The 57,671-nt window shown below is 46.7% G+C and carries 61 protein-coding genes and 3 pseudogenes (2 of these 64 running past the window's edge); 14 read left to right on the top strand and 50 right to left on the bottom strand.

Annotated features, from left to right (window positions below):
- Positions 1-219: the 5' portion of a propanediol utilization microcompartment protein PduA gene (gene pduA, locus DYE26_RS29365; protein ID WP_036619978.1), read on the bottom strand. It extends 66 nt beyond the left edge of the window; the window shows 219 of its 285 coding nt (coding positions 1-219); the start codon lies at positions 217-219; its stop codon lies off the left edge, out of view.
- A 245-nt stretch (positions 220-464) separates the two neighbouring features.
- Here pduA and DYE26_RS29360 point away from each other — a divergent pair, with 245 nt between their 5' ends.
- Complete coding sequence (locus DYE26_RS29360) at positions 465-1,745, top strand: sensor histidine kinase (protein ID WP_240534099.1); 1,281 nt, start codon at positions 465-467, stop codon at positions 1,743-1,745.
- On the top strand, positions 1,742-2,512 hold the full coding sequence (locus DYE26_RS29355; protein ID WP_036619973.1) for a response regulator transcription factor: 771 nt from the start codon (positions 1,742-1,744) through the stop codon (positions 2,510-2,512). Before DYE26_RS29360 ends, DYE26_RS29355 begins: the two co-directional genes overlap by 4 nt.
- 46 nt (positions 2,513-2,558) lie before the next feature.
- Here the strand turns inward: DYE26_RS29355 and DYE26_RS29350 are convergent, their stop codons facing one another.
- The 13 genes from DYE26_RS29350 to DYE26_RS29280 all read right to left on the bottom strand — a co-directional run bounded on the left by DYE26_RS29350 (position 2,559) and on the right by DYE26_RS29280 (position 14,036).
- Positions 2,559-3,029, bottom strand: coding sequence for a hypothetical protein (locus DYE26_RS29350; protein ID WP_051985279.1), 471 nt, complete (start codon positions 3,027-3,029; stop codon positions 2,559-2,561).
- A gap of 143 nt (positions 3,030-3,172) precedes the next feature.
- The gene (locus DYE26_RS29345; protein WP_036619970.1) at positions 3,173-3,697 is read right to left on the bottom strand and encodes an SMI1/KNR4 family protein; all 525 of its coding nucleotides are present in this window, start codon (positions 3,695-3,697) and stop codon (positions 3,173-3,175) included.
- A gap of 272 nt (positions 3,698-3,969) precedes the next feature.
- Complete coding sequence (locus DYE26_RS29335) at positions 3,970-4,203, bottom strand: hypothetical protein (RefSeq protein WP_036619966.1); 234 nt, start codon at positions 4,201-4,203, stop codon at positions 3,970-3,972.
- 138 nt (positions 4,204-4,341) lie between these two features.
- The gene (locus tag DYE26_RS29330; RefSeq protein ID WP_036619965.1) at positions 4,342-5,013 is read right to left on the bottom strand and encodes a hypothetical protein; all 672 of its coding nucleotides are present in this window, start codon (positions 5,011-5,013) and stop codon (positions 4,342-4,344) included.
- 34 nt (positions 5,014-5,047) lie between these two features.
- Positions 5,048-5,542, bottom strand: coding sequence for a DUF6985 domain-containing protein (locus DYE26_RS29325; RefSeq protein ID WP_127463412.1), 495 nt, complete (start codon positions 5,540-5,542; stop codon positions 5,048-5,050).
- Between the two features lie 453 nt (positions 5,543-5,995).
- On the bottom strand, positions 5,996-6,937 hold the full coding sequence (locus DYE26_RS29315) for a DUF1848 domain-containing protein (RefSeq protein ID WP_036619959.1): 942 nt from the start codon (positions 6,935-6,937) through the stop codon (positions 5,996-5,998).
- 316 nt (positions 6,938-7,253) lie between these two features.
- Positions 7,254-7,988: an SIS domain-containing protein gene (locus tag DYE26_RS29310; RefSeq protein WP_036627593.1), complete on the bottom strand. Its 735-nt coding sequence runs from the start codon at positions 7,986-7,988 to the stop codon at positions 7,254-7,256.
- A 6-nt stretch (positions 7,989-7,994) separates the two neighbouring features.
- Complete coding sequence (locus DYE26_RS29305; protein WP_036619958.1) at positions 7,995-8,741, bottom strand: creatininase family protein; 747 nt, start codon at positions 8,739-8,741, stop codon at positions 7,995-7,997.
- Positions 8,742-8,755: 14 nt separating this feature from the next.
- Positions 8,756-9,748: a phosphotriesterase family protein gene (locus DYE26_RS29300; RefSeq protein WP_036619955.1), complete on the bottom strand. Its 993-nt coding sequence runs from the start codon at positions 9,746-9,748 to the stop codon at positions 8,756-8,758.
- A gap of 28 nt (positions 9,749-9,776) precedes the next feature.
- Positions 9,777-11,075, bottom strand: coding sequence for a PTS ascorbate transporter subunit IIC (locus DYE26_RS29295; protein ID WP_036619952.1), 1,299 nt, complete (start codon positions 11,073-11,075; stop codon positions 9,777-9,779).
- Positions 11,076-11,163: 88 nt separating this feature from the next.
- Positions 11,164-11,427: a PTS sugar transporter subunit IIB gene (locus DYE26_RS29290; protein WP_036619949.1), complete on the bottom strand. Its 264-nt coding sequence runs from the start codon at positions 11,425-11,427 to the stop codon at positions 11,164-11,166.
- A gap of 52 nt (positions 11,428-11,479) precedes the next feature.
- Positions 11,480-11,911, bottom strand: a complete 432-nt coding sequence (locus tag DYE26_RS29285) for a PTS sugar transporter subunit IIA (RefSeq protein ID WP_036619947.1) — start codon at positions 11,909-11,911, stop codon at positions 11,480-11,482.
- A gap of 28 nt (positions 11,912-11,939) precedes the next feature.
- Complete coding sequence (locus DYE26_RS29280; RefSeq protein WP_268568581.1) at positions 11,940-14,036, bottom strand: BglG family transcription antiterminator; 2,097 nt, start codon at positions 14,034-14,036, stop codon at positions 11,940-11,942.
- Between the two features lie 592 nt (positions 14,037-14,628).
- Here DYE26_RS29280 and DYE26_RS29275 point away from each other — a divergent pair.
- The 7 genes and pseudogenes from DYE26_RS29275 (at position 14,629) to DYE26_RS29250 (ending at position 20,284) form a co-directional block, all read left to right on the top strand.
- On the top strand, positions 14,629-15,303 hold the full coding sequence (locus DYE26_RS29275; RefSeq protein WP_036619941.1) for a response regulator transcription factor: 675 nt from the start codon (positions 14,629-14,631) through the stop codon (positions 15,301-15,303).
- Positions 15,249-16,010: pseudogene (locus DYE26_RS35015) on the top strand (HAMP domain-containing protein); the annotation flags it as partial. The gene DYE26_RS29275 and the pseudogene DYE26_RS35015, both read left to right, overlap by 55 nt.
- A 233-nt stretch (positions 16,011-16,243) precedes the next feature.
- Complete coding sequence (locus DYE26_RS35010; RefSeq protein ID WP_412070896.1) at positions 16,244-16,495, top strand: ATP-binding protein; 252 nt, start codon at positions 16,244-16,246, stop codon at positions 16,493-16,495.
- Positions 16,496-16,564: 69 nt separating this feature from the next.
- Complete coding sequence (locus DYE26_RS29265) at positions 16,565-17,473, top strand: ABC transporter ATP-binding protein (protein WP_036627592.1); 909 nt, start codon at positions 16,565-16,567, stop codon at positions 17,471-17,473.
- Positions 17,454-18,602: an ABC transporter permease gene (locus tag DYE26_RS29260; RefSeq protein WP_036619936.1), complete on the top strand. Its 1,149-nt coding sequence runs from the start codon at positions 17,454-17,456 to the stop codon at positions 18,600-18,602. The genes DYE26_RS29265 and DYE26_RS29260 overlap by 20 nt, the downstream gene beginning before the upstream one ends.
- A complete protein-coding gene (locus tag DYE26_RS29255; RefSeq protein WP_036619933.1) occupies positions 18,541-19,185 on the top strand; it encodes a hypothetical protein in 645 nt (214 codons plus the stop codon). The genes DYE26_RS29260 and DYE26_RS29255 overlap by 62 nt, the downstream gene beginning before the upstream one ends.
- Positions 19,186-19,285: 100 nt before the next feature.
- Positions 19,286-20,284, top strand: a complete 999-nt coding sequence (locus tag DYE26_RS29250) for a UDP-N-acetylmuramate dehydrogenase (protein ID WP_036627591.1) — start codon at positions 19,286-19,288, stop codon at positions 20,282-20,284.
- 21 nt (positions 20,285-20,305) lie between these two features.
- Here the strand turns inward: DYE26_RS29250 and DYE26_RS29245 are convergent, their stop codons facing one another.
- From DYE26_RS29245 to DYE26_RS29145, 19 genes and pseudogenes are all read right to left on the bottom strand, one after another.
- Positions 20,306-20,893, bottom strand: coding sequence for a hypothetical protein (locus DYE26_RS29245; protein WP_051985277.1), 588 nt, complete (start codon positions 20,891-20,893; stop codon positions 20,306-20,308).
- 12 nt (positions 20,894-20,905) lie between these two features.
- Positions 20,906-21,308: pseudogene (locus DYE26_RS35005) on the bottom strand (suppressor of fused domain protein).
- Between the two features lie 338 nt (positions 21,309-21,646).
- Positions 21,647-22,093: a DUF6630 family protein gene (locus DYE26_RS29230; RefSeq protein ID WP_036619932.1), complete on the bottom strand. Its 447-nt coding sequence runs from the start codon at positions 22,091-22,093 to the stop codon at positions 21,647-21,649.
- A gap of 42 nt (positions 22,094-22,135) precedes the next feature.
- The gene (locus tag DYE26_RS29225) at positions 22,136-23,110 is read right to left on the bottom strand and encodes a hypothetical protein (protein ID WP_036619929.1); all 975 of its coding nucleotides are present in this window, start codon (positions 23,108-23,110) and stop codon (positions 22,136-22,138) included.
- 47 nt (positions 23,111-23,157) lie between these two features.
- Positions 23,158-23,619 carry a WG repeat-containing protein gene (locus DYE26_RS29220; protein ID WP_051985276.1) on the bottom strand — a complete coding sequence of 154 codons (462 nt, stop codon included), beginning with the start codon at positions 23,617-23,619 and terminating at the stop codon, positions 23,158-23,160.
- A gap of 100 nt (positions 23,620-23,719) precedes the next feature.
- Complete coding sequence (locus DYE26_RS29210; RefSeq protein WP_164815213.1) at positions 23,720-23,977, bottom strand: WG repeat-containing protein; 258 nt, start codon at positions 23,975-23,977, stop codon at positions 23,720-23,722.
- A 4-nt stretch (positions 23,978-23,981) separates the two neighbouring features.
- Positions 23,982-24,092 (bottom strand): WG repeat-containing protein, encoded by a 111-nt coding sequence (locus DYE26_RS35000; protein ID WP_082207681.1) that lies wholly within the window; start codon positions 24,090-24,092, stop codon positions 23,982-23,984.
- Between the two features lie 61 nt (positions 24,093-24,153).
- Positions 24,154-24,597, bottom strand: coding sequence for an ATP-binding protein (locus DYE26_RS29200; protein ID WP_036619927.1), 444 nt, complete (start codon positions 24,595-24,597; stop codon positions 24,154-24,156).
- 2 nt (positions 24,598-24,599) lie between these two features.
- Positions 24,600-25,337, bottom strand: coding sequence for a tRNA(His) guanylyltransferase Thg1 family protein (locus DYE26_RS29195; protein WP_036627587.1), 738 nt, complete (start codon positions 25,335-25,337; stop codon positions 24,600-24,602).
- 189 nt (positions 25,338-25,526) lie between these two features.
- On the bottom strand, positions 25,527-26,429 hold the full coding sequence (locus tag DYE26_RS29190) for a PfkB family carbohydrate kinase (RefSeq protein WP_036619925.1): 903 nt from the start codon (positions 26,427-26,429) through the stop codon (positions 25,527-25,529).
- Positions 26,416-27,762, bottom strand: coding sequence for a purine-cytosine permease family protein (locus tag DYE26_RS29185; protein ID WP_036619923.1), 1,347 nt, complete (start codon positions 27,760-27,762; stop codon positions 26,416-26,418). Before DYE26_RS29185 ends, DYE26_RS29190 begins: the two co-directional genes overlap by 14 nt.
- Before the next feature lie 3 nt (positions 27,763-27,765).
- Entirely contained in the window at positions 27,766-28,761 is a 996-nt protein-coding gene (locus tag DYE26_RS29180; RefSeq protein ID WP_036619921.1) for an ADP-ribosylglycohydrolase family protein, read from the bottom strand.
- Positions 28,762-28,845: 84 nt separating this feature from the next.
- Positions 28,846-29,547, bottom strand: coding sequence for a GntR family transcriptional regulator (locus DYE26_RS29175; RefSeq protein ID WP_036619920.1), 702 nt, complete (start codon positions 29,545-29,547; stop codon positions 28,846-28,848).
- A 740-nt stretch (positions 29,548-30,287) separates the two neighbouring features.
- Positions 30,288-30,617, bottom strand: a complete 330-nt coding sequence (locus DYE26_RS29170; protein ID WP_036619918.1) for a hypothetical protein — start codon at positions 30,615-30,617, stop codon at positions 30,288-30,290.
- 29 nt (positions 30,618-30,646) lie between these two features.
- Positions 30,647-31,093, bottom strand: coding sequence for a DUF3829 domain-containing protein (locus DYE26_RS34610; protein WP_036619916.1), 447 nt, complete (start codon positions 31,091-31,093; stop codon positions 30,647-30,649).
- Positions 31,093-31,677, bottom strand: coding sequence for a DUF3829 domain-containing protein (locus tag DYE26_RS34605; RefSeq protein WP_036619913.1), 585 nt, complete (start codon positions 31,675-31,677; stop codon positions 31,093-31,095). The genes DYE26_RS34610 and DYE26_RS34605 overlap by 1 nt, the downstream gene beginning before the upstream one ends.
- 4 nt (positions 31,678-31,681) lie before the next feature.
- Complete coding sequence (locus tag DYE26_RS29155) at positions 31,682-32,692, bottom strand: YiiG family protein (protein WP_051985274.1); 1,011 nt, start codon at positions 32,690-32,692, stop codon at positions 31,682-31,684.
- Positions 32,693-32,900: 208 nt separating this feature from the next.
- Positions 32,901-33,926 (bottom strand): zinc-binding alcohol dehydrogenase family protein, encoded by a 1,026-nt coding sequence (locus DYE26_RS29150; protein ID WP_036619910.1) that lies wholly within the window; start codon positions 33,924-33,926, stop codon positions 32,901-32,903.
- A gap of 35 nt (positions 33,927-33,961) precedes the next feature.
- Positions 33,962-35,232: pseudogene (locus DYE26_RS29145) on the bottom strand (MFS transporter).
- Positions 35,233-35,634: 402 nt separating this feature from the next.
- On the opposite strand from DYE26_RS29145, the gene DYE26_RS29140 reads away from it, so the two are divergent.
- Together DYE26_RS29140 and DYE26_RS29135 are read left to right on the top strand one after the other, a co-directional pair.
- Complete coding sequence (locus DYE26_RS29140) at positions 35,635-36,336, top strand: hypothetical protein (protein ID WP_036619907.1); 702 nt, start codon at positions 35,635-35,637, stop codon at positions 36,334-36,336.
- Between the two features lie 246 nt (positions 36,337-36,582).
- A complete protein-coding gene (locus DYE26_RS29135; protein ID WP_036619906.1) occupies positions 36,583-39,504 on the top strand; it encodes an S-layer homology domain-containing protein in 2,922 nt (973 codons plus the stop codon).
- 79 nt (positions 39,505-39,583) lie between these two features.
- On the opposite strand, the gene DYE26_RS29130 is transcribed toward DYE26_RS29135, so the two are convergent.
- Positions 39,584-40,291 (bottom strand): GntR family transcriptional regulator, encoded by a 708-nt coding sequence (locus DYE26_RS29130; RefSeq protein WP_036619904.1) that lies wholly within the window; start codon positions 40,289-40,291, stop codon positions 39,584-39,586.
- 176 nt (positions 40,292-40,467) lie between these two features.
- On the opposite strand from DYE26_RS29130, the gene DYE26_RS29125 reads away from it, so the two are divergent.
- Positions 40,468-41,583, top strand: a complete 1,116-nt coding sequence (locus DYE26_RS29125) for an RNA-guided endonuclease InsQ/TnpB family protein (RefSeq protein WP_036627582.1) — start codon at positions 40,468-40,470, stop codon at positions 41,581-41,583.
- A gap of 385 nt (positions 41,584-41,968) precedes the next feature.
- On the opposite strand, the gene DYE26_RS29120 is transcribed toward DYE26_RS29125, so the two are convergent.
- On the bottom strand, positions 41,969-42,256 hold the full coding sequence (locus tag DYE26_RS29120; RefSeq protein WP_036619903.1) for a DUF6809 family protein: 288 nt from the start codon (positions 42,254-42,256) through the stop codon (positions 41,969-41,971).
- Positions 42,257-42,459: 203 nt separating this feature from the next.
- Here DYE26_RS29120 and DYE26_RS29115 point away from each other — a divergent pair, with 203 nt between their 5' ends.
- A complete protein-coding gene (locus DYE26_RS29115; protein WP_036619900.1) occupies positions 42,460-42,666 on the top strand; it encodes a helix-turn-helix domain-containing protein in 207 nt (68 codons plus the stop codon).
- Between the two features lie 203 nt (positions 42,667-42,869).
- Here DYE26_RS29115 and DYE26_RS29110 read toward each other — a convergent pair whose 3' ends face one another.
- From DYE26_RS29110 to DYE26_RS29070, 10 genes are all read right to left on the bottom strand, one after another.
- On the bottom strand, positions 42,870-43,091 hold the full coding sequence (locus tag DYE26_RS29110; protein ID WP_036619898.1) for a hypothetical protein: 222 nt from the start codon (positions 43,089-43,091) through the stop codon (positions 42,870-42,872).
- Between the two features lie 346 nt (positions 43,092-43,437).
- Positions 43,438-43,650 carry a hypothetical protein gene (locus DYE26_RS33215; protein ID WP_127463414.1) on the bottom strand — a complete coding sequence of 71 codons (213 nt, stop codon included), beginning with the start codon at positions 43,648-43,650 and terminating at the stop codon, positions 43,438-43,440.
- A 333-nt stretch (positions 43,651-43,983) separates the two neighbouring features.
- Positions 43,984-44,214: a hypothetical protein gene (locus DYE26_RS29105; RefSeq protein WP_036619895.1), complete on the bottom strand. Its 231-nt coding sequence runs from the start codon at positions 44,212-44,214 to the stop codon at positions 43,984-43,986.
- Positions 44,215-44,753: 539 nt separating this feature from the next.
- The gene (locus tag DYE26_RS29100) at positions 44,754-45,056 is read right to left on the bottom strand and encodes a hypothetical protein (RefSeq protein WP_036619894.1); all 303 of its coding nucleotides are present in this window, start codon (positions 45,054-45,056) and stop codon (positions 44,754-44,756) included.
- 269 nt (positions 45,057-45,325) lie between these two features.
- On the bottom strand, positions 45,326-45,766 hold the full coding sequence (locus DYE26_RS29095) for a hypothetical protein (protein WP_036619891.1): 441 nt from the start codon (positions 45,764-45,766) through the stop codon (positions 45,326-45,328).
- 18 nt (positions 45,767-45,784) lie between these two features.
- Positions 45,785-48,952 carry a polymorphic toxin type 30 domain-containing protein gene (locus DYE26_RS29090; protein WP_036619889.1) on the bottom strand — a complete coding sequence of 1,056 codons (3,168 nt, stop codon included), beginning with the start codon at positions 48,950-48,952 and terminating at the stop codon, positions 45,785-45,787.
- An 18-nt stretch (positions 48,953-48,970) separates the two neighbouring features.
- Positions 48,971-49,615: a DUF4280 domain-containing protein gene (locus DYE26_RS29085; protein WP_036619887.1), complete on the bottom strand. Its 645-nt coding sequence runs from the start codon at positions 49,613-49,615 to the stop codon at positions 48,971-48,973.
- Positions 49,615-50,130 (bottom strand): hypothetical protein, encoded by a 516-nt coding sequence (locus tag DYE26_RS29080; RefSeq protein ID WP_036619885.1) that lies wholly within the window; start codon positions 50,128-50,130, stop codon positions 49,615-49,617. Before DYE26_RS29080 ends, DYE26_RS29085 begins: the two co-directional genes overlap by 1 nt.
- A 26-nt stretch (positions 50,131-50,156) precedes the next feature.
- The gene (locus DYE26_RS29075; RefSeq protein WP_240534214.1) at positions 50,157-50,738 is read right to left on the bottom strand and encodes a pentapeptide repeat-containing protein; all 582 of its coding nucleotides are present in this window, start codon (positions 50,736-50,738) and stop codon (positions 50,157-50,159) included.
- A gap of 178 nt (positions 50,739-50,916) precedes the next feature.
- Positions 50,917-51,210 (bottom strand): DUF6809 family protein, encoded by a 294-nt coding sequence (locus tag DYE26_RS29070; RefSeq protein WP_036619882.1) that lies wholly within the window; start codon positions 51,208-51,210, stop codon positions 50,917-50,919.
- Positions 51,211-51,409: 199 nt separating this feature from the next.
- Here DYE26_RS29070 and DYE26_RS29065 point away from each other — a divergent pair, with 199 nt between their 5' ends.
- Positions 51,410-51,613, top strand: a complete 204-nt coding sequence (locus DYE26_RS29065; protein ID WP_036619881.1) for a helix-turn-helix domain-containing protein — start codon at positions 51,410-51,412, stop codon at positions 51,611-51,613.
- 713 nt (positions 51,614-52,326) lie between these two features.
- Here DYE26_RS29065 and DYE26_RS29060 read toward each other — a convergent pair.
- The 5 genes in view from DYE26_RS29060 to DYE26_RS29040 are tightly spaced (at most 18 nt apart) and all read right to left on the bottom strand, a layout consistent with a single transcriptional unit that may run on beyond the window.
- On the bottom strand, positions 52,327-52,830 hold the full coding sequence (locus DYE26_RS29060) for a hypothetical protein (protein ID WP_115311351.1): 504 nt from the start codon (positions 52,828-52,830) through the stop codon (positions 52,327-52,329).
- Position 52,831: 1 nt separating this feature from the next.
- Entirely contained in the window at positions 52,832-55,912 is a 3,081-nt protein-coding gene (locus DYE26_RS29055; RefSeq protein WP_036619880.1) for a CdiA C-terminal domain-containing protein, read from the bottom strand.
- Positions 55,913-55,930: 18 nt separating this feature from the next.
- Positions 55,931-56,593 (bottom strand): DUF4280 domain-containing protein, encoded by a 663-nt coding sequence (locus DYE26_RS29050; protein WP_036619879.1) that lies wholly within the window; start codon positions 56,591-56,593, stop codon positions 55,931-55,933.
- Entirely contained in the window at positions 56,590-57,099 is a 510-nt protein-coding gene (locus tag DYE26_RS29045; protein ID WP_036619877.1) for a hypothetical protein, read from the bottom strand. The genes DYE26_RS29050 and DYE26_RS29045 overlap by 4 nt, the downstream gene beginning before the upstream one ends.
- Before the next feature lie 3 nt (positions 57,100-57,102).
- A protein-coding gene (locus tag DYE26_RS29040) for a pentapeptide repeat-containing protein (RefSeq protein ID WP_036619875.1) crosses the window boundary here: on the bottom strand, positions 57,103-57,671 show its end. The gene runs 571 nt beyond the window's last position; the window shows 569 of its 1,140 coding nt (coding positions 572-1,140); the start codon falls outside the window, past its right edge; its stop codon occupies positions 57,103-57,105.

Raw genomic sequence — 57,671 nt, 5'->3', positions numbered from 1 at the left:
CGAAATGACCTCGCCTACCCGTTTCGCGGAAGCTACTCCCGCATCCGTTGCCGCCTTGACAGCGCCTACATCACCTCTAACCGTAACGGTTACCAGACCGGAGCCGATTTTTTCATAGCCGATCAAGGTCACATTCGCAGCCTTTACCATTGAATCCGCTGCTTCGATTGCGCTGACCAGCCCTTTTGTTTCAATAAGTCCGAGTGCTTCCTGCCGCATAATTTTGCGCACCTCCATAGATATTTAAACTTGCGTTTTCATCTCCATTGTACGAAGAACGGGGCCGCAAATATTTGACTTTAACCACGCGAAACAGGATTATTACGACTCGCTGCCTTGTACTTTAATGACATGGCAAAAAATTACATGTAGTTAATATGCAATAATTGATTGCGCTTACAAATAAGCTGTGGCATAATCCCACTATCTTGATAGCTGCCCCCTTGCCGGAGGAGCAGGATCCGGTGAAAGTGCGTGTTCAAACCTCTGAAAGGAATGGCGATACCATGTCCGAAGTGATTCAACTTGCCGACATTATCGAAGTGGAAGCATTCAAGAGCATACAGGAGAAGCTGGCCAAAATCGTGATGTTTCCCGTTATTACGATCGATGCAGAAGGTAATCCGATGGGCGCGTGGAGCAATTTCTCCCCGTTCTGCAAGCTGGTGCGTTCTTCCAGCGAAGGAGAGCGGAGATGCATCAGCTGCGACTATGAGGCAGGGAAGCTGGCGATGAAACACCGCAAACCGCAAATCTACCGCTGTCATCTCGGTTTGCAGGACTGTGTGGCGCCGATCATTGCCGAAGGTTATTTTCTGGGGGCGGTGCTGGGCGGGCAAGTGCTGACGGATGAAGCGGACCGTGCGAAAATTGACGCCGAGCGCATCTCCGTTGAATTCGGGCTGCCGCTGCAGAAGGTACGGGAGGCGATTGGGCAGATTCCGCTCGTCAGCCGCCAATACCTGGAGGATTCGGTCAATTTCGACACTTTTGTTGCAAACTATATAGCCGAGATCAGTATGAAAAAAATGGTGCAAGAGCAATTTCTCAAGGAAAGCCGCGAGAATCTGCTGCTGGAGCGGAAAGCCAAAACGATGGAGTTGAAGCAGCTTCAGGCACAGATTAATCCGCATTTTCTGTTCAACACACTAAACACGATCGCCCGTATGGCCCTGATCGAAAATGCCCCGGAAACCGAAGAACTGATCTACAACCTCTGCGACCTGCTGCACTACAATCTGAAGAATGTGGAGGAATTCCCCAAGATCCGCGCGGAAATCGAGTCGATTAAGAAATATCTCTACATCCAGACCCTGCGCTACAGCGACCGGATTCAATATGAGATTAAAGTCGATCCTGAGATTATGGATTACCGCATCCCGTCGATGGTGCTGCAGCCTTTGGTGGAGAATGCCTTCATACACGGACTGGAGCAGAAGCGCGACGGCGGCACCGTGCGAATCAGCGGCTGCCGAACCCCGGATAACCGGATTGTCATCACCGTTGCGGATAACGGCAGAGGCTTTAATCCGGATATTCTGCGTGCGTTCGCCAACTGGGATGAGGACAAAGGCACACATACGGGGATCGGACTGTTCAACACGCATGAACGGCTGCGCGGCTATTTCGGCAAATCGTACGGCTTAAGTATCCGCAGCGAGCCGGATGTCAGCACCTTGGTCCATATCACCCTGCCCTGCTTGAGGGAACATCTGCCGATCCGAATGGAGGATGAACATTTGTGATTAAACTGATGATTGTTGAGGATGAGCCACTGGAGCGAATGGCGCTGCGCAAAATCATTCAAAGGCTGCCGCTGGACCTGGAGGTGGTGGAGGATGCGCTCAACGGCGAGGAGGCGGTCCACAAGGTACAGCTGTTGGGGCCGCAAATTCTGCTGATGGATATCCGCATGCCCGAGAAAAACGGGCTGGAGGCCCAGCAGCAGATTATCCACAGATTCCCACAGACAAAGACGATTATTCTGACGGCCTACGGCGATTTCCAATATGCCCGCGAAGCACTGCAGTGTGGGGTTATTGACTATCTCCTGAAGCCAGTGCCGCCCCACCAGCTCAAATCTGCGCTCGATAAGGCGATCCTGTCCTTGAATCAGGGCGAAGCTATGGACGCAGAGACTATCCCTGCCGCTCCCAAGCCGGACGAAGATCTGATTAAGACGGCACTGCGATATATTGAACGGCACATTACCAGCGAACTGACTTTGTCTGAGGTTGCCGCCTTCATTCACCTGAATCCGCAATATTTCAGCCGCCTGTTCAAAAGCCGCACCGGGGTCACCTTTACCGAATACGTCTCCGTGCAGAAGATCAACCGGGCCAAGGATATGCTGCTAAACAGCAACCTGCCGGTCTACCGGGTGGCGATTGATCTGGGGTTCTCGGACGCGGCCTATTTCTCGCGTGTCTTCTTCAAATATGAACAGCAGACTCCGCTGCAGTTCAAGAAGCAGGCCGAGCGGACTCTGCGCGAGCGCACAAGAAGACAGTAAAGCAGCAATTCCCCCGTGATTGGAGAACCGCTGTTTCCAAGTTTATTTACTGGCGCGCCGTCATCATAATTCCTTTTTTCGTAATCACGTAATTATCGGGCAGGCAGGTGGTACCAAGATGATTGCGGCAGCGGCCGTAAAGCTCCTTAAGATCCAGCTGAAAATCGCCGCGCGGCCGTTTCGGCTCCTTGATCCCCCAGTTTTCCATGCACTCCAGAATCAGCCGCTGCGTCTGCGGGTACATGCTTGCGGCCTCAAGCAGGCAGCCGACGCTCCCTAAACGAGTATTTTCGTCATATTTCGGTTTCAGCTTGAACACAAGGTCCGTCACTAAATGCCACAGCCAGATCCGGCAGGTTTTGTCGCTATCCGGGATCGGGGAGTCAAAAAAGCCCTTTCGCAAGGCCGCCCATAAAGCCAGCAAACTGTTGCCGGCCAGTTCGGGGGTTTTATAATTATGAAAATTCGTCAGCAGCGCGTTGATTCGTCCGGAAATGTCGATCCCCCGCTCCGCCAACCTCCACCAGATGCGGCATTTCAGTTCTTCCGTTTGCGTATCGCTGTAAAATTGGGACAGTATCAGCTTCGGACATCATCGTTCTCCTTTCAGAATTGCGATTTATTAGAATAAGCGGCCCGGCCGCGTGCTGTACCGCTCGTCTACTCGTCCTCTTCTTCTAGACAGCTTTGGATAAAAGAAAACAGACTGTCCGCTTCCACGGAACGGTTCCCCCAATCATGCCAGAAGTAGAGCACCTGTCCAGGACGGCCCGCTTCCGCCGGGTCCATGTCCAGGCACAGATAGTCCCCGCCGCCGTTCGACGCGATCGGAATCCACTTGTCGTTCCATAGCAGCGGCTTGATTTCTTGCCCAATGTCCGGCTCCATTTCATCCGGATCGAACTCTTCCCGCAGGAAGTTCCAATTTTCCACAATTTCCTCAAGCGGGCTGAGCGTCAAATTCCTCACGAACGGTTCAGATTCCAGATCCCAGCCCTGCCCATTATGTACTAGATAGAAAGCTTTCATTTCCTCGGGAAGCTTCAAACCAAGCGCCTTCTCGGCATTCTCGAACTCCGCTTCGCCGGCACCGGGCCGCAGCTTTAGCGCTTCCTGAAAACCGGCATCCTTAGCCGTTCCCTTTTCAATAATCAAGCTCCATAACCGTTCTGCTTGCTTTAACAAGCCGAAGCCCTCCCTTTCAGATATGAATGCGGCTTAAAGCGCCCCTTCATAACGTTGCAACTCCTTCTCAATGTATACCCAGCTATGGCTGAACTCTTTGAAAACCCAGCTGTCTCTTCAATCGTCTTGTGGCTTTCCGTACCTAACAGCAGTGTTCTAATGCCTTCTTCACAGCCCTCCCCAACGATGAGCGCCATTGGAAACGGGGCGTCCAAATATATATCGGCGCCGATGTCAAAAACTTGCATGAGCCTGTCCCCCCCAAGCGTACGTCAAGCGCTGAAATCAAAAATCAACGCCGCAGGCTCCCACGCCGATAAACACGCCTTCCCGATCGCCCGCATAAACGCGGCATCCGTATTGCCGCTGGACCCGTACCCGTATTCCCCTATAAATTTCAAGATCATTATATCAAGATAATTAAACGTTTGAGATTGTCCCAAATGCACCTCATAGGCGATATCGCTTAATTCTTCGAGTCTGGCTCGTTTTAAATCTATTTCCATAAGCGCCTCCAGGAATAAAGATAAAAATCAATTTGGAATATTACAAAGTTCCTATACCCTATCTGCTACAATAAGTTTAATATACAGTGAGCAACGCGAGCGATCCGATTCATCCTTCACCGCCAGTTTTAAAAAAACTCACATCTCCAGCTCTTCAATTTTTTTATTCAACGTGTTCACTTGGTACATTTCTATTACCTTGCCCGATTCATCTTTTTTATTCACGATCTCGATTTCCGGGCCGGCTTCCAGTTCTTCGTTGTATTCCGCACTGCTGTTAAGCTCTAGAAGACTTGTATCCTTCAAATGTAAATAATCTTTAGTAAGCTCGAGAGGATCGTATCGTTTTAATCCCTGATAAGGATCCCTAACGAGTATTCTCTCCTTATCATATACTTCATTCAACTCATCAATCGCTTGCTTCAAGCTTAGCCGAATATGTATTTCATCTTCTAAAAAAGTAACGGTTCCCTTCCCCTTTCCCGCGTCATCATCAAATATAAAATCAGCCTTGTTACCCATCAACTGAAAATCAGCCGTTGAATCCGTCACTCTGCCTGGATTATATAAGAATATGCTAATCGTCCCTTCATTTTCGCGATTTTCATTCACGAATATCTCTACGCTATTTAGACAATCACTGCACGTGTATTGATTAAAATCTTTATCTGTCCATGATCCCTGATAATTTTGCAATTCGATTTTTGCCGGAGCTTTGGGCTCAACAACCATATTTTCTTTACTTCGGCCGGCATTACAGGCAACTAACAATATTAGCAAAAACAACCCGCATATTAATTTGTATTTCATCCGAATCACAACTTCTTTCTTAATATGCTAACTTTCACATCACCACATCCTGGAATCCCACTTCAATGACGTAACCTTCATTAAATCCAACATCATAACCAAGCTCTTGTCTTCTTTCTATGTAATAGTCCAAAATCGGCTGCAACACGCGGTGTTGTATGTTGTCCCAGTCACGCATAAGCGAGGTATAGACCTCATATTGTTCTTCCCCAAACTTACCATCCTCATCTCCATCAACTATAAGGGCTATTTCGGTTTGTTTCCCCAAAAAATCAATAGTCATGTCTTTTGACCAAATATAATTAAATTCGAGCTCGCCAAAAATCGGGTCGTCTATGATCACTTCAAAATCTCCTTTCTGTATTTTTATATTGTATATCACCAATACGGACTCCAGCAAAAATAACAGCCCTTCCGCCCCATACGGGAAGCGAAAAGGCTGTGGCAATTCCTCCATCGCATTATTGGACATGATGAGGTGGCTGTCTATAGCGTTCGTGTCTTTGTGTCCTTGCATGCTGCCTTGCACAATTATCCCTTTCGTTCAGAGGGCAGTGGGAAGGCTGTGTACGGGATAAAGAAAAAAGAGAATAAGGAAAAAATGAAGCGGTTATTTATGAAGAGTACATATATAGCCTTGGGACTGAAGCATCTTGCCCCATTCCTCCCGTCAGGTCTGCTTCACTTCTCCTACTCCTTCTCCTAAACCTTCTAAAGATCTCGAACATATCTTCTTCTCCCAAACATATCTACTTCTCACACATATATCTCATTCTCCTGAATTTATCTGCTTCTTTGCTTTCTGATCAAACGGGATAATCGTGCAAAGAGTCCGGGCAGCGGGTGTTAATCTGCCGACCAACCCGCCGGCCTTCCCTGTCCTCAAGCTTTCAACGCCCCTCAAGCTTCAACGCCCTTCCGACACTTCTTGCCGCGATTGGTTGCCGGCTTGACTGTCGAGCACTGATTATTAGCTTGAGTCTTAATTCGACGTCTTTTTGTTGTGAATTTTCAAATCCTCACTGTATTTATAAATTAGAGACGGGCTGTCGATGATATGATTTTGCAAAGTTTTGGCTACGGCATTTTCGCTTTGAACCGCGTAACAGTACTGGCAGTTAAACCTGCACGTATTGTACATGCCCACGTCCACCGCTGCGGTGCAAAGACAAGTATCCCGCTGATTTTTATCTTTGACAGAGGCTATATCCCGCCCGATGATGTTCGAGAGGAGCCGGGCATCAATACAGCTGCCGTGACGAATTCCGCAGTGATCCAAATCGGCGGCTTCCGAGCAAGTCTCCACGGAAATACCGTGAGCGGCGCCAATGCGGCTTATGTTTGCGGCAAATTCGTCCAGTTGTTCTCTATAATCGGGCAAAGTAATATCGGTGCATAACACCGCATGGTTTTGCTGCAGTTTCTTGAATCTCGCCACCGTTTTCCCGTAATAATCCATAAAACTTATCACCAATCGATAGGTGTACCCCTCCAGTTGGGCGGCTAAACGTTCCATACGTTCAAAATGGTACCCCACCGGGGTGACATTGCTGATGATGATCGGATCGTACCTCCAGATAACCCGGTTGGCCCCAAGCCGCTCGCTTAACTCGCGGAAATAGTCCACGCGGCTCGCAGCGGGGGGCAAATTAGGCTCAAAAATTTCCGGGTAATCATTTAGTGTGTATTGAAAATAGTACATGTAGCCTTTATCGTCCAATTGTGGCAAGTGCCTCATGAACGGTTTGGGATTTTTAGTCCAAAACACCATGCCGTCCACATCTTCGGGCAATAAGCTAAAGGCCGATACCTGCTTGTAATTAAACGGATTCACCCGGTGAAAATACCCTTCGGCAATTCTGCGCATAAACCAATCTCCGAAAAAGGCCGGGATATCCGTTCTTCTGCTGGCGCTAATAATCAACTTCGCTCACCTGCGGTTCATTATAAATTTTAAGAATACCGACAAACAGTAAAGTTGGAGCTATCTTACCTGTTGAAAAAACTTGGGGGAGTACTAACGGAAAAAAAATGTCGCTATTTCTGCGATATCCCCATTTCATAACGTTCCGCTATTTTTGAAGGCTGGGGATTTTTCAGCTTAACACTACAAGTAGCTGGTTGAACGCTTTCATTTTATCAAATAATGCAGCCATAACAAAGAAAAGGCTTGACTACTTAACTATCAAGTAGAAACAAGCCCTTTGGTAAAGGATATTTTGCGTCCTGTGTATCCCCGCTTAGGAAAGCAGCGGGATTCTGTTCCGGTAGCGCTCGATCAGCCGCCGGTTGTGATCGTCGGCGCCGTCGATATTGCCGCTTAAATAAACGGGCGGCTCGTAGCCCCGCTCGATCATATAGCGAATCGCCTCGGCGAAGATGCCGTTGAGGATCGCCGCCCCGATCACCGTAGAAGTCGGCGTGAACGGGGTCGCCAAGTCCGGGTGGGTCAGCACGGCGTCGCCCCTCACCGAATAATTGTCGATGACGAGATCGACGGAATTGAACAAATGCTTGCCGCTCACGTGCCGGGACGGCTGGCTTTGCGAATATTCCAGCGAAGTGATGCCGATCGTGAACGCGCCCTTTTGCTTGGCGATTTGCGCCGCGTCGACCGGAACCGGATTGCGGCCGGAGGTCGACAGCACGAACATCACCTCGCCCGGCCGGATATCCTGCCCGTGCATGAACTCCTCGGCCAGCCCGTTCTGGCGTTCCAGCTCGGAGGAACGGACCGCTCCCTCATGCAGCATCAGCTTTTCCACGAATATCGGGTGAATCGGCACCAGCCCGCCGGCCCGGTAGAACACTTCCTCGGTCAAAATATGCGAGTGCCCGCAGCCAAATAGATGGATGATGCCGCCGTCCATAATCGTTTCCGCGGTCCTGCGGGCTGCCTGGCCGATTTGCTCCGCCTCCCGCTCCTCGACTTGCTGCAAAATGCGGCGGATATGGTCAAAATAAGTATGCAGCATCGGCAATCACTGCTCCTTCCCGCTTTGTAATCGCTGCTTGGCCCCCTCGATCATGGCCGTCATCGTGTTCAAAGTCGCTTCAATGACCGCTTCGCCTTTTTCCTTGGTGGCGATCGCCGCATTGCCGAGCACGGCCGTCGCGGTGAATTCCTCCCATGGCGTCGGGGTGCAATCGGCCTCGATCCCGATGTTCGGAACGTCGTTCAGCGCCTTGTCCATGTTCACATACTCGCCGGCCAAATAAAGCATATACGAGGTTTCCAGCTCGCAGGCGTGAAAATAGGAAGCGTGCGAAGCCGGGGTTTCCCGCACCCGCTCGATCGCCTGCTTTGACCCGGGATAAAAGAAATAATACACTTTCAGCTCCGGGTAATCTTTGTAGAGCAGACGGGCCGCCTCCTTCAGCGCCACCGCGTTGCCGAGATGCCCGTTCAGCATCACGTAAATGCGCAGGCCCTGGCGGTACAGGCTTTCCCCGATGTCATACAGCATCCGGATCAGCGCTTCGTTGGAGACGTTGATGCTGCCGGGGAAATTTTGCAGGCTCCACACCTGGCCGTAAGGAAGCGTGGGGAGCACGAAGCTCTCCGTCCGCTCCGCCAGCCGGCGAGCGAGCCGCTCGGCCAGCAGATTGTCCGTGCCCAAAGGCAGATGGGGGCCATGCGCCTCTACCGCCCCGATCGGCAGGATGGCGCAGGGCATGCGCTTGATTTTCTCCGCGATGTCGAAGGCGTTTTCGTCTTGAAAAATCATCCTGTCGCGCCCCCCTACTTTTTAAAGGCAAAACATCTTGCCGGATTCGCCACGAAAAACTTATGGATCAGCTGCTGCCCGTCAAAGCCGGCCCGGTCGGCTTCATCAATAAACCGCGGCACCCACTTGGCGATAATATATTCCAGCCCCGGCCCATAGTCGTAATGCTTGTAGTAGGTTTTGCGGGCCGTGTCCCCGCTGACCAGAATCTGGTCCTCATAACCTTTTTTGACGAGTTCGAGAATCAGGCTGATCCGCGTGCTTTCGGGAGCGTATTTGATTTTGGCGATGCCGTCGAAGGACAGGAAGGCGCCGGTTTTGGCGATTTGCTCATGGTAGTACGGGTCCGGATTGCGGTCCATATGGCCCAGGCTAAGGTAGCTTAAGTTTATGTTTTCGCTGCGCAAAAGCTCGATTTGCTCCAGCCCCATCGTGCCAACCTCGGTATGCGAATGGATCGGTGCCTTGGTCTCATGATGGGCGCGGGCGACGGCGCGCAGCGTTTTTTCCTCCAGCGGCGTAATCCGGTTGTAACCCGTGCCGAATTTAACCTGGCCGGCTTTGAACGGCGTGCCCTCGAGCCCTTCCTCCACCTCGCGGACGACAAAATCGGTAAGCTCGTTGATGCTTTTGGCCTCGATCCATTCATAGTAGGTCTCATAGCTCCCGATGATCGGCTTCAGCTCGTCTTTGACCTTCGCGTCCCAGAGAAAGCTTTTGTTGAAGCCGGCGGTACCGATGATGCGCACCCCGGTTTCCTTCATAATATGGTGGACCGCCGGCACATCCCGGCCGTAATCGACCGCCGTCGCGTCGACGATCGTCTGGCCGCCGTGTTTTTTAAAATCGAGCACATCGAGTTTGGATTTTTCCGGATCGTCCAGCAATAAGTCGTCCTCGCCGCGCTCCGACCAATGGGCCGGGCGGCACACGATATGCTCGTGGGAATAGGTGAACCCCATCTGTTCCGGGGCGATATCCGCGTCAAGCGTTCGTACGAAAGTCATGGTGATGTTCCTCCTGTATTTGTAATCTTTAGAACAGCAGCCCGGCCAACAGCCGAATGATCGGTCCGAGAATGAACATATCGGAATCGGCCGCCCACATCGCCGTGTCCGGTACGGTCGAGGAGATCAGATAGCGGACCATGATGAATTGGCCCCAGGCGACGATGGTCGCCGTGATAAATCCGGCCATCAGCGCGCCGCGCACCCCGCCGGTCGAGTTGCCGAACACGCCCGCGGTGGCGCCGTGGAAGAACAGAACGATCATCGTCGGCACAAAAATATAAGCCACGGTGTTGCCAAGCACAACGAGCCAGATCAACGCGCCGGCAAACGCTCCGATAAAGCCGAGAATGACCGCGTTGGGCGCATAAGGATAGGTGACGGGAGAATCGAGCGCCGGTTTGGCGCCGGGGACGATTTTGGTCGCGATCCCGTTAAACGCCGGAACGAGTTCCCCGATAAACATCCGTACCCCCAGCAGCACGATCGCAATCCCGCCGGCAAACGTGAGCGACTGAATGATCGAGTACATGATGAAGTTTTGTTCTCCCGCCTTGGCGATCAATTCTTGGGCCCCGGGCGTCCTTTTTATGGAGATGATGATCGCGCCGATAAAGAACAGGACACCCATGCTGAGCGCCGTAATGACGTTGGAATCGCGCAGAAATTCAAGCCCTTTCGGCACTTTGATTTTTTCCGAATCGTTCTCTCTGTTGCCGAACCATTTGCCGAACAAGGCGCCCAGCAAAGCAACCGAAGCCGAGGTGTGGCCGAGGGCGATATTGTCGTTGCCGGTGATTTTGCGCATAAACGGCTGCGTCAGCGCCGGCTGGAACGTCCAGTAGAGCCCCAGGATAACCGCCAGGAAAAGCACAAGCTTCCATTGAGGGACCGCTCCTCCCGCCGTATGAACGACGATCCCGGCAAAAATGGTGGCGGTCCAGAACATCATGTGCCCGGTCAGGTAAATGTATTTGAACCTGGTGAACCGGGCCAGCAGCACGTTAATCAGAAAACCGAGCAGCATCGCCATGGTCACGGAGCTGCCGAATTTGGCGTTAAACGCCTCCTGGCCGAGAAATTGGCCCAAGCTCACCGATTGCAGACCGAAAACTTCCTTCCACATCGGTTCAAACACGTTTAGCGCGCCGACGATGACGCCGGAGCCGGCCGAAATGATCAGAAAGCCGATCACCGCTTTAAACGTGCCGCTGATTACCTGGCTGGTCGTTTTTTTCTGCAGCAGCAGACCGATTAGCACGATGAATCCAAGAAGAATCGCCGGCGTTCCGAAAATATTGTTGGCTATCCAAAAAATAACGTTCATGGAGCCATCCCCCTAAAAGTTTTGTGAGCGTTACTTCCTTACAAACTTCGAACAAAACTCGCTTCGCTTCGGAAGCATAGGCTCATTTTTACATGGCTTCTTTCAAGTTTTGTTCAATTTCCTTCAAATCAAAGTAATTGTTGACGATCACGATTTTGCCCGCGTGCCCTTGCAGGCTTTGCGCCAGCTCATTGCTGGTGATAATGTAATCGGCCGGCATGCCGGAAGCGGTGGATACGTCCGTATGCTCCACATCCGCCTGAACGCCCATCTCTTTTAAAACCGATTCCACGTTCATCCGCAAAATCAAACTCGTTCCTTGTCCTAACCCGCAAACACATAAAATTTTCATGCTGATTCCTCCCGTAATATAGTTTCTTCCGCTGCCGGACTTCCGGTCGTTATCATTGGATGATCGACTCGATCTCCTCGGCGGTTTTGGCTTCTTTAAGCGCTTCTACGTTAGCCGGATCATTGAGCAGGGTGGTCAGTCTGCGCAGCAAGGCAATGTGGTCCGAGCTGGAAGAAGAGCCGAGCGCGAACACAAGCTCCACCGGATCGTTCTCGGGATGCCCGAACGCAACCGGGCGCCGCAGCCGGACGAAGGAAACCGAAGCTTCCCGGACGCCGTTTTCCGCCTTGGCATGCGGTAAAGCGATATGCGGCGCAATGACGATATACGGGCCGTTATTGCGGTATGCCGACACCATCGCCTCAACGTAGCTGCCTTCCGCAGCGCCGCTGTCAACCAGCAGCTGCCCGGCCGCGCGGATCGCCTGCTCCGCGTCCTCTGCCTCGATATCAAGCGATATGAGGCCCTTTTCCATAAAATGCATGTTCAAAAACTCCTCCTTAGGTTATCCATCAAGTCGCGGAATATTGTAAAATCATCCGGGTGATTTCCGCTTTTTTATCAGTATTCCCCAATACCTGCCTGTTCTGTTCGTCAACGAGCATGTTTACCAGCTGCGAAAGTGCCTTCAGATGGGATTCCCCATCCATTCCGACAACGACGACCAGCAGTTTTACGAGATGCCTGGCCTGGCTGCTGAACGCCACCCCTTTGCGGATGGTCAGCAACGCCATGGAAGCTCTGGCGGCCCCGTCCTCCGGCCTGGCGTGGGCGATGGCCACACCGGGCGCGGCGACGATATAAGGGCCGTATTGATTCACCTTGTCGATCATGGCCTGCACATACCTGTCGGTGATCGAGCCGTCCTGCAGCAAAGGCTTGGCCGCCACCCGGATCGCCAGCCGCCAGTGGGAAACTTCTTCCCGGATCGTGATCCGCGCAGGAGTCAACAGCTCGCCCAGCGCTGGCTTGAATTCTTTCGGCGCCGGCGGTCCTTTGGCCGCCGTCAAATAACGTTGTATATCCTCAAGCAATGCTTCCTTATCGGTAATTTTTGCGTGTTTGCCAACCAGTTCGACGATCGCTTGCGCGGAAAGCCCTGGCTGCTGCCCGGCTCTGTGCTCAAGGTAAGGGGCAACTTGCCCCAGCAGATGCGCTTTCTCCGCATCGCTCATAATCGCGTTCAAGATAAACACCGGAACCGGGCTCCCGGGCAGCGGCACGGTGGAAAACAGAAAATCAACCTTGCCCTTGAACTTCTCGTATTCGCGGAGCGAAAGAACGGCGGTTAGGTCGATCGAGGGGAACAGCTGCTCCAGCTGATTTTTTAGCATCCGTGATGCCGAAATCCCGCTGACGCAAACGACCGCCGCCCTTTTCCGCGGAACGGGCTCGGCCTGCTCCCGCCGCAGCCACCCGCCGAAGTGCATCGACAAGTAAGCTATCTCGTGCCGGCTGATCGGTTTTTCGAATACCTTTTCCAACGGCGGAATCGATTTTTGGGTTAACTCGTACACTTCCCGGTACTCCTTCATCATCGTCTCCGTCAGCGGATTCTCGATGTTCAGTCCGTATTTGGTCCGATAAAAAACCGATTTGACATGCAGAAACAATTGCTTCTTGAGCGCTTCCCGGTCTTGGAAGTAAACGCAGCCGTTTGTTTCGAAAAGGCCGATCATCTCCTCTGTCGCCTGGCGCAGCCGCTTGGCCTCCAGCGTGTCGGACTCCACCTCCACCCGGTTCACCTTGGCGGCGAGCAGGTACACGGTAATGTAGCAGATTTCATCTTCGGGAATGCCGACACAGAAAAGCTCCCCAAGCTTTTCGGCAATTTGCGCGGCTGCTTTGTATTGAAGCGTTTCCTGTAAAGCCGCTTTTTCTTCTTTGTCCATCTTGACCGCGTTGCCTTGCGTGAGCCGGGTGGCGGAAAGCCAGAGCCGGATCGTCAGGTGGAGGATCGTCTCATCCGTCAGCTCCATGCCGATCAATTGTTCGCCGGAAACGATCGTGCCGTATACCGAAGCCATCTGCTCTTCCCGGAATGCCGGGAAATGTCTTTTGAACAGGTCCGCGTGGATCAATCCGTCAATGGTCGCGGAGAGGTTATTCCAGTCGCCATACGGCAGCAGCTCGAACAGAAAATGAGACATAGCGGCTCTGAGGTCTTTTTCATTGCCTTGGATCAAGTAGCCCTGCTTACGGTCAAATTCGAGGGTCAGCCCGTATCCGGCAAGTTCGGCTTTTAGCCGCTTCAGTTCGGCATGGGCGGTGCCCCGGCTAACCTTCAGCAATTCTTCCATATCGTGCAGAAACATCGGCCCGCTCCGGTAAATCAGCTGCAAACAAAGCAAGGCTTTGCGTTCGCTGCGGGACAAATAGTATTGCTGCGGCTGCACGGTTTGCGCTTTGGCCGGAAGCTGCGTCCGCGACGCGTCGGGAAGCAGAAACCCCGTTCCGCGAACGTATTCGACGGGGGCCAGCCCGCTTTCGCGCAGCCAGTCATTGATTTTATCCATATCGTAGTAAACGGTGCGCTTGGAGACATGGAATTTATCCATCAATTCTTGAATCGGCATATACGCTTTGGTCTTCTGAAGCAAGGCAAGGATCGAAGAACTGCGCTCGTCAAGTATGCCTCACCACCCGCTTTCCTAAGAGGTAGTTCCCTCGCACTTATGGAGGTTGTTTACTGGAACTATCAAAAGTCTCTCTCTTTGCAGATCATTATACGCAAGGCGTTTTGTATAAAACAGCGCAATTATTGTCCCCAGGCTATTTGCAAAATTATACGGTGAGAATTCGCTCAGGCGGTCCTCCGATGCGTAAACCAGTCCTCTGGGTTTAGACTGCCGGAAATAGAGGTAATTTTTGTCGTTATTTTGAGATTTCTCCCCTCCTGCGCAAAATAGCGGAATTTTTTTCCGTTATTCGGGGGCTAAGCTAGAAAAAAGCGCCTGTTTGCCCCCATCTTTCTAAAATAGAGGAAAAAAATTCCTCTATTTTTGCTGTACTCCCTTTTGGGGCGAAAATAAGGACCTTTTTTACCGCTATTCCCAGGACCTCCACAAAAACGCTGGCCGTCTGCTCCCCTCACACACGTCCGTCCTATCACATAATCAATAATTCAACTACTTTATAGATAAAAAGTTGATCGTTCGATGATATGCTTGATGGTATGCTTAAAGGTGCGAGGTGAACAAGATGAGCCAGACACTGCTAATCGTTGACGATGAAGCGGATATCGTCGCGCTGCTGAAGGATTATTTTGAATTGGGCGGTTATTCCGTACTGACCGCGGGCAACGGTTACGAGGCGCTACAGCAAATGGAAAAATCCCCAGACCTGGTGCTGCTGGACATCAACATGCCGGAGATGGACGGACTTGCGGTATGCGCGAAAATCCGCCGGTTCGCCGCTTGTCCGATTCTGTTTTTAACGGCGAAGGCGGAGGATGCCGATAAGATCATCGGATTTCGCACGGGTGGAGACGATTACATCGTTAAACCGTTCTCCATCGAGGAGCTTGGCGCCAGAGTCGCTGCGCATCTGCGGCGGGAGGAGCGGAGCCACTCCCGTTCCAAGGCGAAATTCGCAGGCGATCTCGTGATCGACTATGGCGAACGAGCCGTTTTTTACCGCAATGAACCGGTTCCGCTGGCGAAAAAAGAATTCGAGATCATCGCCTTTTTGTCCCAAAATGCCGGTCAGGTGTTCGATAAAGAGCGGATCTACGAGCGCCTGTGGGGCTTCGACAGCGAGGGAGACAACGCCGTGGTCGCCGAGCATATCCGCAGAATCCGCGCCAAGCTGGCTTCGGCCGAATGTCCCAACTGCATCGAAACCGTATGGGGGGTCGGATACAAATGGATCGGGTAAAACGTTTCTGGAATAACCTTTCGATCCGGACAGTGCTGGTCATCTATACGATTTTTTTTATGCTGCTGGCTACGTTCTTGACTGCTGTAACATTGGGACTCCTGTCTAAAACGGAGGGTGACATTACCCGCCGCTACGATAAAACCGAATACACCGTGTTCAGAGACGATGCCGGCAGAGAAGTACCGATGTCCATCGGCGTCCCCGATCTGGTCGAAGAATATACCCTGCAAGATCAGGCCAAACTAGTGGTCGTTCACATTGCCCAAATCGCAACCATCCCCGTATATTTCGGGGGCGGCATTCTTTTGGCCGCGTTTTTGTTTTACCGCAACAAACTGAAAAAGCCGATCGCGCTAATCAACCGGTCAGCGCACAAAATAGCGGAGTCCGATCTGGATTTCTCCCTGCGTTACGACTCAAAAGACGAAATGGGCAGGCTGTGCGCTTCGCTGGAAACGATGCGTCAGGCGCTGGAGGAGAACAATCGCAGCCTGTGGCGGATGATGGAGGAGCGCAAGCGCCTGAACGCCGCCTTTGCCCATGATTTGCGGACGCCCCTCACCGTGCTGCGGGGTTATGCGGATTTCCTTTGTCAGTACGTTCCCGAAGGAAAAGTCGGGCAGGAGAAGCTTCTTGCCACGTTATCCTCCATCTCAAGGCATACGCTAAGGCTGGAAAGCTACGTCCATACGATGAGCGAAACGAACAAATTGGAGGATGTGGAGATTAGAGCGGAGAAGATCCGCGTCTCCGATCTGACCGGGCAGATCGCTTCCGCGGCCGAGGCGCTGAAGGCCCAGTCGGCCGTGGAGATCAGCATCGTGAACCGGATAAGCGCGGAGTCTGTCTGCGCAGATGCCCAGGTCGTTCTCCGGGTGGTGGAAAATTTGCTGTCCAATGCCCTCCGTTTTGCCCATGAAAGGGTGGAAATCGGGCTGTGCCTGGAAGATCCCCATCTCATCGCCGAAGTGGCCGACGACGGGCACGGCTTTACGCGGAGGCGCTGCGGGAAGCGGCCAGGCCGTATTTCAGGGAAGGGGCGGTGGAGCCCGGCCGCGCCCATTTCGGCCTTGGCCTCTATATTTGCAAAACGCTGTGCGAACGACACGGAGGCTGGCTTAGCTGGTGCAACAGAGGGCAAGGTGGCGCTAGGGTAACGGCCAAGTTCCTTTGCACAACCGAAAGTTGATAAAAAGTTGAATCGTATTCTATATACTCTCCTTGAAGCTAATGGAAGGAGAGTTTTTTTGTGGGAAACATGAACATCGAAATTCACAACTTGAACAAGGATTACGGCCAAAAACAGGCGCTGCAAAATATAAGCCTGACGATCGGACAAGGCATGTTCGGTCTGCTCGGCCGCAACGGCGCAGGCAAAACAACGCTGATGAAGACGCTGGCTACGCTGCTCCGCAAAAAGACCGGAGACGTGACGGTATGCGGCATCCCGCTTGAAAACGCCAAGGAAATCCGCCGCATTATCGGCTATTTGCCGCAGGATTTTTCCATGTACGGGAATATGAGCGTGTACGAGGCAATGGATTATCTCGGCGTTTTATCGGGGCTAACCCGCGAAACCCGCAAAAAGAGAATCCCGCTGCTGCTGGAGCGGGTGAATTTGATTAACATCCGCCATACGAAAGTAAAGGCGCTGTCCGGCGGCATGAAAAGACGGCTGGGCATCGCCCAGGCGATTTTGCACGAGCCGAAGGTGCTGATCGTCGACGAGCCGACGGCCGGGCTCGATCCGGAAGAGCGCATCCGCTTCCGCAATCTGCTGAGCGAACTGGCCGGGGAGCGGATCGTTTTGCTGTCGACGCATATCATCGGCGACATCGAAGCGGCCTGCGAGGAGATCGCCGTGCTGGAAGCCGGCCAGCTGCTGTACCGGGGAACGGTGAAGGCGCTCGCAGGCAGCGCGGCGGGCCAAGTGTACAATGCGGTAGTACCACGCCCGGAACTGGAGCGGCTTAGGGAAACGTTCGTCGTCACGGGCATGTCTATGTTCGATGGACAGGCCAGCGTCCGGCTGTTGGCCGACCGGAAGCCGACCGCGAACGCGGTGGCGTGCGAGCCGGACCTGGAGGACGGCTACATGCTGCTCATGCGCGACCACGGGGCCCAAACCGATCAGGGAGGGACGGCTTATGTTCAGGAAGGAATGTAAAAAGACGCTGAAAACTTGGACGTTCTGGATCTATGTCGCGGTACTGCTCTTGTTTGGATATACGCAGCTTGGCACGGAGCTGGCCAAAATCGAGCCGCCCCAGCCGGGGCGCGAAAGCTACGGCATGAAATACGTCGACGACCCGGGGCTGATCATGAACGGCGCGGCCGCTTGCTTGGCCGGGGAATTCGCGGCGAACGCGTATATTGCGTATCCTCCTCCTTTCCGTTTTTACAAGAACGTAAAACTCGGGGACGCCAAGCAAGCGGAAATGAAGGCGATTGTATCGCAATTGACGGACGGCCAGCCGACCTACGAGCGGTTTAAAGAGCTGATGAAACAGGCGGACAAGCTTATCGGCGGCGGCTCTAAATACGCCGCATCGGACTTAATCCAGTTCGGCCAAACGAGCAAAACATATGAAGATGCGCTGGCCGAGTTCAACGTCATCTTGGAAAAAGACCGGATAACCGGAGCGCTCGCGCGGCTGTTCTGCGATTATCTCGGCATCGTGCTGGCGTTTTTCCCCGTTTTCGTGGCGGTTGCGCTGGGCATGCAGGACCGCCGGGCCCGTATGCGGGAACTCGTCTATTCGAGACGGGCTTCGTCCCTGGCGGTCGTGTTCGTCCGTTATGCGGCTATGGTGGCGGTGATGTTCCTGCCTGTGCTCGCCCTTGCCGGATACGCCACGGTGCTGACGGCGGGCGATTACGCCGGATACGCCATCGATCGGCTCGCCTTCATCAAATACAGCCTCGGCTGGCTGCTGCCGACCTTGATGGCGGCGGCCGCCGTCGGCGTTTTGCTGACCGAACTGACGGACTCGCCCGTCGCGATCGCCGCACAAGCGCTGTGGTGGATAATCGCGCTCAACAGCGGTCTAACGCATATGGAAGGCGGATACGGGGCCGACCTGATGCTGCGCCATAATACGATCGGCAATACGGAGGTTTTCTTGGCGAATATCGGCGTCTTGCTGGTCAACCGGATCGGCTATACGCTGTTGGCGCTTGCGCTGGTTGCGGCAGCAAGCCGAATCTACGAGCTCAAAAGAAAGGGGAAGCTGCATGGAAAAAACTTCGGCCTGGCAAACCTATTCGTTCATCGCAAGGTCCAATCTGAAGCGTAACGTGCTGCCCCATCTGCTGCTCGCCCTGCTCGTTCCGGCGCTCGCGCCTGCCCTGTTCGGCATTTCGTATCTGGACGCGGCGGCGGCCGCGATCCGGCTGGAGCGATTCATCGCGTTGATCGGCATCGTACTGCTTGTCCCGATTTTTGCACCGGAACAAGACAAGGACATCCGGGATCTGACGGAGACGAAGCCTGTCTCGCAAACCGGCATTTTACTCGTCCGGCTGTCAACCGCCGTCCTGCTCATGCTGGGGATTATCGCCGGCTTCGCTTGCGCCATGGCTTTAAGCGGCAGCGAGTTTCCTTTGGTCCGCTATGTTGCCGGCACGTTCTGCGGCGCGCTGTTTCTCGGGGCGCTTGGTCTGTTCGCTTATGGAATCAGCTATGTTCCCGTGATTGGCTACATGATTCCGCTTATTTTTTACGCTTTGAACACGGCGGGCGACAAATATGCCGGTAAACTGTATCTGTTCTCCATGTCCCAAGGCAGCTTCGGCGAAAAATACGCGCTTTTCGGAGCGGCCGCTCTCCTCCTTGCAGCGACTTGTTTCATTAGAGCAGCCATAAGACGGCTTAGGTAGCGGAAAATTTCTCGTTAAAAGCTTCAATCCTGGGGCGGGTCGTAATATAATGGTATGCGATTCTTTATTGTTGACCCAAAGGAGAAATCTTCAAGTGCAAATGAAATCGGAACTGTTTGTTTCAAATATAAATTTGGCTTCCTTCTCGACTTATGATATCGGCGGTGACGCCCGCTGGTTGGCCGCTCCGAAGACGGCCGAAGAAGTGCTGACCGCTTTAGAGCAAGCTTCGGCCAGCGGTTTGTTGCCGTTTTTGTTCGGCATGGGCTCCAATCTGCTCTTTCCGGACCAGCCAAGCAAAGAAATGTTATTTATTTCCCTGCGGGAGCAGGTGGATTTCCATATAAAAGGAGAACGGCTGTATGTTTCCGCCGGTACGCCGATGTCGCTGCTGGCGCTGCTTGGACTATATGGGGGGCTTCCGGATTTCGAGTTTACTTTTTTGCTGCCCGGCACGCTGGGAGGCGGAATCTACATGAATGCCAAGTATTTTGACCGCCAGATCTGCGATGTCCTGGATACGGTGTACTACATCGACCTGACGGCGATTGGCCGGGGAATTCAGGCGATTGCGGGGCAAGACTGCGAGTTTGCCTACAAAAAATCGATTTTTCAGCGTCATCCCTGGGTGATTGTCGGCGCCGATTTAATGACCTCCCGCCCGGTCGCCCCCGCCACTATCGCCGTTTGCCGCAAGCAATTGGCCGCACCGTCGCTGAGCATTTCAAGCCTGGCGGAATTCTCGGCTTATTTTATCCGGCAATTTGAACAAAGACCGAACTCTTCCGCTGCGGCTTCAGCCGCGTTAAAAGGAATCATCGCGGATCGGACGGGAAAACATCACTTTTCTTTTCCATCCTGCGGTTCGGTCTTCAAAAACAATTACGCCATCGGACAGCCGATCGGCAAACTTGTGGAGAGCCTGGGCCTCAAAGGCACGGAACGCGGCAAAGCGATCATCTCCCCTACCCACGGCAACGTCATTCAAAACCGCGGAGGCGCGAAGGCACAGGATGTATTGGACCTGATAAAACTGGTGCAGGAGGAAATTTATAAACACTACGGTTTTGTCCCCGAGCCGGAAGTGGTGATTGTATAGTCACGCACGCAGGTAAACTTTTCAAAAAGTAAACAGCAGTCCGAAATGGTGCTCCGCCGCTTTTTTATACAAAAGAATTAACTCGTCGTAAGCTTCAATCAACTCGGAAAAGCCGGACTTATTCAAAGCTCCATCCGAAGACATCCCTTTTTCCGCAAAAGTGCTTCTGCATTCAATCAGGCCCTTGAGTAATGATGGAACATCATCCGCCTGAACAAATCCCATGCCCATGCCTCCCGGATCCAGTTGAAACGTTCCCGCCCCAACCGGGCGGCCAAGCAGAACGTACTCATGGTCGAAGCTTGCAGGAAGTTCTTTTAAGTTCTCCAGTAAATCGTCCCAGGCATACGCAAGTCCGTGGTCCTCTTCCGGGTCGTAAAAACAAGTCATCGAAAAGTCGGCGAGTTCCTGCACATTTCCGACCTCTAATTCATCTTCCCAATCATGATCCAGCAGCTCCCCCGTATATACCGAGCGAACCCGCCCCATGCGGTTCGTAATGAACTCGCGTAGTGGCTCGGGGTCGTTTTTTTCGCCGCAAGCGATGATGAGACGGCAAAGCTCCTGCTCAAAACCTTTTGTATTAAATAGAAATGCTTTATGCTCCATGGTTTGACGCTCCTATCGGCACATGTTTTCTCGCTCTAAATCCAATACATCGCTGAAACCAGCCTGATCCAGCTTGTCCAGAAAATCATTGAACCCATAACGGTGTAAAAAGCTAACTTCCTCGTTGTAAAAAGGGGCGGCTACCAAAAATCGAATCTTCTTGCCCGAACCATGTCTTATTCTCGTGTGGAAACCTCCCCAGTTTCCTCAGCCAGGCAAGCGGCCAATAATTTTGGGGATCGACTAATGCTGCCGGGGATACATCCCAAGTTGACGGTAAGTACATAAGCAGCTCGGTATATTTCCACTCCTCCTCGTCGTCAGCCGTATTTGCCGGTAACGCGCTCATCCCTGAAGTAATTAACGTGTAGTAACTTCTTGCGTTATTGCAGGCACCAAAAAAATATCGATATATACAATTTCGGAAGTCACTTCATGGTTCACAAGCTTGGGAGCACCGATATGTTTCGCAATATGGTTATGGATGCTCTCCATTTCAGCTAAACTCAATTGTGCAGGGTTTTTGTGGACCAGTAGCCTTCGAAGTTGTCCATCGCTTCCGGATTAATACACATAAAGCGTGCCTTTCGGCCATCTTCCATACCAACCGCAAGGACAGTGTCCATATTTAAGGACCTCCAGCATTTCCCTGAAAAATTTCGGACAGCCTTTGTAATCCTTAAATACTTCCTCTATGCCCGCATTAAGCATTAGCCAGCTCAAAATCTATTCAGACCTTCTGCCGTCCAAAACTTATTCAAAATACTGAATATATCTTTCCTGGATAGGCGTCCATTCATCGTCCACGATTTCAACTTCCAGCAATTTGGATTTATGCTCCAAGTTAGATATAAACAGGGCGCAGAAGTCGCCGCCGGTTGGATAATAGAATAAGCCGTAGCCTTTGGGCGAAATAAGCTTGTTCACTTCTTTGATCTTTTCCGGCACATATTCATACGCAAACTCCCCCAGTTCCTCGAGTTCCTCTTCGGAAGCCAATTCAAGGTTATGGGCGAATTCATAATCCAAAATATAGTTCACAATCTCTTGATTCTCTTCGCCTCGATGATCGAGATAGAGAAATCGCTTCGTAGCAAATCCGTAATCTACTAAGTCCGAGTACTTATCCAGTATCTCGGGGTTATTTAACAAGTCTTGATCTTCCTCGAAAATAAGGGGGATGAGCGCTTTTTCTGACATTCTGAAGTCCTCCTGGTGGATTATGTAGGATGATTACTATGATTATCGAAACAGCTCCCCATGTTGGTTAGGGATATACTCGGGGTAATTCTTGCGGTAGAAATGATCGATCAGACGCAGCATCGGGTCCCACTCCGGGTAAGGTTCAGGGTTGCTGATCTCCATTTTGGCTTCCGGGTTGTTCATTAAAAAATCTTCAAAGTGCTCGGGAATCGGCAAGCCCTGCATTCTCCGCACATGAATCAGGAACAAAATTTCGTAGGGATAAAATCCATATCGATAATCGCCAAACTCATGAAAATTCCCTATTTCAGAAGCCTGCACCGAATGGAATAATGACATGCTGCCGATCAATTGCGCGATCTCCGTTGGGTCGGATGTCGACCATCGATCCAATACGTGCCGATACACCTCCAGGTCATCCGGTATCGAATCGTACGGCAGTCCGGCCTCCTTCAACTTTTGCTTCACAACGGTATGTACGTGTTGATCGGTTCCTGCGACGGTCTTTTTTCTATATTGCAAATACAACTCCATCAAAAACCACACGTGTGTGTTCGGATCATCGGCGTCCAGAATGTTCCCGCCCAGACGGTTTACTATAAAATCAAAGAGTATACTTTCTTCTTTCTCCCACCCAAACATTGTGAAATGAATTAACGCGACGATAACTTCTCTAAACGTATACTCCGTCATCATCTTAGGATACCGGACTTTATAAAGATCCTGCGCCATGCATTGATAGAAAACGGCCATTTGCATGTGCTTTAAACCTTCCGGCCGCTTCCCGCCGGTAATCAATACGTCGTTTTTCCATTGGGACAGGTAATAGGAAGCTATGGAGTCTAAATCGATCAGCAATATGTGATCTTTTTTTGTATTATTTGATTCTACTATATCAACGACTTCGCTTTTGTCCTCATCATAATCTTCTTTGACATCTTCAAACTTGATCCCATTCACAAAATTTTTACTGTATCTTTTGTACGCTATATTGAGTTTTTTGGGGTTGAGCATTCGACTAGTCTCCTTCTTCCAACAAATCCATATCTTTGGCCCCTGCGTTAACCCGGGTTAGGTTTATATACCCAGTGACCGTACCGATCAATGTAACCCCACTCGCCATCATAAGTGACCAAACCGAGTCCACTTTTCAATTCGTGTGCAGTATTAAACACATTTTTCAAAACATATCGCCCTTTTCTGTCGATATAACCGTACCTGTCTTTACTTTCCACCGGAGCCAATCCGTCAACGAATGCCCACACGGTTTGAAATTTGGGTCTGATCACGGCTTCTCCCAAGCTGTTCAAGTACCCCCACTTCCCTCCTGTCTTGAAGCGAAACCCCGCCAGACCTTCACTAAAATCTTTAACCTGGTAGTATTGGGGCGGGATTACGAATTCCCCGAGTTTATTGATAAACCCATATTTGTCTCCATCGATCGAGACACCGGCCAATCCTTCGGAAAACGGGGAAACGGACGAAAATTGCGGAGGAATCACTACATTTCCTGTTTCATCCATATATCCATCTTTACCCTCTAAAGATACAAAAGCTAATCCATCCGAAAAGGCATCAATAAAATCATAATAATCAGGCTCGATAATTGCATTACTCTGCAGATCATATAGTCCCGCTTTTCCAATTGATTAAAGCTGAAAATGTCCCGTTGGGATTAACCCCAATGATTCGTTCAAAGATCGGCTCCACTACATACTGACCGGTTTTGTTTATACAACCGTATATACCATTTGTACCTACAATGGCAAGCGCATTCTCAAAATTCCCCTCATAATCATGATCTCCCGTTAGTTCTATCGCCAGTTCATTTTTCGAATTGATATAGCCCTTTTTGTTATCAAAACTCCATACATAGGCCAAACCCTCAGAAATCACTTGCCATCTTGTATATAGGAGGAATCACGATTTCTCCCTTATTGTTAATGAAGCCGTATTTTCCATCTACAAGGATTCTAAATAACGGTTGCTCCTCCATCCGGGTCCCCTCCGCGTTTATTTCTTTTTGGTTAACATATAGCTCTGTCTTATCATTACCTTCAATCCTTTGTCATCTTTTCAATCACAAACCCATCACTATGCGACTTCACTAGATACAGCTCGTCAAATCCCTCACTATATGAAGGGGGCTGCAATTTTTTTAATGTGCTTCTGATCCCTATTTCTGCGACCTTTTCTTTCCCTTGCCTCTGTTCGTTTCGCTCATACGATAAATCATAATTGGGTTCAAAATAATAACCCACGATTTTAAATTTATGTTTTTTAGCTAATTCGATATATTTTTTCCGATCCTCCACGGCAGGATTCGTATTATCCACTACAAAGGGCAGGCTGGTACGAAGGGAGGCTTCCAGAAAAACATTCTCCCGATGCCTGGATCTTAACATGTCGAGGTTTATCCTCATATGGGTTTTAAAGAATTTTTCCTTGTAAAATGTTGATTTCCCGGAAGCCTGAATTCCGATGAAAATAACACATTCCATAATTATTCATCCTTTGATAAATACACGAATTGGTTGATGTACTCTCTATCCTGACTAAAAATCGGCGTATTGAGGTCTACGTCCCATTTGCTGCGAATCGCTTCCCCTTTTTTATAGAACTGCTTGGTAATGCATGCCCCGCGTTTCTGCCAAACGGGCAAGTCGTTCCAATTGATGCCTTTCTCCAAGAACAGCTTATCCTGAAGTTTTCCCCCGTCCAACCCCTGCAGTTCCTCGTGAGGAAAGTTGGCCTGAGCCACCATCGAAATACTGTTTTTAGTCGCGTCTTGTTGTCTCCAGAGAAAATAATTAGTGACTTCATCATGAGGAAGCACCCAAGCCCGGCTATCAAAAGTAGCCAGCGGTTTATCCGGATAGGCTTCTTTAATGACCTCATTGAACTTTGCGGTAGCCATTGAGGCCGAAACCGAAACCATCTTTTGCAGATTATTTTCAAACCAGGATTGTGTTGTTAGCTTGTCATAATTGGTCAAAAGAATCGATATCTCGTCACTTTGATGATAAATCAACTTGCAGCCCATCATATTCTGCGCCAAGTACTTGCAGGTCTCCCAAAACGCTTGGATTAACGCTTCATCGAACGGTTTTTTCATATCCCGCGTAAAGGTGTGAAAATGGGAGCCATCGATTCGAATGATCACCGGGAGCCGCTGAGGAAGCGTTTGTCTAAAAACGTTCTCATACCCCTTCATTCGGTTGCCAAAGTCGTCTTTTTTCATTATTTGTTCTTTTGTCTCCTTCTTAATCATGCATCCAAGGCCCATTATAGATAATTATGGAAACATCCTCAAACTGTTGACCGTTCAAGAACTTTCGCTGGGTAGTTCCATTATTAAAAATCCCAACCTCTCAGTTATATAAATGAGAGATTGGGATTTAATGATTCAACAATTTCGTCCCTATCTAATTTAGCAAAACGGATTTAGCTTAAATTTTCCGCCTTGCACCTGTACCGCTTGTGCGGCTGCTTCATTCCCTTGTTCGCATGCTTTTTCTAAAGACTGACCATGAAGCAATGAGGCAATAAATGCGCCTGTATGGGCATCTCCAGCTCCTATTGTGTCAACCACAGGCACCTTTTTCCCATCAAGAGTAATCATGTGTTCACCGTTGTAACAAAATGAGCCCTTGGGTCCTAACGTAACAACAACCTCACTCTGGGTGGATTGATGTAATCTTCGAACAGCTTGTTCAAGCTCCGGTTCGCCGGTGAGCTCCAGAATTTCACTTAGATTGCTGTGCACAATAGGCCTTAATGCAAAAAGTTTTTCCAAGTGCTCCTTTTTAATGACAGAAATGCGCGGAGACGGATCAAAGATGATTTTGCCGCCGGATGAGTTCTTAGATAATCGATTAAGAATTACATCGGCTTTTTGTCCCTCAAGGGAATAACCCGTCAAATAAATATAGCGATAATCCTCAAAATGGATCTGACTGAACCATTCGTCTTTCCAATATTCCTCGATTCCATTAAAGGTAATAAAGGTACGTTCCCCGCTTTCTTCTACAAGCGATAAGCTCCAACCATTGTCCTTGCTGGAATCTTCAATGAACAGTTTATGCCCTTCTTCGTTAAACGCCTTTTTTATAATATCAGCGTGAATTCCTCTGCCGATTGGAACCATTAGATCATATTCGACATCCAGTTGCTTTAAAACATTGGCCACATTATACGCGCATCCCCCCACGATACGGTCAATCATTTCGCCCGGAATATCCTGTCCCGTTTCAGGGACGTGCTGAACTTTCGCGATCACATCGATGAAAACGCCTCCAATAAGCAGTACCCTATTACGATTAATCTTTCTCATATATAACCTCACTCGTCTGTTTAATTTTCGCTCGTATGGAGATGTAATAGTAACCTCCACTGATTAATAGAGTAATGGGGATGTAATAACTGGATTCAATAAAATTCTTCAGGATCAAAGCCGCACTGACACCTAAAATCCAGCCGATTACACCACCAGCATTAAACGGATTGAACGAAGAATCCTCCAACAATGATTTGCTGTATCCGGCGCGTCTTCTTAAGAAAGTATAGTCAATTAAATATATAGCTATCCATGCGGCTAAACCAATACCTAAGTAACTTAAAAAGGTTTGGAAATTTCCCATAAAGTTGTTGGAAACAACAAGTACATAAAGTGGGATAATTGTGATTAGGACAGCATGAATAGAAATGGCAGTGGAGTCTTTAACCTTTAAATTAAACGAAGCAAGAATGAGTCTTGATGATTTCAGTCCAATAAAGCACATAGGAGTTATTCCTCCAAGCGCGGCAATTAAATAGATAATGGTCATCCACCCCGGTAAAACGCTTCCAATTAGTTCTATAGGATTTTCAGCACTCGCTAGTCCATCTACCTTGGACGCTAATAGAACGCCTGTTCCAATAATTAGAAATAGGGGAATGAACGCTCCTGCGGTCACATTTAAGATGATTGATCTTGAAGAATTCTTTCTGCTTTGATAGCGACTGTAATCAGAAGCCGCCTTCGTCCAAGTAAGTCCTGTTCCTATAATGACAAACATCAAGGCCGGCAAGAAGCTGGAAATCCATGATCCGGACTTCAAGCCAAAAAGATGGTGCCAATCCGTATTCGGTATGAGGAAAGCCAGTACGATAATGGTCAGGCCGCCAAAAATATAAGTAAAGAAAGCTTGGGCTTTAACCAGTGTTTCCTGGCTAAACGATACGGACGCCAATACCAAACCCGCAAAGATTAACCAGGCTATAAATTTTAAAGGTGTGCTTGTATTTAACCCGAATTCATTAAAGATCGACAGGAGCACCAAAGTACCGGTCGTGACATTCACCGATAACCAGCCTACTTGGCCAAACCATCCTACTAAAGCAGGTATGAAATTACCTTTAAAGCCGAACGCTGCTCTGGACATGACGAAGGTTGGCGCCCCACTGTCACGTCCGGACAAACTCGCATACCCGACCAGTACAAAAGACAACGGCCCGAGAAGGGCGACTAAAATCGACTGAAAAAAGCTTAATTGGAAGTTTACAATTATTGCACCGTATACAATTCCTAATATTCCGATGTTCGCTGCAAACCACATAAAAAATAAATCCCGCGGTTTACCCGTTTTTTCACCATCTTGAAGAATAATTGTCTGCTCTTTCTCCATGAATTACACCCCTTTAAATTGTGACTTATGGGATTCTAACAAATGAGCATATTTTTTCAAGTCTACATTATTTTCACGATCAATGGTTTCAATCCAATCTTTACGGATCGCATCGTAACCATATTTTGCTCCGCAAATAGCAGTCGCCATCGCGCCGATCGTATCGGTATCTCCGCCAAGGTTTGCACAGATTAAAGCACATCGATTCGGGTCTTTCGCATAATAGGCAATCGCCAGTGCAGCCGGAACTGATTCACTTGTCATTGTACCGCAACCAATGACATTATAAATTTTCTGTGTGAAAGTTTCTTCGTCATCCTGGTATCTATCAGCAAATTCAATGCCAAGCTTCAAGCGCTCCGGAATGGAGGCCGCAAAGGTTTCCGCCCCATTCATTGAAGCCAGTTCATAGATATTGAGAGCTCCCTTAATAATTTGCTCCCAGTTTTTGTCTTCTATTGAAGCGCTTACAGCATAGGCAATCATGGCCGCACCGCCGATGGATACATCAGTCGAGTGAGTTACTTTACTCACTTCATATACGTATTGCGCTAACTCTTTAGATTGAGCTGTCGAGAATAAGGCACCAATGGGAGCAATCCTCATTGCCGCCCCGTTTGTAAGCGCCTTGCTCGTAAATGTTTCTACATCTTTTCCTTCTTTAATTGCCAGGAGAGCCATTTTTGAACTTGGACCTAATATATTATTTTCAAAAGCATCGATTCGGATTGCCCAATTCAGGAGTTTTTCAGCAATTAAAGTGTCTGAAGGAATAAAATCATTTTCAATTAAAGCATCTAAAATAAGCAGTGCCTGTGTCGTATCGTCTGTAAATTGTCCTTTAGTAAAATTACAAGCAACGTCATTTTCTTTTGGACCATCTAAAAATTCAGTAATATTACCAAAATGAGATTTCACTTTTTTACGGCTCCACAGCTCAGAAGGCATCCCAAGCGCGTCTCCTATTGCCATACCATATAACATACCTAGTACCTTCATAAAATACCTCCCTCTTTTAACTCGTTCGGTTATTCGTACAAGTTAAAACGATAATATAATACGCCTGACGATCTGTCAAGCGTATTATATATACTGATTTAATTTAAACTGAAAATGCGGTCCATAAATAATGTGTATTTTTTCAATCTCCATGCCGTCCTTGCTATATACAGTTCCTCTGGCCTCAAGCAAAGGAATTGGACTGTCCAGCTCCAATCTCTCGCACATTTCATCATTGCTTATAATGGGGTTGATATCCAAAACTACATGATGTGGAAATATTTGATATTCCTTACGTAAGGTTTGATATAGAGAAGTACTATTAAAATCAAACTGATCAATACCTTTAAATAGTTCAAGAGGAAGCATGGATTGATCGATGGTCAACCATCTTGTTTTGTCATTTAACTTTGTTCCACGTACACGTTCCAGTTTAAAATAGGTAATATTGTTTTCTATAACAATTTCTTTTTTCAGCACTCTAGTAACAGGTTGTTGGTTCTTCTTTAAGGACAGATCGGTAAACCCTTGAAAGTTCCAAAGATTCTGTTTGGTTTGACGCAGCCTTACAAAAGCACCTTTCCCCTGTTCTTTTTCCACAAGTCCTTCTTTCACCAATTCTTCAACGGCTCTTCTTATGGTACTGCGTGTAATACCGAAATCTCTCATTAACTGATTTTCCGAAGGCAACACTTCACCCTCTTTTAAACTGCCATTTAAGATTTTTTCACGTAATTTATTTTTTAACTGAACATATAACGGGATATCATTATACTTGTTTAACATTTCATTTTCCCCTAAGCATTAATAGTGTTACATAAATATTTCTTAACCATTATAACATATTCCAAACTATTGACTCTCAGAAAATTACAACGCTTTCCGGTTCCTTTTAATTATTTTAACCTGTGTAATTGAGGTAATACGGCGCGATATGCTAAGATAACAATAAATAAAGGAGTCGAGTGCCATCGGCTCCCTGCACAACATTTGGGTGGGAAACCTCCAAGATAATACGGAAGATAACCCGTTCCCTTGGCAGCTAACCTGGGCGGGTTATTTTCGTTTATTCAGATAAGTGGGCAACGCGAGGAAAACATCCCGAGCATAAGCACTTCCGAAAACAAAAATTTAGTGTGCTTGACCGGCTCGGCTCTGACCATTAATTGCAAATCATACAACTAACTTCATATCCATTTGCCTAATCGTTAGTTTAATTGCATTTCATACATTTATTTCCTGGTCTCTTTGCCTCTTCTTCGAAATATAGCGGAATAATTGCAGGTTTTACACTTAAACAAGCGCTGTGCCAGCATTTGCGGATAAGTAACTGTACTTTTTGCAACTATTCCATTCAACAATGACCAAGTAAGCCGGAGTTTGGGAAAGAGCGACGCGAACTCCTAGTTTAGAAATTGCTTACACTCTGATGACTCTACTCACCGTTAAAAGAAAAACACCACAATAGAAGCAACTTGCTCATAGTGTGGTGTTCAAAGAATTGCTCATGTAAAGCGAAGTTACCCCTACGTAAATATCGTTGCAACAATCAAAATAAATCCTATCACCAGGCCGATAGGGCCCCAGTAATGCATAGGGATAAAAAACAGACTATGCCGGAATCCCATTTGGTAGCGTTGCCCCGTTTCCATATCAACCAGCACTTTACCCGCATCGGCGTTAAGCGCTTTTCCTATATACCAGATAATCACTCCCGACACGATGAACACAAAAGCCAGCGGCAGCCGGGCATCTATTATGTCAAGCCCCAGAAGGGACACTAAACCATTGACAATAAAAAACAAAACCCCTGGGATAACGATATTTAATATTCCCAGCCCTTTCCAAATAATCATGCAAAAACTTCCTTTCTTAGAATCAACCCTTATTCAGGTCCAATGACAAACACATCATATTCCAAAATAGCCTCTTGCAGTTTCTTCTTATAGTCCTTGGGCGTGCCGTCTTTGTTGTGTTCATCGAACGTCCGCGATTGCTCGGCCCGCTGCAGCAAATCGGTGGCGGAGGCTTTCACCAGCATGATTTTATGCTTCAGCATATTTCCATACGAATTATAAGTCTCCAGCCCTTCCTGCTTTACCCGCTCCGGATCGTCAGCCAAGGCGATATACTGGGCTACTTCTTCTGTAAGCCGATCGTACAGAACCCGGTAGGATGCGGCATCGAGGCCGTTTAATGTCTCCGATGTCACGCCCTGCCTGATCAGTTCGTCTTCAATCGCTTCCGCTGCCATGATCGATGCAAGCGCATGGTACCGGATCATCTGATCGTTTGCCTTGAAATCGGCGAGATCCAGCTCTCGCTGCTTCATTAGTGCGGATGCAGATTAACCGTGAAGTCTTCCGCAAGCGGCTCCCAATCCTTCAGCAGAACCTGCAGCTGTTCATGCAGCGTTTTCCCCTTCGCAAAATTGTCATCGACGTAAAATTTGAACCTGTAATAAGTATCGATTTCGCCAAGCATCTTGACCAGATCCTCCAGCTTCGGAGCAAGCTTCGTTACGGCGTCATCGACCTCGGGCAAGGCAGGCTGTTTAGCGGCCAATTCCGTATACTCCGCCAGTTTATAGGTCTCTTTAAGCTCCAGATTTACGCCCCACTCCAGATGAGCCTCTTTGCGCAGAGCGAATTTTTCCTTATGTCCGAACCGTTCTCCGTACCGTTCCAGAACATCGGCTATTTCGCCATGGATATAAATATCCAGGGCGCTATAGCCGGCATATTTCCGTGCCGCCGCTTCCGTTCCGGGATTTTCTTCCTGGGTGGAGGCAGCCGGCTTTGTTCCTTCCGGCCGGATGATCTTCACCAGCTCCAGCGGCGCCTGGCAGGACGAGAGCAGTACAACCAGAAGACTTAAAGATACAACAATCCCCCACCTTGATCTCACGCTTTTCATCGAATTAATTCAAGCCCGCTAAACTGCTGGTGGTATTGTAGGCATCCACGAGGAAAGAGACCTTGCGGTCAAACGTCGACAAAATCGCATTAGACCCGCCTGTCGTCACTTTGCCTTCCGTGTCGCTGTTAATCTCCGGATCCTGTTCCCGCAAAATTCTGAGAATGTCGGTTGCCGTTACTTTTACCCCTTCTATGCTTGTCGGGAATATTTCGAGATTTGACCATCCCTCTTTCTTCCGTTGATCGGCATCCTTGGAATACTCAAAATAATGCTCGATATCCTCGGTCAGCAACTGATACAATTCCTCATATTCCTTAACATCGAAATCCAAAACGTTTTCGTCCCCGACTCCCTTATTGTAAAAAGCTTCCTGAATCTCCTGTGCCCGCAATACGATGCTCATCGCGTAGTAGCGTATCAGCATATCTTCATCCTTCAGCTTCTCCGCATCCGCATACTTGCGCTCATTCGTGATCTCCGCAAATGCTTCGTTGAATTGCTGCCCCACCTCTATGTACTTCTCAAACAATGAAATAAAACGCGTATGTAGTTCGCGGCCTTGTTTAAAATCGTCATCGACATAGGTTTTCGCCGTGTAGTAGTTTTGAATGTCATTATTCGTTTTCATCAAATCTATGATAATCGGCATTAACTCTTTTACTTTCTCATCCGTTGCACCATAAGACGGTTCGGCGGAGGCAAAATCCAATGTTTTCCCGGCACTCTCGATCACGGTCGGAATAAACGGCGTTGTGCTGTACCCGTCAAACCTGTCATCGATGTAAATTTCCTTCTCCGGACCGAACTCCTCCACATACCTGGTGAAAACAAGGTCATACATCCCACCGTTAATCTGATTGCTAAGGTCAATGTAATCGTTATACTTAAGCGTATCCTTCACCTCGTCTCCACCGGCCGCCCCCGTAAGTTTCCCCGCTGCCGGCAGGCTGCATGCCGTTGTCGCTATCGCGATCAACATCATACACAAAAACAAATTTACAACTTTCTTCACTACGTTCTCTCCCTTTTTTGTCGTAATCTCGAGTCTCCCCGCACCTTTAACTATATCGGCTGGAAGCGGCGGATTTGAATAGGGGGTGGGAATATTATTCACGCGGACAAAAACAAAAAACATCTGTAAATCCCGTGCTGTACAGGATATGACAGATGTTTCTCCCAAGCCTTCGGCCCGCTTGGCCAGGTGGTTATTCTGGACTTCTCTATTTCGTATGGAGCTCCAGGACCACTTTCCGAACTTGGTTAGGATGGGTTTCGATGAGCTCGATCGCTGCACGAAAATCCTCCAACGCAAAACGATGCGTGACAAAAGAATTCACCGCGATCCTCCCGCTGTTAAACCATTCTATCACTTCAGGAAACTTGCCCGATTGCAAACGGGAGCCCGCGATGGTTACTTCTTTCTTAGTAATGGGCAGCTGCGGTATTTGCGAAGGGGTCTCGCCAAAGCCGAGAACGACGACCCGTCCGGCCACAGAGGTCATTTCCACCGCCTGTTCGAAGGTTTTTTCCGTACAAACCGCATCGATCGTTACGTTCGGACCTAATCCGCCCGTTATGCGCTTAATCTCGTCGGCCACATTATCGGTAAGCGGATTCAAAGTATAGTCGGCGCCAACTTCCTTAGCATATGCCAGCTTCTCATCGCTTAAGTCGGAAATCACGCACACCGCGCCTTTGAGTTTGGCGACCTGCAGCGCACACAATCCGATCGGACCCGCTCCCATAACAAAAACATAATCTCCAGCCCGGACATCGCCACGCCAGTTTGCTTGGGCACCGATCGTAAACGGTTCGACCAAAACCGCCTCCTCCCAAGCTAAGCGATGGTCCACTTTATGCACTAAATGCTCGGGAAGGACGATATATTCCTGGAAGGAGCCGTCCTTGTGAACTCCGTACACCTGCAGCTTGGCGCACACATTTTTGCGGCCGGCTTTGCAGGCATAACATTGTCCGCAGGTTTCGATCGGCTCCATGACCACCTTATCTCCGGGTAACAGCCGGTGGACATCCGCGCCGATTTCTTCGACTTCCCCAGCCATCTCGTGGCCGATTACGCGCGGGTAGGTGGCTACCGGAGAAGTCCCGTGATAAATGTGCATGTCGGAGCCGCATATGCCCACCATACGAACTTTAATCAACACCTCGTTACCGTGAATAATCCGCGGCATTTCTTTTTCGATCAGTCTCATTTTCCCCGGTTCCACAACTTGGATCGCTTTCAATCCACTCACTCCGTTCCCTTATAATTTAGGTTTATTTAAGCAATCGTCCGTTCCGTGGCAAGCTTCACTTTTTTATCCTTAATGGGCTTTACGAAAAAAGCGACACACAACGCCCCGATCACCGCCAGCCCGCCTGCCAGAATGAAAGCGCTTGTAAAATGACCTGTCGTTTGCACGAGCATTCCCGTAGCCGTCGGGCCGATGATGCCGGATGTATTTGCAAGAAAATGCATGAAGCCGCCGACGCCGCCCACCCGCTCTTTTTCAACCGTATCTTGAATAATCGCCCAGTACGTAATCGCTGTAAGATACAGGAAGAATACCGCCGCTGCCATCAATGAAACCGCGGCAGCCGTGGTGTTGACCAGACCGGCAAAACCGATACTGACCGCAGCGCCAAGCAAACATGTGACCAATACGACTTTGCGGGAGAACATGGCATTGCCTGTCTTTTTGTAAAGAAAATCGATAATGAAGCCGCCCAAAGCAAAGCCGAGAAATCCAACCGTCCACGGAATCATCGTGGCAAAGCTCATCTCCTTGATGTCCAGGCCCCTGGCCTGAATCAAATAACTCGGGAACCAGGTCAGGAAGAAAAACAAGATATAGTTGTAAGCAAAAAACGCTACCGACGTAAACAAAACCGTCGGATGTTTCAAATAAAAAGAGAGCGGGGTTTTGGTTTTGCCGGCCGGAGCAGGCTGTACCTCTTTTTCATCATCAGCTTCATCGTCTGCAACGTCCTTCGGAGCATCCTTCACGCATTTGAGCCAGAACGCCGTCCAAATCAGACCTATAATCGTAATCAGGACAAAGGATACTTTCCAGCCCCAAGTCAAAGCAATAATCCCGACGATAGGACCCGAAATGGCTCCGCCCAGCGAGGTTCCGGCCATGGAGATCGATAAAGCTCTGGCCCGGTATTTCTTCGGAAACCAGTTATTACCATTTTGCTTTGCGAGGAGGAGAGCGGACCTTCCCCCATCCCAAACAATACGCGCGCAATAAACAAAGAGACAAAGTTGAAGGTAGCGGCGGTTAAACCGGCAAAAAGCGACCAGAATGTCATGGAATAACCGAGCACCTTTTTCGGGCCGAACTTGTCGGACAAGAAACCGCCTATAAAGTTAAAGAGAGCGTAACCAATAAAGAAGCTGCTAAATAATAGGCCCATCTGAGCCGCATTGAGCTGAAAACTTTTCTGAATAAATGGAGCTGCGACGGAGAAAGCCGAGCGATCCAAGTAATTAATAACTCCCGCCAAAAACAGCAAAACCAGAACGATGCCACGCCCTTTAGATAACATGCGCTGTTGACTCCTTTCAATTATGGAATTTTGTCGCCACTCGTTTATTAAACGCCCGAGCAGGCCATAAATCCGTCGTCAATATGTACGGCCAGCCGTGGGGTGAAATTGCCGATCGCCGCCTTCGCCGCACAAATTGCTTTTTCCAATTAACATAAAGCGCTTTCTTATAACTGCTTCATCTGTACAGACTTCTTAAGGCCAGCCTTAAGTGAAATACTAGCATACATTATGCTAGTATACAAGTTGAAGTTTGTGATCATTTTGTCACTCCCCGAAAAATAGTTCTTTTGCCCCCTGCTCCTATTTTTCTTCTAAAATTTAACTGTTAGCGGAATTATTGAAACGCTATAATGCTAATGATCATTTGCGTGGATTTAGAGAAAAAAAGGAGAGAAAAAGATGTTGAAAAAATGGCGATTATTCTTGATGATTGGCATTCTTATGGCGGTATCTGCGGGCTGGAATAACGGAGTATCTTATGCGGCTGCAGAATACGCTTGGGATAAGTATAAGGGCACGGAAGTCAGGACCTATAGACTCACCGCAGTACCCGGAAGAGCAGGATCTATGGATCAGAAAACGTTTTTTGCCGCGATCGGCGAAACCCCAAATGTATACGGAGGGTACACCGGCTATAGAACGGGGAAAACAACTGGGGTTGCAACCGTGAGTGTAACGGAAGGGGTTTATAAATATACGGTTGTTGATTTTATTCGCGATGTGGAGCCGGAAATTGTAGAATACGTCAATCCAAGGGGCGGGATCCCCCACCGCTGGAACGGAACCGATGATATTCGCATTTTCATGAGAGGGTCGGAAGCGGCTGCTTTGGCAGAGTTGTTTTATGAGGGGACACCAAGTGAAGGACGATATCAGTTTAATGCTGACGATGTTTATTTGGTTACGTTCTGGTCCAGTACGGTAAGGCCGATCAGTGGAATGTCCGCTGAAGCGTTAATCGAGGAAGGAGAACCTGCGTTTATAAATCGAGAGTTTGCAGGTCAAGTAACAAGCGAAGATCCTGCGGCTTATCCGCAAGATGGAATTTCAAACGGCTATTATTACGTTTATAAGGGTTCTCAAACACTCAATTACCAATGAAAACCATTGTTAAGTGATAGGGAATTATGGCTTTAAAAGGTATGTTTCTAAAACCACTTTTTTTGCTGGTTTTATTCACTCCCAGGGAGATTCTTCCGATAATCCAAGTATATACAGTTTGGTGTTTTTTGTAATGGGAATGAAAAGTCGTTTGAAAAAAAGTGCTAATTTTCACAATTGACATGGGGGTGCAGCCGAAGAGTAATTCGGTATTGTCTCGTAGAGGAGGTGCAATGATCTGAAATAATGAAGTGTGAAAAAAAATTAAACCGGATTAGGCGTTACCTGGCTGGTCTACTGGCGGTGTGGCTGTTCTGTATGCATAGTGTTCCCGCTTTTGCGGACAGAACCTTTAACGATATTGAACACTCCTATGCGGCCGATGCGATCGAGGCCATGGCTGCCAAAGGTTACGTTACTGGTTATAAGGATGGGAGCTTTCGGCCTTTGCAATTGATTTCGCGGCAGGAATGGGCAAGCATTTTCGCTAAAACCTTAAAGCGAATACCGACTAACAAAGAGCTAGCTTCTTTTCGCGATGTGTCCCCATGGGCTCTCCCTTATGTACGGGTCTTGCAGGAAGAGAGCATCACTAAAGGAATCGGCGGCCAATTATTCGGCGCCAAGCGCAATCTGACTCGCCAGGATATGGCCGTATGGTACGCCAGGTATTTCGGGGTTTCTGAAGATATCCCGTCCCCCGGTATATCCAGCTTTGTGGACCGGTCCGATATATCGGACTATGCGCAAACGAGCGTGTGGCTGATGGAGCAATTAGAGCTGATAGAGGGAGATACGAATCATTATTTCCATCCCAAACATTTTGTGACACGGCAGGACGCTACGCTGGTTGCTTATCGGGTATGGCTTGGCGGTGACGATCTGAGAGATCGGGCCAAGCGTTTAATGGATGCATCGGGAAATGAAGCTGCAATGGCGAATCAGCCGGCCAGCCCGCCTGAACCGAATACGGCAGCGGTCGATCTGGCGCCGGAAATTAGCGGCCGGCGTGCGAATCCGCAAATCGCGGAGCCCAGAAGCCATAGTCCCAGACCTGATCCACCGGCCGGTCCGGTAACACCGACAGATCCGGCAACACCAACAAAGCCGAAGCCGGAACAGCCAGGGATACCGCCGGAGCCTGGTCTCGACCCGCCTGTGACACCACCGGTGACACCGCCAACAAATCCGTCTAAACCACCGGTGCTTCCAGTAGGTGATCCTCCTGTGGATTTTGTGGCGGATGAGGTCGTCATCAAGGCGCCGGAGCTGGTAAATCAACCGGAAACGTATCCTTCGTATCAGCTGTCCTTTCAGCTCTACAAGGAGGGGCGGCCGGTAAGCATTCCCGCGGCCAGCGTCACAAATGTTACTTATGCATTTAGCGATGAATTAGGGGTTTTTGATGAACAAGGGAAAATCGCCCATGCCGAGCTTATTCCGGCGGCTGACAGCTTCATTCCTGTAGGGATAAAAATCACCGTTGCCAAGCCCTATCAGGTACTTACAGCCCAGACCAAGCTGATCGTAAAAGGAAAAGCTCCTCCAGCAGAGGACCCGAGTGTAATCAAATCCGTATACTTGGCCACGTATACCATTCCGCAGTCCCCTACTCTAGACCCTGCAGCCTGGAGTATGCCCTATGTATTTCAGAATGCCAAGGGAGAGGTTATACCACCAAGTCAGTTACCGTCGGACTTGAAGCTTCGGATCGAGGATTCCAGGGGAATATTTGACGAGGATGGGCACATCGCCAACCTGCATCTGATTCCTGCAGTGAACTCCGTCATTCCGTTCAAGATCGAAGTTGAATCGCCATCCCAGGGAATTCACTTCATATCCGATGCCGAATTAACGGTAGTACCCGGAGAACGCCAAAAACAATATTTTGCTGTCTCGCTAATGCTGCAGGGACAAGATCCGGGCAGTACGACCACGGTAGAGCAAATCGAGCAGGCTCGTCAATTGCTGATGGACCGCTTTGGCCCTAACATAAAAGTAACTTGGGCTATGGAAAATCGATTTGTTTTCGTAGAAACGAATCGCCCGCAGCTTAAAAAGGTGTTGGAATACGTCGATCAGTATGGTGATGAAGTCGGTATTCTGGACGGGTATCCGAATAACCTGTATGAGCTCCCTTTTTGGGAATTGCGGATGAACGAGTGGTTGTATATGTATCGTTATAATGCGCTTAATGAGCTGCACCAATCCGGTACGCTGGGATCACCTTCGGTGTTTGAAAGCATGGATACGGACCAATATCGGAAGTATCTGCCTAAATCACTGACCAGCTTTACGGTGAATCCCGAGCAAACCCAATGGCTTAAAGATCACTTTAAGATCACTTCCGCGATGGGATGGTCGGCTACACAATATAATGTGAACGGCATGTATGGCGAGGGTTCGCCTTTGATGCCTTACTGGTCCAATAAGGACAATCCAATGGTCCCTGCGCAGGGATTTACTGATAATAGCGGTACCGTATTCATGAACTCGATTACGATTGATCCGATTGGATCACGCTATACCCAAGATTCCTCACGCTGGACTCTCCATCCGGGCGACCCGTATGTGAATGAAACGGATGCGGCACCACAACTGTATATAGCACGACAATATTTAGATAATCCGTTTCAACGTATAAATACGGTAAACTACATGTCCATTATTTTGGACATCAACTGGCTTGCCAGCAACCATAACATGTCGCAAATCTGGGAGAACTTTGTGAATCACTTCCCTGCCCACCGCGAGGTCGAGATTGTGGGCGTGGACGGACTGAAACAGATTTATGAATCATCAGCCGGATCAAATAATGATCATGCGGAATTTACGCTCATGTTCAGAGGCTCCGGCATTAAGACGGCTATGGACTTCAATAATTCGCCGGCCAATCTGCGCTATTTGTGGACGGAAAACGCCTCACAGCGGATTATTTTATCCAAGGAAGATGGAGACGAAGCATGGTCTATTATTGATTTCACCGACTATACCCGCGTTCCGGTTCCAAAGACACCCTACAACCTGGATAAGAACACGGATGTAAGTTACGTCACCGGCAGGAACTTCAAGCTAAACCCAACGGCTCCGTTAACAGCGGAGGAAATTCAACGCATAAAGGATCGTTTGAAGGAGATTTACTTCGCGGAAGAAGTGAATTATCAGTGAGAGCCTGAGCCGGAGGGTGTTTTGGAACCTTTAGGTTAAAGAACAAGAACCGAGAGCATATCGCTTTCGGTTCTTGTTTTCATTCTACGCTTTGAAAATAATGCGAGTACTTCTTAACCAAATCCGGTGTGCAATATTCAAGCGACGTAATGTGCTCTCTGAGCAGTCGTTCCGTTTTCTCTTCATCATTAACGGTTATGGCTTCGAATATAGCCTCGTGTTCGCTTACAAGCTGATTCATATGCTTCGTTTCCAGCAGCTCTAAATACCGCATGCGGTTTAAATGACCGCGCATTTGATTGATGATCGATATCAACGTGGAATTTCCCGTAAGCTCCAATACCGCACTGTGGAAACTCTCATCAAGCTCAAGGAACCTATCGAAGTTTTGTTCATCAATGATTTTTCGATGCTCTTCCAAGATCCCCTTGATCTGCTGATACGCCTTCTCGAAGGCAGCATCGTTTGCGTTCCACTTCCTGGCCGCTTCTTTAAAAGCGCTCACCTCAAGACTTAAACGTACAAAGCGAGCCTCCTCAATCTTCTTCTTGGACATATATGCGATTCGGGCGCCGCGCTGCGGCAGGATCTCGATTAATTCCTCTGTCATCAAACGGCGGAAAGCCTCCCTGATCGGTGTCCGGCTTACCCCCAATGTGCTGCCTAACTCCGATTCAAATACGAGCTGCCCCGGTTCCAACTGCAGCGTAACAATGGCCCCCCGAATAACGTGATAAGCGTGATCGGACAGAGTGTTTCTATTTTTGGAAATGTTCGGTAAATTCATAACCGCGCATGGAGACACGAGACTTTAGTCGTGTGAGGTATTGCGCTCGGCATGAGGGCTACCCATCGGTAGCTCGAAAGCCGAAAGCTCCATGCCTCCTCCTTTCGTCATGAAGATTCAACCATTTTCCACTTGATCATATGCTATACTAGATTTAGTGAAAAGAGGTGAATCGGATATCTACTATTACAGCGAAAATCCAAATCTATGTCCCGCATGAACATACGGAAATGCTCATCAAAACAACAAAAGCCTATCGTGAATCCTGTAATTATCTTTCGGTCATTGTATTTAAAACGAAAGAATTAAATCAGCGTACACTCAATGACTTGTATTATCAAGAACTTCGAAGTCGTTTTGGTTTGAAAAGTCAAATGGCGCAATCGGTGATCAAAACCGTCATTGCCCGCTATAAATCTGCTCAAGTAGGCGGTCACGATTGGAACCTGGTCAAATTCAAATTACCTGAATATGATCTGGTATGGAATCGAGATTATTCTTTGAACTCTAACATGTTTAGCTTAAATACACTGGATGGACGTTTGAAGCTTCGTTACGAAAAACAAGGAATGCAACACTTCTTTGATGGGACGTGGAAGTTTGGTACGGCCAAGCTCGTTTATAAACATAAGAAATGGTTCTTGCACATTCCCATGACCAAAGAGTTCCCAGAATTAGATTTTGCGGATGTCAACCATATTGTTGGAATTGACCTCGGAATGAACTTTCTTGCCACAACCTACGACAGTCAAAACAAGACGACGTTTTATCCTGGACGAACGGTTAAACACAAACGAGGTCAGTATAAAGCCTTACGCAAACAACTTCAGATGAGACAAAGCCCCTCTGCCCGTAAACGTCTAAAGCAAATCGGTTCAAGAGAAAACCGTTATGTTACCGATGTGAACCATCAAATAACAAAGGCACTCGTTGAAACCTATCCGAAAAGTACTCTTTTTGTGATCGAAAATTTAAACCATGTTCGTTCAGTAACTGAAAAAGTATGTGTGCGCCATCGTTATGTGTTGGTTTCCTGGGCATTTCACCAGTTCCGTCAACTGTTAGAATATAAGGCTCAACGGAACGGACAACGAGTCATCGCATTAGATCCTAAATATACTTCTCAAACCTGCCCGAAATGTGGACATATTGAACGAGCAAATCGAAACAAAAAGACGCATACCTTTGAATGCCGAAGCTGTCACTATTGTTCTAACGATGACAGAATTGGTGCAATGAATCTGTACCGCAAAGGAATAGAGTACATCGGTACAGTTACAGCAGGAGTATAACTCTTGTCGTAGGGGCGAGGTCAACCGTCCTTATGTTCCAGCACGCTAAGGTAGGAGCACCGTGAGGTGCGTTTGCACTACCGGTTAGGAATAAGTCTAAAAGGCATGTGCAAAACACAAGCACTGTCTACGATGTAGGCAGAGACAAGCTCGTGACTATAGTCATGAGTTGTTGACATTCTCACCTTACCTAATATACTACGATAAAATTATTATACTAGTATGCAAGCCTTGTAATCAAACGTTTAATATTACGGTAATATTGAATACCTGGTACGAACATAAATAGCCTAAACCAATTTTACCTCATAGCTAAAAAAGCTTGCTCCCACCCTAAAAGTAGAAACAAGCTTTTAGAAGTGCCGAGTGTTACCGCAAATTATCTTCACCCATAAAGAAGCTCTTCCTTAGCTGCGTACACTTCCATCATCATTAACGCCCCAAGTTGAAACCCATTTATGAAAGTAGATGTAGCCTGCATCGACTCGGTCTGTCTGTGCAAATCGAGCAGCGTTTCAAGCTGGTTGAAATCATCGGTAGACAGTTTCCCTTTCCACATTCCTTTGGCTTCGGATATCTCTCTTCTTATTCTACGGAACTCGGAATCTCTCGGGACGATCTTCTCTTCCGGGCGAAATTCACCACAATATAATGCTTCCAGCATGCTTTTCATTTCCATCTTCCTTTCAGGGGTATTTTGGTACTTGAAGGAGAGAATCACGTTGTAAGTAGTTGATTTATTATGTAGTGTAACGGCATTCCGTATCATATTTTTATTGTATCACGGTACACCGTTACATTTAAGAGAATTTTCATGATATCATGAAGAAAGTATTAATAGCTGAAACGAAAAAACGTTATGGGGGAAATTAATCAATGCCAATCCGGCTTCGTTTAAAAGAAATCCTAGAAGAACGGGGAATGAGTCAGCGAGAACTCGCCCGCAGAATGAATATCCGACCAAGTACGGTTAGTCATCTCTGCTCCGATAAAGTCAATGCCGCCTATTTCGATACTCTGGAACAGATTTGCAAAACACTCAACATCAGCTTGCATGAACTTCTTGTAATGGAAGACAACTAAATAAATATAGCTGTAGGCTAACGTTATTTAGGACAGGTAACAGGAGCGACAGCCAATTTTAAACCAGCAAAATTTCCAAAAGGAACTCCTATATTATTAGGTTACGGTTAAGTCGAACATACTTAGGTATAGTAAAAAGGCTTATTCCTATTAGTTTAAATTGGAATAAGCCGAATTTTATATACCAACAACCAGCAATGCCTTTAATAATCAAATTCAATACATGTTTTCTTTGGAAAGTTTCCAACATGAGGCAAGATAAACTCTTCAAAATTTTCTTTCCAACATTGTTTTTGGCTCTCACCACCAATTGTAATATCACGAAGAAATTCAGGATCAAAGAAAATAGTCTGTCCTTCAACGACTAATTCAAGCGCATCACAAACCAAGCTATCACCAATATCCTCCAATCCATAAAATATCATTTTGTTTATTCTATTTTGTTTCTCCGACGAAACTAGAACTTGATTTGTGATTGAAGAAATACAATTTGGGTAACCTTCATCCTCATAGTTAGGTTTGAATTTTTTTACAACCCTAACATGTATTTTGTAATCATGTTTATCATGTTCTAGTTCAATATACTCAGACTCAAATTTAATGTAGACATATGATAAATTTGGATATAATATTTTAGGCTCTTCATCATCTGCAAAAAAACCAGAAAGATAGAAATCTTCAATGTAATTAATTTTCCTGTATTATCTTTTTTAATAGAGTTATCATAACTTAAACTCCTGTTTAGTCTACTATTAGAATCTTTGTATCCATTCAAGTACCAGATTCAAATAAAGTATGAAATTCCCCATTTTGTTTTATGACAACCGTCATTCCGTTTCCTCTATAAATATGGGATGGATCAGTCATAGTTTTATTTAATGTTCCTAAGCCTTCGTACTTAACAGATCCATCATCTATTATTTTTTTGATATCTTCCAAAAACTCTGTACCTTGTGTTTGTGACCATTTTGGATATTTTTCCAAAAAACTTTTCCAAGATAATTTTATGATCTAGGAAATGGCTCTTCAAGTTTTTTTCATTTACGATTTTTTCTAAATTTGGTTTAATTTTAAATGTATGAGTAAATTCTCCCGTCCTCTCAGGAACCTCTGGCCCTTCTCTATCATTAACAACTATGTAATCATTAAAGGGGTCGGAAATTTCAATTAGGACCAATATTGTTTCTGTACAATTTAGACTCTTAGATAATAAAAAGGGGTAATCAATGGTGTAATATGATTGACCTTTTATTATCTGATCTCAAAAAACTTCATATTCAAATCGGTTTATAGTGTTTTTTTTCAATTCAGATACTCTTATAAATCATGTGTATAGTCCACATCATCAATTAAACTTTGCATTCTCTCAAAAAATAGAGCGGCATTATTTAATGTCTCTGAAAGAAAATCTCTCTCTGAAAAGACGAACGAATTTTCGGCTACTACGAATTTGATCATACCTTTTTGTAATTTTATTAACTCTATTTTAACGGGCATATCTGGAAAATACGTTTCTGTCTTTCCACTCATCTTATATTCTTCAATCATATTTATAAAGTAACTCCAAAGCTGATCAATCAAGTCCCAATATTTAATTCCTATAATTTCCTGTTCATAATACTTAATTTCAATTGCACCTTCAATATAAAAAGAATCAATTAATTCTATTCATCCTGTACCCTTTCTTCGTTTATATTGATAAAATAATCTGTTGGTTGACTTCTAATTTCATCCCATTGCATAGTTTTGGCTGCAGGATGAAGCAAGAACTATTGAAGTTTAACATAAAAAACCTCCTTTTGATGAAGATGGTTTTATTTAAGTACAGGATTAAATCCTAAAACGCATTCCGCCCCACCATAATCCGACATCATGGAAAACGACGTCTTTGGACCCTTCTTTCATCACCTATTGCCTCATACTTCAATTGTACTTGAGTTTTTAAACCTAGCCTTTTTAGTACTAGTTATTTCCATTTCCTACTCCACTTTTTATTTTTCTCATAGAAAAAAGGCTCATTCCTCCTCTTAGTTCAAGTTGGAATAAACCTTTGAAATTTAGTCTAAACGATTTAACAAGAATTTACGTTAAGAAGTATAGTTTGTGTTTTCTTCTAATAATTTTTTTTGCAATAGTTCTATCATATCTTGAGTTCTTTTTATACTCAAATCTCTTCTACCATTTAAGTAAATAAACTCCTTTATTTCACTCCAATTACATTGCTCACTTATTACATTAATTTCTTGAGATAGGCCTCTGATATATATAGGTAATTCTCGACTTTTAAACTCTTCAATCAACTTATCTAAATCTGCATAATCCATACTCCAATTAAAATAACTTTCTATAAAATACTTGAAGTTTTCGTACTTTGGCGTTTCGTTGCTCAACTTTCTACTCCTTTAATTCTGTATCCCAAAGGTATAGTAGTTTTTTTGGTGTATAGGTTGTATTGTACAATCTTTGTTGTTCGCGTTATAAATAAACCTTAGTCATCTAATTTCCCGCTAAAAACCACTTTATGTAAAAAGGCTAATTCCTTCTTTTGGTTCAGACGGAATAAGCCTTTTTAAGTTTTACAGGGTATCTGGTGCCTTTTGACATTTCGGGTTGTTAGTTGTTTTGTATTTCTTGCTGATACAAAGTAAACACCAAAGCACTATTTACCTTGTCTTTTTGCCCAATATCCTTCAATTTCATTTATTGCATTTATTGCATCTGCTCTAATACTTCCATTCTTATGATTCAGATACTTGGTCAAATAGGACAAGTACTTCTTTTTAAAAGTGAAGCTTAATGTCGTTAATGCAGAGTGGAGACATTCATCCGGCAGATTTTCAAGATTATCCGCTAAAAAATCAAAGTTGATTCCATCAATATTTTTATAAGTTGCTGCAGTAAGTAATGTGTTAAATATCTCCTCCTTTAATTCTAAATTATCTTCTTTGATCCCAAAATTAAGCAATGTTAAAATTATATCTTCAAAATTATCAATTGCAGTGTTATAAGATTCGAAAATATCACAAAGATGGCTTAAAATTTCTATTTTTTCTTCATTATCCTTACCTGAAAGTATAGCTTCAAGTTCTTCTATGTTCAATTTTTCCGCCTCACTTATTTATGGAGTAAACGGGATATGTGTTTCATTAGCAATTGACTCATTATAGTAAGGGCTGCTCTCTCTAAGTACATTCTCTTTATGAAAGTTCCCGCTTGAGTCCATTGTCCACTTCCATTTTGGGTTTACTTGTTTAACTTCTACTCTATAAATCCATCCTTTTGCAGCATTGCTTCCAGGCGGTGCAGTAGGATCAATACTGTGTGCACGAACATCCCATGTCTTTCCTGTTCCATCAACCCATCTGAATTTCACTCCATCTTTAGCCCCTCCAGGCACTTGCCTCCAAGGAATTTGTTTAGCATTAGCAGGTATCCTAGTTATAAAGTCATTTAAGTCTTTAATGTTTTGAAAGTTACCAACCGCTCCAGTACCAATTTTATTTAAGTCGATATTTGCTACATCAAACGCTCCGCCCCCGCCACTGCTACTACTAAACTGAATAAACGGCTCGTCCGCAACACGATCAAGACGGAATCTACCAAATCCCCTACCCACTGAACCATATCCGGTATTCAACGCTGGTGCTTTTTCCCATTCCAGATTATAATTCCGCGGATTCAGATTAATATTAGCATCTTTCATTGTATTCTTGAAGTTTGCGTATTTATTACCTGCGGTTTCTTTAAGGGCCGCTAGTCTTTGGCTATCCTTAAATGTATCGGCGGCTTTCAAGTTGGGTTTGAACAAGACGGATACGCCAACTAAACTTACCACGATATCTGCCGTATTCACTGCTTCCTGATCCAGCCCGAATACTTTCGGACTGCTATAGTTGTTCCCTGCGTTCAGATCACGTAGTTTATCTGAACTTATTTTAATCTGCATGGCACCCACTGCGATTTCTGCGGCTCCAATGGCTGCTATATACAAGGAACTCCCCATCGTTGGGAGCGCCAACACGATGGCGACAACACCGAATAATATGCCGAGCGCTGCGGCTTGTTTCTGGGGAACAGTAACCGTATTTAGAAAGTTCAGTCGCGAGAGGTAGGTAACCGTTTCATCCCTTTTGCTGAAATAATCCGGTTTCTTGGGAATGACGTTCTCCAGCCAGAAATCGCTATTTTCCAAGCCTTGGCCTAGCGCATTCATTGCTTGGGCGAGCGGGGTCAATTTTTCTGCTGTCTCCCCGTTCATTTTTTTGCGCATTTCGTCCTTCAGCGCTTCATATTCTGGTGATTGTTCCTCCTCGACCACCTTGGTAACATCCAATATTCCCGGAAATTGTTGCTTTGGCGGAGCTTTCTCCGCCAGCATAAAGGATGGCGGCCCTTCTGCTTCTTTTTTCAGATCATATTGAACCCGCTTCATCATGTTGTAGTTTTTATAGGCAGCCTCGTATTCCTGGTGAGCCTGCTTTATCTCATCATTTGTTCTCTCTTCCCCTTTGCCGTCTGTTGCCGGCGGGCGATTTGTTTTTAGATAATATGACTGGGCCTCGGCTTCCTTTAGACCTTTCAGGGCATTACGCACGGTGTTCTTTGAATCGGGATCGCTTTGTATCTTTTCAGTTAATTTCTTTCTTACAGTTTCTCGCGACAAGTCTACTTTTTTAGTTTCCTTACCAAAATTCTTATAGGCATCATAATCATCATATACGATTTCGTTATTCGTTAATGCTTCTCCGTAGGCTTCGAGCATAGCCCCATTCTCTAACAAATATTCAATATAAGTCTCCTCGATTTCTTCATCCGTCAGCATGTCCAAGATGTTCATGTCAACCTTCTCGAAGTTCACCTTTTTGTTTTGAATGAGCACCCGGTTGCCCGCGATTTCAACGAATTGCTCCTTATTCGTCATGTGCGTAATGACACTCTTGGCCTTCATCCGAATCGATTCCAATTTGGACGCCGATTCCGTCTTGGTCAGCTCAACGGTATTGACCGCGATCAGCACAATGTTCTCTTCCGCAGATAAACGAATATTTTCACCATCTAATTTGAGGCTTACCGTATTTTTCTCAAACAGCACCCCGTCATCGCCCAGTTCCATCTTGGCATCCCCGGGCATATGAAAGACTTTGGTCGTCGGTTTCTGGAAAACCGTTCGCGTCTTCATTTCCTCGCTGCCGCCACGAACCGAGTTAATGGCTATCGCTTGTTTCTCAATGCCGCTTGGGAAATAAACCTTAATCCTCGCCCCTTCATCCGGCAGGCAATGAAAGATGTTATTCCCTTCCGGCGAATACGGGAACCACCAGTTCCCCGATTCGTCGTGCTCCTTATCGATGTCCAGATGAACCTTTACCATGTTGTTAGCCCGTTTCAACACGCGGCCTTCCAACGCTACGCCTTGGATCGCCTTGTTTAAGCGGGACTTGCGGCGAAGCGCTTGCCGCTTGACCAGCACGTATTCATATTGAATGGTTCCTTTATCGTAGGTAATGACCGATCCGGCGATCACCCAGATCTGACGCTTGAACCCGACATTCTCCCCAACTCTGAAGTATTGGTTCGACCTTGCCCGGTAACTGATCCAGTCTGCTTCAGACGGAATTTTGGCCCCATTTTCCGCGGCTTGTTCCCGATACCTCAAGTAGCTTTCCTGGTTTTGCTCCATCGAGTACTGCGTTGCTTTAAGATCCTTCCCCCAGGAAAAATCCGGTACGCCAAAATAAATCCGCGCCGCATCCATCGTCGTATCCGGTAAAATCACCGTCCCCAGGCGGGAAGCGAGCCGCTTCATAAACTGCCAGTCTGTTTCCTGGTACTGCACAACCAGTTCGCCAAGCACAGCCCCCGGTTCCGTCGCTTCGTTCTGCGCATCCCCTTTCCGGTAGCCTTCAGTTAGTCCCTTAATCACTTGGGTGTATGTGGTTTGTTTGTTTTGATACGAACGGCTCTTCCGCCGCACATCCATCTCGTAAGATCGGGAGAGCGCCTCTACGGTGACACTCGGAATTCCGTCCTCCATCGTCATCTCCAGGTTCGAGATCCCCCCGGCAAACCAATGTTCATCCTGTGGGTTTCCGGGTTTGCAAATGAGCAGGCTATCTTCAAATCCCGCTTCGATCATGCACCGCTCGGCTTGTTCATCCGTCATCGCAACGGTTAAAGTACACCGGGTATGCTCATTAAACTTCTGCTCCACTCGCAAGCTGCGAACCGCTTGAATCGGATACGGCCACTTTAAGCGAAAGCCGTCCCCCTCAAACCATTCCTCCATCCCCTTCACCTTCCTTCATCACTTCACGTAATGCTTGACAAATTCCAAAGGAGGCATGTCCATTCCATTCGTTAAAAAGGTGATCTGCCCGCCTTTTACACAAGTCAGGCAAGATTTGCTCGTTAAGACAGGTACACCATCGATCGATACGGTTTTGCTGCCATTCTGCCACTCCGGTTGTATACACATGCTGCTATCGGCAGTAGGACCAGATAGACTTGTGGCAAATTCCGGGATGCATGGATAAATAAATTTTCCTGGTATATTAGTCCTGGAATCAACATCATAATCTACTTCGCCTCTATATGCGCCGGGAGCGGTTTGTTCTCCTTTTATAAATGCAGGATGACGGTCACTTCGACAGTAACCAAAAGAATACAAGTTCCCGTCAATATTTCCTTCAAGTTCCTCTAATGCCTTGTCCCCCTCTTTGATTCTCGATGTAGATACCTTACAATCCCTGACAGTCATCATTGGATTTTTATTAATGTATACTCCATTATTAGTGACTCTATTAAGTACCTCTTCGTGTGTCCCGCAAGAACATTGCATATATGCCCCGCTTGTGATATAGGTTTCCGTATCTCTCCACGCTGTGTTCAACTCGTTAATCCTTGCTTTACTTAACATAATTAATTTAGCCTGATTATAAGTACCGCTCATTACGCTTCACCTGCTTTCGAACATATTCTTCGTAGGTTTAGTCCATACAAGTTATGTCTTAACAAAGCTTCCGCCACATCCAGACGCACAATTAGACCCGGGAACGGCAATCCTGCTGCCCAAAACATACGAAGTCCGCTTATTTTCTCCTCCTCCAAAACGGCCTCTCTGACCATTCCCCGCTCGATTACCGAGTGCGTTTGTGAGATACAATCCACCTTGGGGACATCGATCAAGCAAAAATACACTTGGGTATAGGTTGTCTGGTCCGTGACCACGAGGGTTTTGTAGGCTAGGTTAGGTTCATATTGACTCAAAATTTCGCGTACCTGCGCGGAAACGAGAAACACCGGCAGCTCAATGACACTCCGGTATTCCAGTTTTCTCCCTTTCCGGACAAACGCCATCTCATAATCCTCAGCTGCCGCAAACCCGCTTAATACCCGCTCCGGGAACAAAATATTCCCGCCCATCGCATCCAGGCGCGAATCATGACTGACGACATAATACTCCACCGTTTCCCCACCTCTCAAATAATCGCCTATTCCTCTACCCAGCAAATGCTGCTGCGCTGCTCTTCACTTAAAGCTGTCCGCTCAGCATCACGCCGCAGCATACGGCTGCCTGTCAGGTCCGCTCCGGTAAAATCAACGCCGTCCAGTTCAGCATAGGTGAAGTCCCCAGCCACTTGGGCATCGCGAAAGCTGGCGTTTGTCAGATTAGCTCGCTGAAAACATACGCCGTGAACGCCGAAAATCACGCCGCGGGCCTCATTCATTAAATCCCGAACCGCGTATACTTGATCAAACCACGCTTCTTCCAGGTCACAATCACGAAAATCCGCATCCATCATCACGGAGCCGCGAAAATCGGACCCTCGACAATCGCATTGCTGGAACCGTGTTCCGATCAAATAGCTGTTTTGGACGATACAATGGCTGAAATTAACCTGTTCTAACCGGGCATAGTTCAGGTTAATTTCAGCATAATTTCCGCCTGACACCTCCACACCCTGGATATGCTCCCCCTTATATGCAGCTTTAAGAGTTGCCATGAAACAGAGTCTTGCTTTTCCGTTCTCATCGGTGTATTGGAGCTCCACATCCGTCTGTTCGCCCGCCATTTTCACATACTGATCCTCTTTCTCTTCCGGGATAATCCCGGTAAAGGTCAGCCTCGCGTGGTCATCGATGGTTTTGTCCAGCTACACCTCAAATGAAAGAAAAGCCCGTTCCTACTAACAAAGTAGAAACAAGCTTTTTTTGTAAACCTTATAATTTTCAAAATGGTTTTTACTGCAATTACCTTAAACTATAAATAAGTTCTTCCTTAGCTGCGTACACTTCCATCATCATTAACGCCCCAAGCTGAAACCCGTTTACGAAAGAAGATGTAGCCTGCATCGACTCAGTCTGTCTGTGCAAATCGAGTAGCGCTTCAAGCTGATTGAAATTATCGGTAGACAGTTTCCTTTTCCACATTCCTTTGGCTTCGGATATCTCTCTTCTTATTCTACGGAACTCGGGATCCCTCGGGACGATCTTCTCTTCCGGGTGAAATTCACCACAATACAATGCTTCCAGCATACTTTTCATTTTTCATTCTCCCTTTCGTACAGATTTCAATGATACTTTCGAATTATTCGCAATTTCTTTTCTAGTGCCGTTATCCCTACTTTCCGGTGTTACGTTATAACGTCACACTACTGATTATATGACGTTACAACGTAACAGTCAATGCTTTTTTATTAATTCATGGTATATTGTTCTATATAAGACTTGGGGGAAAATTACAATGAAAATCAAAATTAAGTTGCAACAACTATTAGATGAGCGGAATATTTCTCAACGTCAGTTTGCAATTATGGTTAATATGCGTCCTGGAACGATAAATGCCCTTTGCAGAGGGACGACGGACAGAATTTATATCAGTACTCTTGAGCAAATATGCAAAGCGCTTAATATACACATTCATGAACTGATTGACATGGAAGAATAATTGTAGTTCTATCTGATTTCTTTTAACATTATCTTTTTCCAATGAGGGTATAGGATATTTTATCTCCTACATTCCTTTTAGAATTTAGGATTTGGCTTTCCATTACCAACTATGTAGTGGGTCGGAAATTTCAATTAGGACCATTATTGTTTTCTGTACAATTTAGACTCTTGGATAATAAAAAGAGTCAATCAATGGTATAAATGATTGACCTTTTTATTATCTGATTTCGAAAACATGTAAATTGGTCGTCACCAGAGATTTCTTTACAGCATAATCATCGTTACAATCTCTAGATATGTTGCAGTCAGAACTAATCTTTTTCAGTCCAGACCATCTATACTATAAGTGGTCAAGCTATCCATCCTAGAAAGTGTGATTTCGTTCCTTAACTTCCCAATCTTCTCTATCAGGGCGACGTATTCTACAGTTGCGTAGCATTTTCAAAAACCTGTGAGAAAACAAAAAAACAGGTCATTTATGTTAGTCCACAGTCGACCTGTTCAATGTAACGCTTAGCGATATTTAAGGTATAGAATTCAACCGCCAAACAGTGGCAAGGACAAAAAAACACTACAACACGGGCGATTCCGCTTGTATTGTGGTGTTTATTAATTGTATTGAACGATGGGTAAACAAAACTTGCTTACAAACTCTTATGTCATTTTATCAACAGACAGAATTAATTTAATTACCTTCCATACCCACTGTCTTTAAAAATCTTCTTCTTCATACGGATAATTAAGTAATGATAGATTTTCTTTACTCATAAGCCATGTTTGATATTCATCTAAATTACCCTTGATAAGTAAAGACCCCTTAATTCTTTTCAGTAATGAATCCGGGGAATCATCTTCCAAAACCAAATCTTGATCGTTCAATCGCAATATTTTTCCAATCACTTCCAGTAGTTTTACCCATCCGATCTCAAACGTACTGGATATAAATTGAATACTAATAAGAACATTCGTATTTACACCATATGCTTCGCGGTTCATTTCTCGAAAATATTCAATATAGTCTTCCTCAGCATCTAAATCAATACTCATTGAAAAATAGGTGCAACCGACATTTATGCGTTCTGTATAAGAACTAGCCCATACTTCTGCCTCATAATCAATTAATTCTACAAAAAACACTTCGCACAACATAGCGTAGAGCAATTTCCCCAATTCTTCTCTAGGCAAATTAGAACCAATTGATAAACGAAAATCCATCTTATTCAAACCTCCAGTAAGCTCTAGTTACTTGACGACCTTCAATGACTAATAGTTCATTTAAATGTTTTAAATCCTTGTGAGTTTGACTTAATATAAACTCAATAAGCTCAGTTCTATTTTCAACAGGATAATCATTTAAATTTAACACTATTCTTCTAGCTTGTAATGTAGTTTTTTCCCTAAGTATGTCAAGTGTGTTCTTTAGTTTAGTGGATTCAGGAGCATAACAATCAAACACTTGCCCCTCTATTATGAAATCCGGACTTTTATCAGGATCAATACCATAGCCGTTTCCACGAAATTTTCCATTGGGCACTTCGTCAAGCATTATCGTGCGATATCCATTTTCAGCTAGCACATTCGCGGCTTCATTTTGTCTTTTTAGTCCTCGAGCATTTTTACCTTTTTCATTAGCATAGTTTCCTTTGGGCTTCCCACCCTTTGGTAATGAAGGCTTTGTAATTACAGCATTTGGTCTGATTTTAGGTGTATAAGGAATATGCTTTTCACCATACAGTTTGTATTCAGAACTAGTCTTCCAGTCCACATTCTGGTCGCCATACCTTGAACGGAAATACTCATCCCATTCTGGTCCTGTTCTAGGTATCTTTGCAGCATTATCCGTCTCCTCAATCAAACTACCACTCTTCGGTCCCCTCTTCAACCCAGCGTCCAATACCTCGTCCAACTCATCAATATTCCGCGCATATGCTGCTAAATCCCCGGATTTCAGAAGAGCTTTTAGTCCAAGCCCAAGTTCTCCTGCACCCACGACTAACCCAGCTATATTTACAAGATCTTGATTCATTCCCATAAAGGTAGGATCTGTGTAGTCTTTCCCTTCGTTTAAATCATTTATCTTTTGCACGTTAATCCCTATGTCCGCTACTCCAAGAACTGCTCCGCCTGCCGCAAGCGATAACATGAGCAGCGAACTTCCCCCAGTGAAGAACGCCCCCACGATCGCTACCGCACCAAATAAAATGTTCATTTCCGCAAACATGATTTGAGGCGAGATCTGAAACTGAAAAAAGGTATATCGGGAATACAAGGGATTTGTATCTTCTGTTTTACTTAAATAAATGGGCTTTTGTGGGATGATCAGGTTCAGTTCAGCCTCTTTCATAAATGCATCTAACACATTGCCTAAAAGAGTCTGCGCACTACCTTTGGAGGGCTGTTCACTCCCTTCGTTAGGCTGCTGCAATAACTCCGGCACGGACGGCGGAACTGAAGCAGTTTGACTTCCCTCTCCACTTTCCTTATGTTGAATCTCGTACTGTTGCTGTCTCTTCTCCTTTATCTGATTATACGCATTGATATACTTCTGCTTCTCTTCTTTCAGATCCTTCTCTGTTGTTTCCTCCCCATTCGAAGATGAAACAAATTTTCTCTTATACAGGTTACGGAGTTCGCTTTCCTCCATCTGCCCCATTTTTTGCCGAGCTTTCTTTATGCCATCCGGATCATTGTTCACCAAAGTTCGCTTGCTCGCTTCAATATCGCTTTTAGTTTGTATATTATTGGATGGTCTGGTTCCCATAGCGTATACGTCTTTTAGATCCCCATAGTACTCGGCTACAAGCTGGTCAACATACAGCTCTTTAAGCTCCTCATCTGTAAGCAATTCAATATAGTCCATCTCCACCTTCTCAAAGTGGAGTTCTTTGCAACGGATACCAACCCGATTCCCTTGGACCGTGACGGACTGCTGCGAGTCTAGTGTTTGAAAAGTAATAAAATCACTGGCTGTCAGCTTAATAGAATCAATCACCGCGTCTCGGGATCCGAAATTCAAATTATTACTTGCAGTTACGAATAGATGTTTGTCCGCTTCCAGTCGAATATCGTTCTGGTTTAAATGAATTCGTACCGTACCTTTTTCAAACAATACCCCGTCATCCCCGAGTTCCATTTTCGCTTCGCCGGGCATATGGAATACTTTGGTGGTCGGCTTCTGAAACACTGTTCTGGACGTCATTTCCTCACTTCTGCCGCGGACGGAGTTAATCGCTATGGATTGCTTCTCTATCCCGCTGGGAAAATAAATCTTGATTCGTGCTCCTTCGTCCGGCATGCAATGAAAAATATTGTTCCCTTCCGGCGAAAACGGAAACCACCAATTTCCTGATTCATCGTGTTCATTATCGATATCTAAGTGCACCTTGACCATATTATTGGCCCGTTTAACCACACGTCCCTCAAGGGCAACACCCTGAATCCCTTTATTCAGGCGTGATTTACGGCGGAGGGATGAGCGCTGAACAAGCAAATATGTATAGGAAGTAGTTCCTTTTTCGTACGTAATCGCTGATTCTGCAATGACCCACATTCGCCCTTTGAACCCAACGTTATCCCCCACCTGGCAATATTGATCGGTCACAACAAGGTAGCTGATAAGATCGTTTTCTTGCAGCGTCCCCCCTTCCGTATGCGCCTTAAGATCCAAATAAACCGCCCGGTTCGAGAGAAGCGTATACTTTTGGGCGTGAATAACCGTCCCCCATTTAAAGTCCGGAACCCCGAAATAAACGCGCGGAGCATCCATCACCACATCCGGCAAAATAACCGTTCCTATTCGGGAAGCAAGGCGTTTCAGAAATTGCCAATCCGTCTCCTGGTACTGAACCATTAATTCGCCTATCGTGTCTCCCGGGTTTGTGGCTTCATTTAGAATATCCCCCTTCGGATAAATGGCCGCCAGTTTCTGAATCAACCCGGTATACGTGAGATGTTTGTTTTGAAAGGAGCGGCTATGGGGGGTGAAATCCATGGCATAAGAACGGGATAACGCCTCAACTTTAACATGTGGGATGCCGCCCTCCACTTCAATTTCAATGCTCGTAATTCCCCCGGCAAACCAATATTGACTACCCTCATCTGTCCGCTTAAAGATCCTCAAACTATCCTGAAAACTTCCTTCCAGCAGACAAACCTCGGCATCCTCTTCGGCCATTTCCGCCACTAAAGAACATTTCACATGCTCATTGAACTTACTTTCAATTTTGAGACTACGTATCGCCTTTAATTTGTAGGGCCATTGAAATTGGAACTCGTTTCCTTCCTGCCACGTTTCCATTCATTATTCCCCTCCCTTCTACTTGACTCCTCCCGGCAATAATTCATATGGGGCAGGGTCCATCCCATTCGTTAAAAACTTTATCGCCCCTCCCCAGCGACAAAACAAGCAGGAACTGGTGGTTAATGCAGGAACCCCCTGGATTTTTACATTAGGACTTCCATTAGACCATACAGGCTCTCCTGCAGGAATGCCGGTCAAGTGTTCAATGAGATCGAACTTGGGAACGCAAGGATAGATTTTTTTCTGGCCAGGCAATAACGTCTCTGTCTCCGGATCAATATCATAAATATAGGAGCTGTCCGCTACAGGGGGTCCGCCAGGCTGTCCAAGAGGCGTTCCTAATATTTCGGCCACCTTCTGAGGATGAAATAAACTCCGGCAAAATCCAAAGGAATAAATGTTTCCATCAACTTTATTCCCTGGAACATCAAATTCGACATTCCCCGTTACATGTTCTGAGGAAGCAACCACGCAATCCTTCACTGTCATTAGGGGTTGACCATTGACATATACCCCATGATCCTGAGTAAGGTTCAGCACATCCTCGTGTGTTCCCATCGTGCAGTACATATAAGCCCCGCGAGTCACATAAGTCTCTTCGGACCGCCATCTTTCTTCCACCGTTAACTGCTGAATGGTTTTAGGCTTTAAAAAACTCCAATTTGGAGGAACGCTCATTTGAATTCACCTTCCACGGATAAAATTCTTCTTAGCTTCAAACCCCTTAAGCTCTTTCTAAGCAGCCCTTCCGCAACATCCAAACGTACAACAAGCAAGGAACTCCGATAATACGGAATTTTAAAAATCTTTAATCCAGGCACCCGACTCTCATCAATCACAAACTCATCTATTTTGGCCGTAGTAGAACTCTGGAGCAAGCATGGTATTTCTTTGAAATTGATTAAGGAATAAGGAACTTGGATATGCCTTTTTAAATCCATCACAACCACGGTTTTATGCTCCAAATCCGGCTCAAATGAAGTGATGACACGACGGAAATCCTCCAAAATCAGCAAAACCGGGCGTTCGATAATACAGCTATACTCTATTTCCTGGTCAGCGCTCACATAGGCAATTTCCTGCGGATTGGCATATTCGAACCCTTTCAATACCGTCTCCGGAAAAGTTATCGCGCCTCCGATCGAATTCAAACGCCTGTCTAGTTCAACAATGAAATATTCCATTGCCTACTCCTCCACCCAATGCACGCTTTGACGCTGCTCTTCGGTTAATGAGACTTTAAAAATATCACGCTGCAGCATTCGGCTGCCTGTTAGTTCTGCCCCCGTAAAATCAACGCCATCCAAGTTCGCATAAGTAAAATCCCCTGCAATCTTCGCCCCTCTGAAACTTGCCTGGCTGAGATTAGCCCTCATAAATCGAACTCCATGTATGCCAAAAAATGTTCCGTGTTTCTCGCTCATCACATCTCGGGTTCCAAGCGTATCATCCAACCGGGCCCCGACCAGACTGCATTCCCGGAAATCGGCATCAAACATTACGCTTTTTCGAAAATCGACTTCATCACACGTACAGCGAATAAACCGGGTTCCCAGCAGCAAGCTGTCCTGCATCTGACTGCCTGTGAAATCGACCTCTTCAAAACGGGTATAGTTCAGGCGGATTCCCCGATAGCTTCCTCCGGATATATCCACTTGAGCGATATGTTCATAAATGTAGGCATGCTCCAGCAGGTTTTCCATCCACCCTTTACAAGTAATCGAGGATCGCTGATTTTCACTTTTGCGGTATACGG

Origin of the sequence: Paenibacillus macerans, from assembly GCF_900454495.1 — a bacterium.
Classification (GTDB): Bacteria; Bacillota; Bacilli; order Paenibacillales; family Paenibacillaceae; genus Fontibacillus; species Fontibacillus macerans.
The sequence above is the reverse complement of the archived record's forward strand: the minus strand, read 5'-3'. Positions and strand labels throughout refer to the sequence as shown.

What these genes read in the sequence shown, in the direction of transcription:
- DYE26_RS29245 (WP_051985277.1), bottom strand. Translation starts at nt 20,893, where the DNA reads ATGGAGCATAAAGCATTTCTATTTAATACAAAAGGTTTTGAGCAGGAG.
- DYE26_RS29170 (WP_036619918.1), bottom strand. Translation starts at nt 30,617, where the DNA reads ATGATTATTTGGAAAGGGCTGGGAATATTAAATATCGTTATCCCAGGG.
- DYE26_RS29195 (WP_036627587.1), bottom strand. Translation starts at nt 25,337, where the DNA reads ATGAAAAAAGACGACTTTGGCAACCGAATGAAGGGGTATGAGAACGTT.
- DYE26_RS29180 (WP_036619921.1), bottom strand. Translation starts at nt 28,761, where the DNA reads ATGAAGGTACTAGGTATGTTATATGGTATGGCAATAGGAGACGCGCTT.
- DYE26_RS29305 (WP_036619958.1), bottom strand. Translation starts at nt 8,741, where the DNA reads ATGATTTTTCAAGACGAAAACGCCTTCGACATCGCGGAGAAAATCAAG.
- DYE26_RS29085 (WP_036619887.1), bottom strand. Translation starts at nt 49,615, where the DNA reads ATGAGCGGTACTTATAATCAGGCTAAATTAATTATGTTAAGTAAAGCA.
- DYE26_RS29130 (WP_036619904.1), bottom strand. Translation starts at nt 40,291, where the DNA reads ATGAATTTACCGAACATTTCCAAAAATAGAAACACTCTGTCCGATCAC.
- DYE26_RS29220 (WP_051985276.1), bottom strand. Translation starts at nt 23,619, where the DNA reads ATGGATGAAACAGGAAATGTAGTGATTCCTCCGCAATTTTCGTCCGTT.
- DYE26_RS29075 (WP_240534214.1), bottom strand. Translation starts at nt 50,738, where the DNA reads ATGGCGGGCGAACAGACGGATGTGGAGCTCCAATACACCGATGAGAAC.
- DYE26_RS29135 (WP_036619906.1), top strand. Translation starts at nt 36,583, where the DNA reads ATGAAGTGTGAAAAAAAATTAAACCGGATTAGGCGTTACCTGGCTGGT.
- DYE26_RS29200 (WP_036619927.1), bottom strand. Translation starts at nt 24,597, where the DNA reads ATGGAATGTGTTATTTTCATCGGAATTCAGGCTTCCGGGAAATCAACA.
- DYE26_RS29295 (WP_036619952.1), bottom strand. Translation starts at nt 11,075, where the DNA reads ATGAACGTTATTTTTTGGATAGCCAACAATATTTTCGGAACGCCGGCG.
- DYE26_RS29225 (WP_036619929.1), bottom strand. Translation starts at nt 23,110, where the DNA reads ATGCTCAACCCCAAAAAACTCAATATAGCGTACAAAAGATACAGTAAA.
- DYE26_RS29275 (WP_036619941.1), top strand. Translation starts at nt 14,629, where the DNA reads ATGAGCCAGACACTGCTAATCGTTGACGATGAAGCGGATATCGTCGCG.
- DYE26_RS29310 (WP_036627593.1), bottom strand. Translation starts at nt 7,988, where the DNA reads ATGCTGCATACTTATTTTGACCATATCCGCCGCATTTTGCAGCAAGTC.
- DYE26_RS29140 (WP_036619907.1), top strand. Translation starts at nt 35,635, where the DNA reads ATGTTGAAAAAATGGCGATTATTCTTGATGATTGGCATTCTTATGGCG.
- DYE26_RS29115 (WP_036619900.1), top strand. Translation starts at nt 42,460, where the DNA reads ATGCCAATCCGGCTTCGTTTAAAAGAAATCCTAGAAGAACGGGGAATG.
- DYE26_RS34610 (WP_036619916.1), bottom strand. Translation starts at nt 31,093, where the DNA reads ATGAAGCAGCGAGAGCTGGATCTCGCCGATTTCAAGGCAAACGATCAG.
- DYE26_RS29185 (WP_036619923.1), bottom strand. Translation starts at nt 27,762, where the DNA reads ATGGAGAAAGAGCAGACAATTATTCTTCAAGATGGTGAAAAAACGGGT.
- DYE26_RS34605 (WP_036619913.1), bottom strand. Translation starts at nt 31,677, where the DNA reads ATGAAAAGCGTGAGATCAAGGTGGGGGATTGTTGTATCTTTAAGTCTT.
- DYE26_RS29090 (WP_036619889.1), bottom strand. Translation starts at nt 48,952, where the DNA reads ATGGAGGAATGGTTTGAGGGGGACGGCTTTCGCTTAAAGTGGCCGTAT.
- DYE26_RS29065 (WP_036619881.1), top strand. Translation starts at nt 51,410, where the DNA reads ATGAAAATCAAAATTAAGTTGCAACAACTATTAGATGAGCGGAATATT.
- DYE26_RS29045 (WP_036619877.1), bottom strand. Translation starts at nt 57,099, where the DNA reads ATGGAATATTTCATTGTTGAACTAGACAGGCGTTTGAATTCGATCGGA.
- DYE26_RS29105 (WP_036619895.1), bottom strand. Translation starts at nt 44,214, where the DNA reads ATGATTGAAGAATATAAGATGAGTGGAAAGACAGAAACGTATTTTCCA.
- DYE26_RS29260 (WP_036619936.1), top strand. Translation starts at nt 17,454, where the DNA reads ATGTTCAGGAAGGAATGTAAAAAGACGCTGAAAACTTGGACGTTCTGG.
- DYE26_RS29330 (WP_036619965.1), bottom strand. Translation starts at nt 5,013, where the DNA reads ATGAAATACAAATTAATATGCGGGTTGTTTTTGCTAATATTGTTAGTT.
- DYE26_RS29250 (WP_036627591.1), top strand. Translation starts at nt 19,286, where the DNA reads ATGAAATCGGAACTGTTTGTTTCAAATATAAATTTGGCTTCCTTCTCG.
- DYE26_RS29230 (WP_036619932.1), bottom strand. Translation starts at nt 22,093, where the DNA reads ATGTCAGAAAAAGCGCTCATCCCCCTTATTTTCGAGGAAGATCAAGAC.
- DYE26_RS29110 (WP_036619898.1), bottom strand. Translation starts at nt 43,091, where the DNA reads ATGATATTTTATGGATTGGAGGATATTGGTGATAGCTTGGTTTGTGAT.
- DYE26_RS29060 (WP_115311351.1), bottom strand. Translation starts at nt 52,830, where the DNA reads ATGGATTTTCGTTTATCAATTGGTTCTAATTTGCCTAGAGAAGAATTG.
- DYE26_RS29335 (WP_036619966.1), bottom strand. Translation starts at nt 4,203, where the DNA reads ATGGAAATAGATTTAAAACGAGCCAGACTCGAAGAATTAAGCGATATC.
- DYE26_RS29050 (WP_036619879.1), bottom strand. Translation starts at nt 56,593, where the DNA reads ATGAGCGTTCCTCCAAATTGGAGTTTTTTAAAGCCTAAAACCATTCAG.
- DYE26_RS29120 (WP_036619903.1), bottom strand. Translation starts at nt 42,256, where the DNA reads ATGAAAAGCATGCTGGAAGCATTATATTGTGGTGAATTTCGCCCGGAA.
- DYE26_RS29055 (WP_036619880.1), bottom strand. Translation starts at nt 55,912, where the DNA reads ATGGAAACGTGGCAGGAAGGAAACGAGTTCCAATTTCAATGGCCCTAC.
- DYE26_RS29070 (WP_036619882.1), bottom strand. Translation starts at nt 51,210, where the DNA reads ATGAAAAGTATGCTGGAAGCATTGTATTGTGGTGAATTTCACCCGGAA.
- DYE26_RS35000 (WP_082207681.1), bottom strand. Translation starts at nt 24,092, where the DNA reads ATGGAGGAGCAACCGTTATTTAGAATCCTTGTAGATGGAAAATACGGC.
- DYE26_RS29190 (WP_036619925.1), bottom strand. Translation starts at nt 26,429, where the DNA reads ATGAGAAAGATTAATCGTAATAGGGTACTGCTTATTGGAGGCGTTTTC.
- DYE26_RS29265 (WP_036627592.1), top strand. Translation starts at nt 16,565, where the DNA reads ATGAACATCGAAATTCACAACTTGAACAAGGATTACGGCCAAAAACAG.
- DYE26_RS29255 (WP_036619933.1), top strand. Translation starts at nt 18,541, where the DNA reads ATGGAAAAAACTTCGGCCTGGCAAACCTATTCGTTCATCGCAAGGTCC.
- DYE26_RS29175 (WP_036619920.1), bottom strand. Translation starts at nt 29,547, where the DNA reads ATGTTAAACAAGTATAATGATATCCCGTTATATGTTCAGTTAAAAAAT.
- DYE26_RS29300 (WP_036619955.1), bottom strand. Translation starts at nt 9,748, where the DNA reads ATGACTTTCGTACGAACGCTTGACGCGGATATCGCCCCGGAACAGATG.
- DYE26_RS29285 (WP_036619947.1), bottom strand. Translation starts at nt 11,911, where the DNA reads ATGCATTTTATGGAAAAGGGCCTCATATCGCTTGATATCGAGGCAGAG.
- DYE26_RS29290 (WP_036619949.1), bottom strand. Translation starts at nt 11,427, where the DNA reads ATGAAAATTTTATGTGTTTGCGGGTTAGGACAAGGAACGAGTTTGATT.